The 57,671-nt window shown below is 70.9% G+C and carries 47 protein-coding genes (2 of these 47 cut by a window edge); 13 read left to right on the top strand and 34 right to left on the bottom strand.

Translation table 11 applies throughout. The features are described from left to right. A protein-coding gene (gene secA2 / locus BWI15_RS13150) for an accessory Sec system translocase SecA2 (protein WP_077014583.1) crosses the window boundary here: on the bottom strand, positions 1–1,800 show its 5' portion. It extends 672 nt beyond the left edge of the window; 1,800 of the gene's 2,472 nt are visible here — the first part of the coding sequence; the start codon lies at positions 1,798–1,800; its stop codon lies off the left edge, out of view. An 87-nt stretch (positions 1,801–1,887) separates the two neighbouring features. Beyond that, positions 1,888–2,685, bottom strand: a complete 798-nt coding sequence (locus BWI15_RS13155) for a GNAT family N-acetyltransferase (RefSeq protein ID WP_077014584.1) — start codon at positions 2,683–2,685, stop codon at positions 1,888–1,890. Positions 2,686–2,835: 150 nt separating this feature from the next. Between BWI15_RS13155 and BWI15_RS13160 the strand changes: the two genes are divergently transcribed. Next, positions 2,836–4,005: an MFS transporter gene (locus BWI15_RS13160; protein ID WP_237771261.1), complete on the top strand. Its 1,170-nt coding sequence runs from the start codon at positions 2,836–2,838 to the stop codon at positions 4,003–4,005. A gap of 103 nt (positions 4,006–4,108) precedes the next feature. Here BWI15_RS13160 and BWI15_RS13165 read toward each other — a convergent pair whose 3' ends face one another. The 4 genes from BWI15_RS13165 to BWI15_RS13180 form a co-directional block, all read right to left on the bottom strand. Continuing rightward, a complete protein-coding gene (locus tag BWI15_RS13165; RefSeq protein WP_077014890.1) occupies positions 4,109–6,142 on the bottom strand; it encodes a GxGYxYP domain-containing protein in 2,034 nt (677 codons plus the stop codon). A gap of 141 nt (positions 6,143–6,283) precedes the next feature. Then, positions 6,284–6,637 carry a GntR family transcriptional regulator gene (locus BWI15_RS13170; protein WP_077014585.1) on the bottom strand — a complete coding sequence of 118 codons (354 nt, stop codon included), beginning with the start codon at positions 6,635–6,637 and terminating at the stop codon, positions 6,284–6,286. Positions 6,638–6,659: 22 nt separating this feature from the next. Then, positions 6,660–7,088, bottom strand: a complete 429-nt coding sequence (locus BWI15_RS13175) for a VOC family protein (RefSeq protein WP_077014586.1) — start codon at positions 7,086–7,088, stop codon at positions 6,660–6,662. Beyond that, positions 7,085–7,546 (bottom strand): helix-turn-helix transcriptional regulator, encoded by a 462-nt coding sequence (locus tag BWI15_RS13180; RefSeq protein ID WP_077014587.1) that lies wholly within the window; start codon positions 7,544–7,546, stop codon positions 7,085–7,087. Before BWI15_RS13180 ends, BWI15_RS13175 begins: the two co-directional genes overlap by 4 nt. A gap of 85 nt (positions 7,547–7,631) precedes the next feature. Between BWI15_RS13180 and BWI15_RS13185 the strand changes: the two genes are divergently transcribed. Next, positions 7,632–8,408: a class I SAM-dependent methyltransferase gene (locus BWI15_RS13185; protein ID WP_077014891.1), complete on the top strand. Its 777-nt coding sequence runs from the start codon at positions 7,632–7,634 to the stop codon at positions 8,406–8,408. A 197-nt stretch (positions 8,409–8,605) separates the two neighbouring features. Here BWI15_RS13185 and aspS read toward each other — a convergent pair whose 3' ends face one another. From aspS to BWI15_RS13200, 3 genes are read right to left on the bottom strand one after another with little or no spacing between them, the layout of a single operon-like run. After that, on the bottom strand, positions 8,606–10,402 hold the full coding sequence (aspS, locus tag BWI15_RS13190; RefSeq protein WP_077014588.1) for an aspartate--tRNA ligase: 1,797 nt from the start codon (positions 10,400–10,402) through the stop codon (positions 8,606–8,608). Continuing rightward, on the bottom strand, positions 10,399–11,736 hold the full coding sequence (hisS, locus tag BWI15_RS13195) for a histidine--tRNA ligase (RefSeq protein ID WP_077014589.1): 1,338 nt from the start codon (positions 11,734–11,736) through the stop codon (positions 10,399–10,401). The genes aspS and hisS overlap by 4 nt, the downstream gene beginning before the upstream one ends. A gap of 3 nt (positions 11,737–11,739) precedes the next feature. Further along, on the bottom strand, positions 11,740–12,420 hold the full coding sequence (locus tag BWI15_RS13200) for an MBL fold metallo-hydrolase (RefSeq protein ID WP_077014590.1): 681 nt from the start codon (positions 12,418–12,420) through the stop codon (positions 11,740–11,742). A gap of 235 nt (positions 12,421–12,655) precedes the next feature. Here BWI15_RS13200 and BWI15_RS13205 point away from each other — a divergent pair, with 235 nt between their 5' ends. Beyond that, positions 12,656–13,882, top strand: a complete 1,227-nt coding sequence (locus tag BWI15_RS13205; protein WP_077014591.1) for a DUF349 domain-containing protein — start codon at positions 12,656–12,658, stop codon at positions 13,880–13,882. A 51-nt stretch (positions 13,883–13,933) separates the two neighbouring features. After that, a complete protein-coding gene (locus BWI15_RS13210) occupies positions 13,934–14,794 on the top strand; it encodes a hypothetical protein (protein ID WP_077014892.1) in 861 nt (286 codons plus the stop codon). On the opposite strand, the gene BWI15_RS13215 is transcribed toward BWI15_RS13210, so the two are convergent. After that, positions 14,760–15,803 carry a DUF4037 domain-containing protein gene (locus tag BWI15_RS13215; RefSeq protein ID WP_077014592.1) on the bottom strand — a complete coding sequence of 348 codons (1,044 nt, stop codon included), beginning with the start codon at positions 15,801–15,803 and terminating at the stop codon, positions 14,760–14,762. The two genes, BWI15_RS13210 and BWI15_RS13215, sit on opposite strands and share 35 nt — an antisense overlap. A gap of 39 nt (positions 15,804–15,842) precedes the next feature. Then, a complete protein-coding gene (locus tag BWI15_RS13220; RefSeq protein WP_077014593.1) occupies positions 15,843–16,145 on the bottom strand; it encodes a helix-turn-helix transcriptional regulator in 303 nt (100 codons plus the stop codon). A gap of 65 nt (positions 16,146–16,210) precedes the next feature. On the opposite strand from BWI15_RS13220, the gene map reads away from it, so the two are divergent. Next, positions 16,211–16,993, top strand: coding sequence for a type I methionyl aminopeptidase (map, locus tag BWI15_RS13225; RefSeq protein WP_077014594.1), 783 nt, complete (start codon positions 16,211–16,213; stop codon positions 16,991–16,993). A 142-nt stretch (positions 16,994–17,135) separates the two neighbouring features. After that, positions 17,136–17,693, top strand: a complete 558-nt coding sequence (locus BWI15_RS40585) for a phosphotransferase (protein WP_330359529.1) — start codon at positions 17,136–17,138, stop codon at positions 17,691–17,693. 73 nt (positions 17,694–17,766) lie between these two features. Here BWI15_RS40585 and BWI15_RS13235 read toward each other — a convergent pair whose 3' ends face one another. The 16 genes from BWI15_RS13235 to BWI15_RS13310 all read right to left on the bottom strand — a co-directional run bounded on the left by BWI15_RS13235 (position 17,767) and on the right by BWI15_RS13310 (position 35,601). Then, entirely contained in the window at positions 17,767–20,139 is a 2,373-nt protein-coding gene (locus tag BWI15_RS13235; protein ID WP_432937944.1) for a RelA/SpoT family protein, read from the bottom strand. Between the two features lie 118 nt (positions 20,140–20,257). Next, a complete protein-coding gene (locus BWI15_RS13240) occupies positions 20,258–20,797 on the bottom strand; it encodes an adenine phosphoribosyltransferase (protein WP_077014597.1) in 540 nt (179 codons plus the stop codon). Between the two features lie 22 nt (positions 20,798–20,819). After that, entirely contained in the window at positions 20,820–22,013 is a 1,194-nt protein-coding gene (gene secF / locus BWI15_RS13245; RefSeq protein WP_077014598.1) for a protein translocase subunit SecF, read from the bottom strand. Next, the gene (gene secD, locus BWI15_RS13250) at positions 22,013–23,779 is read right to left on the bottom strand and encodes a protein translocase subunit SecD (protein ID WP_193432156.1); all 1,767 of its coding nucleotides are present in this window, start codon (positions 23,777–23,779) and stop codon (positions 22,013–22,015) included. Before secD ends, secF begins: the two co-directional genes overlap by 1 nt. Positions 23,780–23,862: 83 nt before the next feature. Continuing rightward, positions 23,863–24,312 (bottom strand): preprotein translocase subunit YajC, encoded by a 450-nt coding sequence (yajC, locus tag BWI15_RS13255; protein WP_077014599.1) that lies wholly within the window; start codon positions 24,310–24,312, stop codon positions 23,863–23,865. 298 nt (positions 24,313–24,610) lie between these two features. Further along, entirely contained in the window at positions 24,611–25,663 is a 1,053-nt protein-coding gene (gene ruvB / locus BWI15_RS38775) for a Holliday junction branch migration DNA helicase RuvB (protein ID WP_077014600.1), read from the bottom strand. Between the two features lie 3 nt (positions 25,664–25,666). Next, positions 25,667–26,266: a Holliday junction branch migration protein RuvA gene (gene ruvA, locus BWI15_RS38780; RefSeq protein ID WP_077014601.1), complete on the bottom strand. Its 600-nt coding sequence runs from the start codon at positions 26,264–26,266 to the stop codon at positions 25,667–25,669. Then, the gene (gene ruvC / locus BWI15_RS13270; protein ID WP_077014602.1) at positions 26,263–26,889 is read right to left on the bottom strand and encodes a crossover junction endodeoxyribonuclease RuvC; all 627 of its coding nucleotides are present in this window, start codon (positions 26,887–26,889) and stop codon (positions 26,263–26,265) included. Before ruvC ends, ruvA begins: the two co-directional genes overlap by 4 nt. Positions 26,890–26,978: 89 nt before the next feature. After that, a complete protein-coding gene (locus BWI15_RS13275) occupies positions 26,979–28,148 on the bottom strand; it encodes a GNAT family N-acetyltransferase (RefSeq protein ID WP_083750726.1) in 1,170 nt (389 codons plus the stop codon). Positions 28,149–28,201: 53 nt separating this feature from the next. Continuing rightward, complete coding sequence (locus BWI15_RS13280) at positions 28,202–28,663, bottom strand: hotdog fold domain-containing protein (protein WP_077014603.1); 462 nt, start codon at positions 28,661–28,663, stop codon at positions 28,202–28,204. 96 nt (positions 28,664–28,759) lie between these two features. Then, the gene (locus tag BWI15_RS13285; protein WP_077014604.1) at positions 28,760–29,521 is read right to left on the bottom strand and encodes a YebC/PmpR family DNA-binding transcriptional regulator; all 762 of its coding nucleotides are present in this window, start codon (positions 29,519–29,521) and stop codon (positions 28,760–28,762) included. A gap of 32 nt (positions 29,522–29,553) precedes the next feature. Then, complete coding sequence (gene pdxT / locus BWI15_RS13290) at positions 29,554–30,147, bottom strand: pyridoxal 5'-phosphate synthase glutaminase subunit PdxT (protein WP_077014605.1); 594 nt, start codon at positions 30,145–30,147, stop codon at positions 29,554–29,556. Further along, positions 30,144–30,707 (bottom strand): DUF6891 domain-containing protein, encoded by a 564-nt coding sequence (locus BWI15_RS13295; RefSeq protein WP_077014606.1) that lies wholly within the window; start codon positions 30,705–30,707, stop codon positions 30,144–30,146. The genes pdxT and BWI15_RS13295 overlap by 4 nt, the downstream gene beginning before the upstream one ends. Before the next feature lie 20 nt (positions 30,708–30,727). Continuing rightward, a complete protein-coding gene (gene hrpB, locus BWI15_RS13300; RefSeq protein ID WP_269087165.1) occupies positions 30,728–33,247 on the bottom strand; it encodes an ATP-dependent helicase HrpB in 2,520 nt (839 codons plus the stop codon). Between the two features lie 8 nt (positions 33,248–33,255). Further along, positions 33,256–34,167: a pyridoxal 5'-phosphate synthase lyase subunit PdxS gene (gene pdxS, locus BWI15_RS13305; RefSeq protein ID WP_077014607.1), complete on the bottom strand. Its 912-nt coding sequence runs from the start codon at positions 34,165–34,167 to the stop codon at positions 33,256–33,258. Positions 34,168–34,245: 78 nt separating this feature from the next. Further along, positions 34,246–35,601 carry an aminotransferase-like domain-containing protein gene (locus BWI15_RS13310; RefSeq protein ID WP_077014608.1) on the bottom strand — a complete coding sequence of 452 codons (1,356 nt, stop codon included), beginning with the start codon at positions 35,599–35,601 and terminating at the stop codon, positions 34,246–34,248. 137 nt (positions 35,602–35,738) lie between these two features. Between BWI15_RS13310 and BWI15_RS13315 the strand changes: the two genes are divergently transcribed. After that, positions 35,739–36,242, top strand: coding sequence for a hypothetical protein (locus BWI15_RS13315; protein WP_077014609.1), 504 nt, complete (start codon positions 35,739–35,741; stop codon positions 36,240–36,242). Positions 36,243–36,317: 75 nt separating this feature from the next. Here the strand turns inward: BWI15_RS13315 and BWI15_RS13320 are convergent, their stop codons facing one another. From BWI15_RS13320 to BWI15_RS13330, 3 genes are all read right to left on the bottom strand, one after another. Then, positions 36,318–36,974 (bottom strand): response regulator transcription factor, encoded by a 657-nt coding sequence (locus BWI15_RS13320; protein ID WP_077014610.1) that lies wholly within the window; start codon positions 36,972–36,974, stop codon positions 36,318–36,320. Beyond that, the gene (locus BWI15_RS13325) at positions 36,971–38,437 is read right to left on the bottom strand and encodes a sensor histidine kinase (RefSeq protein WP_077014611.1); all 1,467 of its coding nucleotides are present in this window, start codon (positions 38,435–38,437) and stop codon (positions 36,971–36,973) included. Before BWI15_RS13325 ends, BWI15_RS13320 begins: the two co-directional genes overlap by 4 nt. 95 nt (positions 38,438–38,532) lie before the next feature. Further along, positions 38,533–47,220: a right-handed parallel beta-helix repeat-containing protein gene (locus BWI15_RS13330; protein WP_143465545.1), complete on the bottom strand. Its 8,688-nt coding sequence runs from the start codon at positions 47,218–47,220 to the stop codon at positions 38,533–38,535. A 206-nt stretch (positions 47,221–47,426) separates the two neighbouring features. On the opposite strand from BWI15_RS13330, the gene BWI15_RS13335 reads away from it, so the two are divergent. Further along, complete coding sequence (locus BWI15_RS13335; protein WP_077014613.1) at positions 47,427–49,085, top strand: bifunctional 3'-5' exonuclease/DNA polymerase; 1,659 nt, start codon at positions 47,427–47,429, stop codon at positions 49,083–49,085. Here BWI15_RS13335 and BWI15_RS13340 read toward each other — a convergent pair. Together BWI15_RS13340 and BWI15_RS13345 are read right to left on the bottom strand one after the other, a co-directional pair. Further along, the gene (locus BWI15_RS13340; protein WP_237771263.1) at positions 49,067–50,035 is read right to left on the bottom strand and encodes an RNA polymerase subunit sigma-70; all 969 of its coding nucleotides are present in this window, start codon (positions 50,033–50,035) and stop codon (positions 49,067–49,069) included. The two genes, BWI15_RS13335 and BWI15_RS13340, sit on opposite strands and share 19 nt — an antisense overlap. Further along, entirely contained in the window at positions 50,032–50,520 is a 489-nt protein-coding gene (locus BWI15_RS13345; RefSeq protein ID WP_077014614.1) for a hypothetical protein, read from the bottom strand. Before BWI15_RS13345 ends, BWI15_RS13340 begins: the two co-directional genes overlap by 4 nt. 101 nt (positions 50,521–50,621) lie before the next feature. On the opposite strand from BWI15_RS13345, the gene BWI15_RS13350 reads away from it, so the two are divergent. Then, positions 50,622–51,425, top strand: coding sequence for an S-methyl-5'-thioadenosine phosphorylase (locus tag BWI15_RS13350; RefSeq protein WP_077014615.1), 804 nt, complete (start codon positions 50,622–50,624; stop codon positions 51,423–51,425). Then, on the top strand, positions 51,422–52,459 hold the full coding sequence (locus tag BWI15_RS13355) for an NAD-dependent epimerase/dehydratase family protein (RefSeq protein ID WP_077014897.1): 1,038 nt from the start codon (positions 51,422–51,424) through the stop codon (positions 52,457–52,459). Before BWI15_RS13350 ends, BWI15_RS13355 begins: the two co-directional genes overlap by 4 nt. A 3-nt stretch (positions 52,460–52,462) precedes the next feature. Here BWI15_RS13355 and BWI15_RS13360 read toward each other — a convergent pair whose 3' ends face one another. Continuing rightward, positions 52,463–53,632, bottom strand: coding sequence for a sensor histidine kinase (locus BWI15_RS13360; RefSeq protein WP_083750727.1), 1,170 nt, complete (start codon positions 53,630–53,632; stop codon positions 52,463–52,465). Further along, positions 53,629–54,327, bottom strand: coding sequence for a response regulator transcription factor (locus BWI15_RS13365; protein ID WP_077014616.1), 699 nt, complete (start codon positions 54,325–54,327; stop codon positions 53,629–53,631). The genes BWI15_RS13360 and BWI15_RS13365 overlap by 4 nt, the downstream gene beginning before the upstream one ends. A gap of 111 nt (positions 54,328–54,438) precedes the next feature. Here BWI15_RS13365 and BWI15_RS13370 point away from each other — a divergent pair, with 111 nt between their 5' ends. The 3 genes in view from BWI15_RS13370 to BWI15_RS13380 are tightly spaced (each overlapping or abutting the next) and all read left to right on the top strand, a layout consistent with a single transcriptional unit that may run on beyond the window. After that, entirely contained in the window at positions 54,439–55,098 is a 660-nt protein-coding gene (locus BWI15_RS13370) for a glycosyltransferase family 2 protein (protein ID WP_202817632.1), read from the top strand. Next, positions 55,095–56,348, top strand: a complete 1,254-nt coding sequence (locus BWI15_RS39355; protein ID WP_077014618.1) for a DUF2064 domain-containing protein — start codon at positions 55,095–55,097, stop codon at positions 56,346–56,348. Before BWI15_RS13370 ends, BWI15_RS39355 begins: the two co-directional genes overlap by 4 nt. Next, positions 56,345–57,671 carry the 5' portion of a glycosyltransferase 87 family protein gene (locus BWI15_RS13380; RefSeq protein ID WP_077014619.1) on the top strand. Its footprint extends 17 nt past the window's final position, so the window shows 1,327 of its 1,344 coding nt (coding positions 1–1,327); its start codon is at positions 56,345–56,347; the stop codon falls past the right edge of the window. Before BWI15_RS39355 ends, BWI15_RS13380 begins: the two co-directional genes overlap by 4 nt.

The raw sequence follows: 57,671 nt of genomic DNA on the forward strand, positions 1-57,671 counted from the left end.
GGTCCGCAGCAGCTCGGCGTTCGCACCGTCGGCGACCCGCTGAGCATGCTCCAGTACGCCGATCGCCTTGCGGTCCGTCAGCCGTCCGTCCTTGTCCGGCGACGGCCGCAGCCCACTGGTGATCGAGTACCGCGTGACCAGCTCGTCGCCCAGGCTCGCGAAGAACAGCGAACCGCCCGGGTCACCCTGCCGTCCGGCGCGGCCCCGCAGCTGGTCGTCCAGCCGCCGCGACGCGTGCAGGCCGGTCCCGACCACGTACAGCCCGCCCAGCTCGGCGGCCCGCTCCCGACCGTTCGACCCGTCGCGCCCACCGAGCCGGATGTCCGTACCGCGTCCGGCCATCTGCGTCGACACCGTCACGGTCTCCGGCACGCCGGCCTCGGCCACGATCGAGGCTTCCTCGGCGTCGTTCTTGGCGTTCAGTACGACGTGCGGCACGCCCGCGGCCTCGAGCCGGTCGCTGAGCTGCTCGGACTCCTCCACGCTGTGCGTGCCGACCAGGATCGGCCGCCCGGTCTCGTGGACCTCCTTGATGTGCGCGACCAGCGCCTGGTTCTTCTGCTCGACGGTCAGGTACAGCCGGTCCGGCTCGTCGATCCGGATGTTCGGCTTGTTCGGCGGCACGACCGCCACCTCGACGTCGTAGAACTCCTGCAACTGCTCGCCGACGACGACCGCCGTACCGGTCATGCCGCACAGCGTCGGGTAGCGCTTGATCAGCGCCTGCACGGTGATGCTGTCCAGCACCTCACCGCTCTCGCTGACCGGCACGGCCTCCTTCGCCTCGACCGCGGCCTGCAGCCCGTCGGGCCAGCGCTGCAGCTTGGCGATCCGGCCGCGGCTGTTGTTGATCAGGTTGACCTTGCCGTCGCGGACCAGGTAGTCGACGTCCTTGCGCAGCAGCACCTCGGCGTGCAGCGCGACGTTGACCTGGGTCATCTTGTCCAGGTTCGCGTCGTCGTACAGGTCGATGCCGCCGAGCAGCTCCTCGACGGTGTCGGTGCCCCTGTCGGTCAGCGCGACCGACCGTCCGTCGCCGTCGATCTCGTAGTCCACGCCGGCCCGCAGCGTGCGGACCAGCTGGACGATGTCGTCGTCGAGCTCCTCGGACCGGGTCGCGCCGGCCAGCACGAGCGGCACCCGGGCCTCGTCGATCAGCACCGAGTCCGCCTCGTCGACCAGCGCCACGTCCGGCGCCGCGGACACGCGGTCCGCCACGTCGGCGACCAGCCGATCCCGCAGGACGTCGAACCCGACCTCGCTCACCGGCGCGTAGCAGACCTCCGCCTGGTACGCCGCCCGGCGCTCCTGAGGCGTCGAGGCCTGCCCGACGTGGCTCACCGTGACGCCGAGCAGCTTGTACAGCGGCTCCATCCACTCCGCGTCGCGCTGGGCCAGATAGTCGTTGACCGCGAGCACATGCACCTTGCGCCCGCCGATCGCATAGCCCGCGGCGGCGAACGCGCCGGCCAGGGTCTTGCCCTCACCGGTCGCCATCTCGACCACCCGGCCGCGCAGCAGCGCCAGCGCGCCGACGATCTGGCCGTCGAAGGCTCGCTCGCCGAGGGCCCGATCACCGGCCTCCCGGGCCAGCGCCAGGAACTCGATCAGGCCGTCCTCGTCCAGCCCGCCCTCGGTCCGTAGCTCGGTGACGACCTCGGTCAGCTCCTCGTCGGTGAGCGAGGTGGACGACTCGCCCGCCTCACCGACCGCGACGGTCAGCTTCTCGTACGGGCCGAGGTCGATCGAGCCGGGGCGCTGCAGGAGCCGGCGGAAGCGCGAGGTGAGTTTCAGAGCCATGATCTCCGCAACGTACAACGTGACCCGGTCGTTCCGTACGGCGGCCCGCGTGTTACCGCGCGCGATCGGGCGATCGTTGCTGACCGGTCACGGAGTCCACGTGTACGGCGTGGTGGTGGTCACCGCGTGCAGCCCCAGTTTCTGCAGGATCGGGCTGGAGTCCGGCGAGGCGTCGACGCGCAGGTACTCGTAGCCGCGCTCCTTCGCGATCCGGGCCCGGTGCACCAGCATCGCCGAGTACAGCCCGCGGCGCCGCCACTCGGGCAGCGTCCCGCCGCCCCACAGGCTGGCGAATCCCGTGCCCGGGTGGAACCGGATCCAGCCCGACGTCAGCACCGGCCCGGTCGGGTCCAGCGCGTTCTCCACCACGCTGACCACCAGGCGGTCGGGGAACATCCGCGCCTCGCCGGCCAGCTGCTCCTCGATCCGCTCCAGCCCGTTGTGCCACAGGGTGTCGGTCAGGACGGCGATCCGGTGGAAGTCGGCCGCGTCCTCGACGTCGCGGATCACGATCTTCGACGGCAGCGTGAGCGGTCGCTGCAGGATCGTGTCGACGTCGCCGAGGATCAGCGTCTCCGGGCCTTCGGCGACGAACCCGTGCCGGACCAGCCGCTCGCCCAGGTCGGCCGGTTCGTCGTAGGCGTAGGTCTTCCACTCGAAGGCCAGTCCACGCTCGCGGAAGAACGCCAGTTCGCGGGCGATCACCGCGTCCGGGTCGTCGCCCAGGCCGCGCGGCGTCTCGACGAAACCGCCGCCACCGGGCCCTTCGGCGTACGAGCGGTGGACCAGGCCGTCGTGCTCGACCTTCCAGCCCGGGATGGTGTCGGCGTCCGGCAACCGGATCCGGCGGTGGAACACGTCGAGCAGCTCTTCGGAAGTTTTCATCACCGGCCATCCTGCTGCCGCGTGCTGACCACCGTCATCCCTATTACGTCAGCCAGTTGGTAATTACATATCCGCGCGCCGCCCGTGATCGAATGACGCCATGGAGAGCGCGCCGCGACCGCAGCCCGACGTCGAGAGCGGGCGGCGGTGATGGCGGCTCCGGTCGTCTCGGCGCCGATGGGTTCCCGGACGGCGGCCGGTGCGGTCTTCCTGCTGTTCGGCGTCAACGGCGCGCTGATCGGCGGAGTCGGTGGCACGTTGCCGGCGATGCGCGACCGGCTGGGCGTCAGCGCGTCGGGGTTGTCGCTGCTGCTGTTCTGCCTGGCGGTCTCCGCGGTGCTGTCGATGCAGATCGGCGGCCGGCTGGCCGACCGGATCGGCGCGCGACCGGTCGCGCTGGTCACGCTCGGTCTGCTCACCGCCGGTGTCGGCACACTCGCCGTGACGTCGTCGTTGACCTGGGCCGTCGTCGGCATGGTGCTGGCGGGGCTGGGCAACGGCGCGATGGACGTGGCGATGAACTCGCTCGGCGTCGAGATCGAGCAGGCGCGGCCGAAGCCGATCATGAGCCGGTTCCACGCGTTCTGGAGTCTGGGCAACCTGACCGCGGCCGGGGTCGTCGTCCTGGTCGGCCGGCTGTTCGATCGCCCCGGTGGCGGCAACGTCGGTCCCGCCCTCGGCACGCTGACCGTGCTCGGGCTGGCCGGAATCGTGGTCGCGTACCGGATCGTGCCGGCCGGCCGCCGGATCGAGCACATCAAGGACGGCGTGCGGACCGCGATCCCCAAGCTGGCCTGGGCGCTCGGCCTGATGGCCTTCTGCTTCGGCCTCGCCGAGGGCACGGCGGTCGACTGGTCGTCGGTGCACGTCACCGACGTCGCCCGGATCGATCCGTCGACCGGCGCGCTCGGTCTGGTCGCGGTCAGCGGGTTCATGGTCGTCGTCCGGCTGCTCGGCGACCAGGTCGTCGCCCGCTTCGGCCGTCGCGCCGTCGTCCGGGTCGGCGGCGTGACGGCCGTCGGGGGCTACCTCGTCACGGTGTTCACCGACTCGCTCCCACCGCTGCTGGCGGGCTGGGCGCTGGTCGGCCTGGGAGTCGGCCTGGTCGCCCCGCAGGTGTACGCCGTCGCAGGCCACGTCGGCGGCGGCCGGATGCTCGCGATCGTCGTCACCTTCGGGTACGCCGCCTTCCTGGTCGGCCCGGCGATCATCGGCCAGCTGGTCGAACGCGTCGGCATCCAGCAGGCGATGTTCCTCCCTCTGGCACTTTCTGCCGTGCTGGTCACGATCTCCGCCGTCCTGCCCCGCACCGACCCCTGACCCTCACCCCACCGGTGCACTTTGTGCACCGCTCAGCCACCGAACCGCGGTCCGCGTGACTGAGCGGTGCTCGAAGTCGCCTTCACGCGATCGGTCGGAGGGATCAGAGGACCCGATTCAGTGCGTCGAAGAAGACGTTGCCGAGGACCAGCTCGTACGGCGCGGTGAGCAGCTCGGCGAGCTCCGCGACGTCTGACGGCGTCCACGACCACGCGTTGATCGCGCCGGCGATGAACAGCGGGGCGTCGCCGGTCCAGCTCTTGGTGTGCTGGTCGAGCGCCGCCCTGTACTCGGCGGCCTTGCCGGGCGGGGAGAAGTTGCCGATCACCGGCAGGCCTCCCCGGCGTACCAGCAGGTCGCCCTTCTCCCAGGACTGGATGATGCCGCGCAGCTGCGTGTGCTCGGCGTAGCCCCGGCCGATCGTCTCCGAGAACGGCACCCAGGCGTCGTTCTCGCGGTGGTTGTAGGCGTAGACCAGATCCATCCCGGTACGGCGCAGATACGTGCCGGACAACTGGAAATAGGCGTCCAGCTGATCGGCCGGCCAGGCGCCCGGATAGGTGTAGCCGGCTCCGGACGGGCCGCAGATCAGTAAGTCGTTCCTGGTCGCGGTGCGTTGGTAGTGGCTGAGGATGGCCGGCCCGATGTCGGCGAGCAGCGGGCTGACGGTCCAGTTGACCGGAGCGTCGCCACGGCGCGGGTCGTCCCACAGGTCGCGCATGTGCCGCTGGCAGTACTGCACGTTGTCGCCCTCGCCGAAGGTCAGCGTCACGTAGATCTTCTTCTTCGGCGTGATCGGCGTGAACTTGCGGACCTTGTTCGAGATCGGCGCCGCGACGCCGGACAGCACGGTGCCGTTCATGTAGAAGTCGGCGGGCAGCACCTCGGACCCGCCCTGCGCGGCGAGGTCGACGCCGCTCCACTCCCCCGCCACGTCGTTCGCGAACCAGCCGGCGTACGGCGTGGTCGGGCCGACGGCGGCGAAGTGTTCCTTCAGCAGCTCGCCGGTCGGGCCGTTCGGCGGCAGCCAGCTGACCAGGGCCTTGGTCGCGACCACGTAGTCGCGGAAGTACGGGAACGGCTCGATCCGGGTCGGCGCGGTGTCGGTGGCGGTCACCAGGTACTGGTTCCACATCTCGACCGTGACGGTCAGCGAGGTGGTCCCGGCCGGTGGGGTGAACTTGTAGATGAAGTAGCCGCCGCCGTCCGCGAAGCGGTTGCCTGCGGCACCGATCGACGAGTTCACCCCGTCGAACAGGTACGGCGCCTCCTCGGGCGTACCGGGCCGGAAGGTGGCCAGCGTCGTCCCGTTCGCCTTCGCCGTGAGCGAAAGGATCGACGGACCCCAGCCGTCGTCGCCGAACGAATCCTGGAACCGGACGTAGACGGCGTCCTGCCCGAGGGCGGGTGAGACGTCGAGCGTGTACGTTCCACGGTTCGACTCGTCGCGGATCTGCCGGGTCTCGCGGGCGATCTCGCGCCAGGTCACGTTCTCGGCCTGCACGACCATGGTCGGCGGCAGACCGGCCAGCAGTTGGTGCGAGCAGCGCGGGAAGAGGTGCTCGAGCTGCCAGCGGTAGGTTTTCAGTCGGTCGTCGTCGAAGAGCCCCCGCAGGTCCTTCACGACCCGCAGCCCGTGCGCCTTGGCCTGGGCGGCGTCCGCGACGACGGCGTTCTCCAGACCGGCCAGCGTGGTCGCGACGTTGAGCGAGTCCGGGACCTCCGGGTCGTGCAGGATCGCGCCGCGGACCCGATGCCGGTACTTGGCCACCAGGTCGAGCGGATCGGCGTACCGGGTGGCCGGTACGCCGGTGTTGCGCAGCCAGCGGGCATCGACACCGTCGGCGCCGCCTGGCGAGTAGAGGAAGTAGAGCTCGGGGCGACTGCGGTTCACCACGCCCTGAAGGGTGGTGAGCAGGGTTTGGTCGCCGCCGCTCAGTTTGCTGACATCGCCGTAGTGCAGGTGCCGCGGACGCGCGAAGGTCGGCAGCAACCGCCGGCCCCCACCGCTGTGCGCAGCGCTCACCAGACCGCTGCCCACTTGCCCGGTCGCAGTGGCTGGTCCGGTCTGGAACCAGCCCAGACCCCCGGCCGCCACCGCGCCGCTGCCCGCCAGGAACGTTCGTCTCGAGACCATCGTGACCACTCCCCTGTCGCTGACATCGCTGTCAAATGCGGGCGAGACTAACAACGCCGATCGGGGCTGTGAAGAGCTCGGACAACGTTGTCCGTGAGCAATTTGGAATCGTTTCCGTTTCCTGCGGCGGCGAGCCGGTGGTCACCAGGCTTCGTCGAGGATCCGGCCTGCTTCGGACCGGCTGAGGCCGGCCCGACGGGCGGCCCGGGCGAAGGTCTCCGCCGCCGCCCGCGCCTGCTCGTCGTCCACCTGACTGCGCGAGGCGAGCACGAACGTCCCGTTCCGGCCCTCGGTGCGCACCAGCCGGTCCGCCTCGAGTTCCTTGTACGCCCGGGCCACCGTGTTCGCCGCCAGGCCGAGGTCGCCCGCGAGCTGCCGCACGGTCGGCAGGCGGGTGCCCTGCGCCAGCTCTCCGCTGCGGATCAGCTGCTCGATCTGGTTCTTCACCTGCTCGTACGGCGGCTCGGAGCCGGCCGGATTCACCGAGATGTCCACCCGGCCGATCCAACCACCTCGGTCAGGCGAAGTCCTCCGGGGTGTAGGGACGCTGCTCGACCAGGACCAGCCAGTTGCCGGAGTTGTCCCTCAGCACCGCCTCCACGCCGTACGGGCGTTCGGAGGGTTCCTGGATGTGCTCGACGCCCTTGGCGACCAGCTCGTCGAAGGTCTTGCGGCAGTCGTCGGTGGCCAGGCCGACGCCGTGCATCAGGCCCTTGGCCATGATCCGGCGGATCGACTCGGCCGACTCGGCGTCCAGCGGCGGGCCGGGCACCATCAGGGCCAGTTCGAGCTCGGGGTGGTCGCGCTGGGAGACCGTGCACCAGCGGAACTCCGGGCTCAGCGTGATGTCGTTGCGCAGCTCGAACCCGAGCACGTCGGTGTAGAAGGCCTTCGCCTCGTCGATGTCGTTCACGTAGACGGTGACCAGGTGGACGTTGGTGATCACGGGTGCTCCTCGGTGTCGTCGGTGCTTCGACCGTACGACGCCGCGGCATCGCGGGGCTTCGCCGGAATTGCGGAGTTCAGGCCGAGCATGAACACGTAGCAGCCGGGGATTCGCGGGCCGGTCTGGGTCCGCTGGTACTGCGAGGGGCTGACGCCGACCAGCTCGGTGAACCGCCGGCTGAACGACCCGACCCCGGCGTACCCGACCAGCGCCGACACCTCGGTCACGCTCAGGTTGGTCGCGCGCAACAGGTCCGTCGCCCGCTCGATCCGCCGCCGGCTGACGTACTGCATCGGCGTCTCGCCGTACTCGGCCGCGAAGCAGCGCAGGAAGTGGTACTTCGAAACTCCGGCCGCCCGCGCCAGCCCGTCCAGGTCGAGCGCCTCGGCGAAGTTGCGGTCGGCAACATCCCGGGCCCGGCGCAGGTGCGGCAGCAGGTCGGCCGGAACGGACACCATGCCGCCGAGACTAACCGCCGCCGGGGACTTTCGGCAGTTGCCGAAACTCTCCCGCTCTCGGGCGGAATCGGGGATGCTGCTCGGCATGGACCTTCGCGGCAGCACCGGACAAGGTGGCACCGGCCCCGGACCGATCACCCCCGACGGCAGCCCGGTCGAGCTGTACGTCGACGCCGAGGCGCACGGCGAGGACCGGATCGTGCTCGACGCGATCGCCACGATGCTGCCGGCCTCGACACCGGCGGCGACCGCCCCGGACGCCCGCCCAGGCCCGGACGCCGGCTCCGGCCGTGACGTCCTCGAGCTCGGCTGTGGCACCGGCCGGATCACCCGTCCGCTGCTCGCGGCCGGGCACCGGGTCGTCGCCGTCGACGAGTCCCCCGCCATGCTCGCGCACGTCACCGGCACCGAGACCGTCTGCAGCCCGATCGAGCAGCTCCGCCTCGACCGCCGCTTCGACGTCGTCCTGATGATGTCGTTCCTGATCAACGCCCCCGACGCCGACGTCCGGCGCGGCCTGCTCGCGACCTGCGTGCACCACGTACGCGCCGACGGCGTGGTCGTGCTGCAGCGTCACGACCGCACCAGCTTCGCCGAGCCCCGGGTGCTGGAGCGGCCGGGCCATCGGCTGGAGATCTCGGACATCGAGCACCTGCCCGGCGACCGCGACGCGGCGACCATGACCCACACCGTGGCCGGCCGGACGTGGAGCCAGCGAGTGGTGGCCCAGAACTTCACGGACGAAGAACTGGCCACCCTTCTCGCGGAGTCAGGCCTGACGTCGATCACCTATCTCACGCCCGACCACACCTGGCTCACCGCAAGGCCAAGCGCCTACTTGGCCGCCAGTACGTCGTACTGAGCGCGCGTGAGCCTGCTGGTGTCACCGGCGAGCGGGGCCGGCCGCGTGCGAGAACAAAGGACAGCGCTCGCTCGAGCATGACGTTGTCTGGGGCGGGAGGAGGAACGGGAACGCCGTGGGAATCTGTCAGGTGATTCCCACGGCGTTGTCACTTCCCCGCTGAGACCGTCGGGTTGCTCAAGAGAACAACCGGCCGGCTAGCTCTTGGCGTCGGCCTTCGCCTCGCCCTTCGGCTCCGGCTTCGCGTCGACGCCGGCCTCCTTGCGCTGCTCGGGGGTGATCGGCGCCGGCGCCGCGGTCAGCGGGTCGTAGCCGCCGCCGGACTTCGGGAACGCGATCACGTCGCGGATCGAGTCCGCGCCGGCCAGCAGCGCGGTGATCCGGTCCCAGCCGAACGCGATCCCGCCGTGCGGCGGCGCGCCGAACTTGAACGCGTCGAGCAGGAAGCCGAACTTCTCGGTCGCCTCCTCGTCGCTCAGCCCCATCACCTTGAACACGCGCTTCTGCACGTCCTCGCGGTGGATACGGATCGAGCCGCCGCCGATCTCGTTGCCGTTGCAGACGATGTCGTAGGCGTAGGCCAGCGCCGAGCCCGGGTCGGTGTCGAAGCTGTCCAGCGACTCCGGCTTCGGCGAGGTGAACGCGTGGTGCACCGCGGTCCAGGCACCGGACCCGACCGCGACGTCGCCCGCGGCGGTCGCGTCGTCGGCCGGCTCGAACAGCGGCGCGTCGACCACCCAGACGAACGACCAGGCCGACTCGTCGATCAGTCCGCCGCGGCGGCCGATCTCCAGCCGGGCCGCGCCGAGCAGCGCCCGCGACGACTTCACCGGACCGGCGGCGAAGAACACACAGTCCCCCGGCTTCGCCCCGACGTGGTCGGCCAGACCGGCCCGCTCCTGCTCGGACAGGTTCTTCGCGACCGGACCACCGAGCTCGCCGTCCTGGCCGATCAGCACGTACGCCAGTCCCTTGGCGCCGCGCTGCTTGGCCCAGTCCTGCCACGCGTCCAGCTGCTTGCGCGGCTGGTCGGCGCCGCCCGGCATCACCACGGCACCGACGTACGGCGCCTGGAAGACCCGGAACGGGGTGTCCTTGAAGTAGTCGGTGCACTCGACCAGCTCCAGGCCCATCCGCAGGTCGGGCTTGTCGGAGCCGAACCGCGCCATCGCCTCGGCGTACGTCATGCGCTGGATCGGGGTCTGCACCTCGTGCCCGGCCAGCTTCCACAGCTCGACCAGGATCTCCTCGGACAGCGCGATGATGTCGTCCTGGTCGACGAAGCTCATCTCGACGTCGAGCTGGGTGAACTCCGGCTGCCGGTCGGCGCGGAAGTCCTCGTCGCGGTAGCAGCGGGCGATCTGGTAGTACCGCTCCATCCCGGCCACCATCAGCAGCTGCTTGAACAGCTGCGGCGACTGGGGCAGCGCGTACCAGGAGCCGGGCTGCAGGCGCGCCGGGACCAGGAAGTCGCGGGCGCCTTCCGGCGTGGACTTGGTCAGCGTCGGCGTCTCGATCTCGACGAAGTCGTGCTTGGCCAGCACGTCGCGGGCGGCCTTGTTCACCTTGCTGCGCAGGCGCAGCGCCGACCCCGGGCCCTGGCGGCGCAGGTCGAGGTAGCGGTACTTGAGGCGGACCTCCTCGTTCACCGGCGTCGCGTGGTGCTCCTCGACCGGGAACGGCAGCGGCGCGGCCTCGCTGAGCACCTCGATCTCGTCGGTGATGATCTCGATCTCACCGGTCGGCAGGTCGGGGTTCGCGTTGCCCTCGGGGCGGGCCGCGACCGTGCCGACGATCTTCAGGCAGTACTCCGACCGCAACCCGCTCGCGGCGGCCTCGTCCCGGATCACCACCTGGACGGTGCCGCTGGAGTCGCGCAGGTCGATGAACGCCACGCCGCCGTGATCGCGCCGCCGCGCCACCCAGCCCGCCAGGGTGACGGTCTGCCCGGTGTGCTCGGCCCGGAGCGAGCCGGCGGAATGGGTACGGATCACGAGTTCTCCTGAGGGGTTTCGATGCTGGGTCGTACGTCGTGCGCGGGCGGTGCCCAGGTGGCCGGGTCGGCCGGCACCTGCTCGCCGCTGCGGATGTCCTTCACTTCGGGCCCGTTGTCGGTGCTGAACCAGACGAACGGAATCCCGCGGCGGTCCGCGAACTTGATCTGCTTGCCGAACTTCGCCGCCGCCGGCGCCACCTCGACCGGGATGCCCCGGCCGCGCAGCTGCGCCGCGGTGCGCATCGCCTCGGCGCGGTCCTCCTCGGCGGTCAACGCGATCAGCACGGCGGTCGGCGTACTGCGGCTGCCCTTGACCAGGCCCTGGCCGACCAGCCGGTGCACCAGCCGGGAGACGCCGATCGAGATGCCGACACCCGGGTACGTCGTCTTGCCGTCGGACGCGAGCGCGTCGTACCGGCCGCCGCCGCCGACGGAGCCGAACGACTCCTGGCCGACCAGGTAGATCTCGTAGACGGCGCCGGTGTAGTAGTCCAGGCCGCGAGCGATCCGCAGGTCGGCCATCAGCAGGCCGGGCGCGTGCTCGGCGGCCGCGGCCATCACCTGGCTGAGCTGCTCCAGGCCCTCGTCGAGGATCTCGTGCTCGACGCCCAGCGCCCGCACCTGCTCCACGAACGACGTGTCGGTGCTGGAGATGTCGGCCAGCTGGACCGCGAGCTTGGCCTGCTTGTCGGTCGCGCCGGCTTCCACCAGGCGCTCGACGACCTTGTCCGGGCCGATCTTGTCGATCTTGTCGACGATCCGCAGCACGGTGGTCACGTCGTCCAGGCCGAGGCCGCGGTAGAAGCCCTCGGGGATCTTGCGGTTGTTGACCTTGATCACGAACTCCGGCACCGGCAGCCGGCGCAGCGCGTCGGCGATCACCAGCGGCAGCTCGACCTCGTAGTGGTTCGGCAGCTCACCGCTGTCGACCACGTCGATGTCGGCCTGGGTGAACTCGCGGTAGCGGCCCTCCTGCGGGCGCTCGCCGCGCCAGACCTTCTGGATCTGGTACCGGCGGAACGGGAACGCCAGCTTGCCGGCGTGCTCGAGCACGTAGCGGGCGAACGGCACGGTCAGGTCGAAGTGCAGCCCGAGGCCCGCGCCGTCGTCGTCCGGGCCGGCCGCGAGCCGGCGGACGCCGTAGATCTCCTTGTCCGCGTCCTCGCCCTGGTTCGACAGCCGCTCGACCGGCTCGACCGCGCGGGTCTCGATCGAGGCGAAACCGTGCAGCTCGAACGTCTCCCGGATCGTGTCGAGGAACTGCAGCTCGACGATCCGGTCCGACGGAAGGAATTCGGGGAACCCACTGATCGGGGTCACCTTGCCACTCATTACTTATGTCTCCAGGTCCTGCAAGTAGGGGTTGGTCGCCTTCTCCCGGCCGATGGTCGTCTGGCCACCATGACCCGGCAGCACGACGATCTCGTCGCGCATCGGCAGGATCTTGGTGGCCAACGTATGCAGCATCGTGGGATGGTCGCCGCCGGGCAGGTCCGTCCGGCCGATCGACCCGGCGAACAGCACGTCACCGGAGAAGAGCACGGCCGGCACGTCCTCCGGCCCGTCGTACGGCGTGGTGAAGGTGACCGAGCCGCGGGTGTGCCCCGGGGTGTGGTCGACGGTGAACCGCAACCCGGCGAGCTCCAGCGCCTGGCCGTCCTTCAGCTCGGCGACGTCGTCGGGCTCGGCGAACGTGTGGTCGCCGCCGAGCAGCATCCGTGCGGTCTCCGGGCTGACGCCGGCCATCGGGTCGCTGAGCAGGTGCCGGTCGTCGGGGTGGATCCAGGCGGTGCTGTCGTACGTGCCGCAGACCGGGAGTACCGAGAACATGTGGTCGAGGTGACCGTGCGTGAGCAGGACGGCGACCGGCTTGAGCTTGTTCTCCCGGACCACCTGGTCGATGCCCGGCGCGGCGTCCTGACCGGGATCGATCACGAGGCACTCCGCGCCCTGGCCGGTGGCGACCACGTAGCAGTTCGTACCCCACGACCCCGCGGGGAACCCGGCGATGAGCACGGCTGGCCTTCCTGGATCGGTGCGGGACCATCCAAGGTTACCGGTCACCGCCGGGCGATCTCGCACCGGATTGTGACGCAACACCGTTGCGTAGCGGCGGGGAGTTTGTGATTGTTCAGTGATAGCTGTCGGGACAAGCTCTCGACGCGCCCGGGGCGGCCCTGTCCACGGACTTGAACCAGCGGCCGACCAGAATGGGCACGAGCGCAGTGCATACCGCCGGAAGGGGCGAGTTGTGGCCGAGGAAAGCTGGGGCCGGGTAGCAGACGACGGAACGGTGTACGTCCGGACCAAGGACGGCGAGCGGGCGGTCGGCCAGTGGCCCGACGCGAACCCGGAGGAGGCTCTGGCCTTCTACACCCGACGGTACGACGCGCTGGCGTTCGAGGTGGATCTGCTGGAGAAGCGGGTCCAGGCCGGCACGGTGTCGCCCGACGACGCCCGCGCCGCGGTGAAGAAGGTCACCAGCGCGATCACCGACGCCCAGGCGGTCGGCGACCTGGACGGCCTGCTGGCCCGGCTCGAGGCGCTCACTCCCCTGGTCGCCCAGCAGCGCGAGAAGAAGAAGGCCGAGCGCGCGGCGAAGGTCGAGGAGGCCCGGGCGGCCAAGACCAAGATCGCCACCGAGGCCGAGAGCATCGCCGCCGGCACCGACTGGCGGCACGGCGTCACCCGGCTGCGCGAACTGCTCGACGAGTGGAAGGCGCTGCCGCGGCTGGACAAGTCCAGCGACGACGAGCTGTGGCACCGGTTCTCCTCCGCGCGTACGACGTACACGCGGCACCGCAAGCAGCACTTCGCCGAGCTGTCGTCCAAGCGCGACGAGGCCGCCGCGGTGAAGGAGCGCCTGGCCGCCGAGGCCGAGTCGATCGCCACCTCGACCGACTGGGGCCCGACGTCGGGCCGCTTCCGCGACCTGATGCGCCAGTGGAAGGCCGCCGGCCCCGCGCCGCGCGAGGTCGACGACAAGCTGTGGGCCCGCTTCCGCAGCGCCCAGGACACATTCTTCGGCGCCCGCGACGCCGTCCAGGCCGAGGAGAACGTCGAACAGCAGGCCAACCTGCAGGCCAAGGAAGCCCTCCTGGTCGAGATCGAGGCGATCCTGCCCGTCACCGACCCCAAGGCCGCCCGCGACCAGCTCCGCACCCTGCTCGACCGCTGGGACGAGATCGGCAAGGTCCCGCGCGACTCGATGCGCGCGATCGACAGCCGCCTGCGCGCCGTCGAACAGGCCGTCAAGACCGCCGAGGACGAGGTCTGGAACCGCAGCAACCCCGAAGCCCGCGCCCGCGCCGAGGCCACGGTCAAGCAGCTCCAGTCCCTGATCGCCGACCTGGAGAAGCAAGCCGCCAAACACGAGGCCCAAGGCAACGCCCGCAAGGCCAAGGAAGCCCGCGAGGCCATCGCGGCCCGCCGGGAATGGCTCACCCAGGCCCAGAACGCCTTGGCGGAGTTCAGCTGACCTGTGGACAACTGAAATCACCGAAGGGTGGTCTTCGACCATCCTTTGGTGATGCTCCCGTACGACGTTCCGCTGTACTTCTGCGGTCTGCCTTTCACCGGTCGCCAGGTCGGCCGCAAGCTCAGGTGGCTGTTGGGTTCCGGTGACATTCGGCCTGTGCTGAAGGGCGTGTACGTCGACGCCCGGGTCCCCGACTCCCTCGAGCTCCGCGCCGCCGCCGTCGCGCTCCTACTCCCTCCCGAGACAGCAGCCTGCGGCCGGACCGCCGCCTGGATTCACGGCATCAGCACCACGGCCCTCGGCGCCAGCGAAGAACCCGGCCTGCACTGGACGACCGAAGCCACCGACCTCGTCGACATCGCCGGCCTCCGGGTGACGTCACCCGCCATCACTGCCGTCAACTTGGCAATGAATCTCCCTCGCCCGTTCGCGCTGTCGGCCGTCGATGCCATCCTCCGCTCAGGTGCCGCCGATCTCGACTCGCTCCGCACGGTCGCCGTCACCGCAGACCATCCACGCGCCTACCAAGCCCGCCAGATCCTCCAGTACGCCGACCGTCGCGCCGAGTCGCCCGGCGAGTCCTGGCTCCGTCTCCGCCTCCTCGACGCGGGCTTCCCCACGCCGACCCTCCAGTTCCAGGTTCCGGGCGCCGGCCGCACGTACCGCATCGACCTCGCCTACCCCGAGCCACTGGACGACGGCCGGCGCCTAGGGCTCGAGTACGACAGCGATCGCTGGCACTCCCGCCCTCGCGAAGAAGCGCGCGACGAGCGTCGTCGCGACGAGCTCGCCGCTCTCGGCTGGCACATCATCTCCGTGCGGCGGCCCGACCTCTGGGGCCGCTATCCCGCGCTCGAGCTCGCCGTCGGCGGCTATCTCAGCCAGCATCCCCGTCTCCCCCGCCGCTGGTGAAGGGCTGGTTGACCAGAGCCAGCAGCTGGCTGCGTTGGGCCGGGGACCACAGAATTTCCCTGACCTGATCGACGCCGCCCACCGGCCACTGCCTCGCGATCTCGAGCACGGCCGGGTCGGTGATCTTCGCGGTGAGGGCCTCCGGGAACGGACCCCAGCGGACCTTGAACGGCCGGTCCCACATCTGGATCACCTCGGTGGTCACTGGGGACGTGATGCCCAGCGCGTTGTGTCGCTCCCCCACCAGCTCGTACGCCGTGAGCAGCGCCTGCTCGCGCTCCTGCCACGACTCGGCTCGCAGCACCCTCGACAGGACCGGCCCCAGATCAGGTGCACAGGGCAACCGATTGAACGCCGTACCGAACCATTTGGCGTACGGCGCGTACTGGCGCTCCAGCAGGAAGCACAAGCGCATCAGGTCCTGGACGAGGCGCGCGCCGATCAGCGCCGAGCCGAGTTCGTCGCCGACGTGGCCGGCTCGGCCGGCCAGGTTGAGCTCCGGGTGGATCCGCCACCAGCCCGCGAACTGCAGGTACAGCCAGACGTCGTACGGGTAGTAGGCGAACCGCTCCCGCGCCGCGCGCAGGCCGACCTCGTCGTGGTGGACCGCGCCGGCGGTGACCATCCGCAGGCTCTGCTCGGAGAAGGTGAGCCAGTCACGCGCATGGATCTCGCCTGCGGGGTCGATCCCGAGATGCTGCTGGAAGTAGCTCTGCACGGTGTGGACGGTGAAGTCGGTCGGCCGATCGGCGAAGGTCGATGGGACCTGTTGCCGCAGTACGTCGCGCACGGCGTCGCCGTACTCGTCCTCCTCGCGCAGGAACAGCAGGACCCGTGGCTTCCAGTCGTGATCGGTGGACATCGCGTCGTCGAAGCCGAGCACCTCCGAGCCGCGGCCCATCAAGGCAGCGGCATGCGGCAGCCCCGGGAACGCCGACTCCAGCACCGGCCGTACGGCGTCCCGGTAGAACCGCGCACTCAACTCGACCCCGGACACGAACGCTGACATCGACGCCTCCTCGATGATCCGGCGGCAGCGGGTCGAGGCCTACGACGCCAGGCGCTTCCGGGCGTCGTGACCGGCGCTCGCCGGTTCCGCACCCCGTTCAGGTTGGCTGATCTCGGCCCACACCTCGTCGAGGGACAGTCCCAGGACGTCGGCGATCGCCGCGATCGTCGGGAACGCCGGCGTCGCCACGCGGCCCGACTCGATCTTGCGCAGCGTCTCCGGTGAGACCCCGGCGTCCAGCGCGATCTCGAGCATCGAGCGCTCGCCCCGGGCGCGCCGCAGCAGCGCGCCGAGACGCTGTCCGCGCTCGACCTCCGCGGCAGTGAGCGGCAACCTGACCATGAACCGATTCTAGTACCGGGATAATATGGCCGGGATAGTTATTGGTACGTCCGGAAGGCGCCCGCATGATCGAGATCCTGAACCCCACCGAACTGCCCCGCGCGAAGCAGGCCGGCGCCCTGGTCGCGCACATCCTGCAGACCCTGCGCGGCCGCAGCACGGTCGGCACGAACCTGCTGGAGATCGACCAGTGGGCCGCGGCCATGATCGCCGAGGCCGGCGCGCAGTCGTGCTACGTCGACTACGCGCCGTCGTTCGGCCGCGGACCGTTCGGCCACTACATCTGTACGTCGGTCAACGACGCCGTACTGCACGGACTCCCCCACGACTACGCGCTCGCCGACGGCGACCTGCTGACGCTCGATCTCGCCGTCTCCACCAACGGGCTCGCCGCGGACTCCGCGATCAGCTTCCTCGTCGGCGACGCCAGGCCCGCGCAGAGCGTGGCGCTGATCGACGCGACCGAGCGCGCGTTGAGCGCGGGCATCGCCGCCGCCGGCCCGGGGGCTCGCATCGGCGACATCTCGCACGCGATCGGTACGGTCCTCAATGCGGCGGGGTATCCGATCAACACCGAGTTCGGCGGCCACGGAATCGGATCGACGATGCACCAGGACCCGCACATCTCGAACACCGGCCGACCGGGCCGTGGCTACAAGCTGCGCCCCGGGCTACTGCTCGCACTGGAGCCGTGGGTGATGGAGGACACCGACCAACTCGTCACCGACCCCGACGGCTGGACGCTGCGCAGCGCGACCGGCTGCCGCACCGCGCACAGCGAGCACACGATCGCCATCACCGAGGACGGAGCCGAAATCCTCACCTTGCCGACGCAGGTGCGAGCGTAGCCGGTGAGCGTGGACCTCGTCGCAGCGGTCAATCGGCAGGCGGGGTGCTTCAGACGATGGGCGTTGCCGGGCGGGGGGGTTCGTTCGGTGGCGTGATGGCCGCGAAGGCGTGGTTACCACCGGTCTGGCGTCGCTAGAACGGATGGTTCCGACGGCAGAGGTGCTCGGGAAGGTCCGCAGGCGTGGGATTCCCGGTTCCACGGATCGACCTTGTCATTCCCGTCGGCGACGGGCGGACGGCGGTGCTCCAAGAGAAGTTGCCTGGGGCCACGATCACCGAGTCGCGCGCGGCAGCGATCGACGCGGTGCACGATCAGCGAACTCGACGCCGGCGGCGCTGCAAGGCGACGATCTGATCCATCCCGATCTCACCGTGCCGAACGTGCTTTTCAACCGATCCGGCGAGGTCACCGGTGTCGTCGACTGGAACCTCGGCGTGGCACGTGGTGACCGCCGGTTCGGCTTGGTGAAGCTGATGTTCGACCTGACCTGGGCGGCCGCCGTCCCCGGGGTCGAGCAGCGTCCGACCGCCGCAGCACTCGAACGGATCGACGAGCTCGTCCACAGCACGATCCCGGCGGACACCCTGCGCATCTACTGGGCCCACCACACGCTCAGCATGCTGAGCTGGACCATCTACGCACGCGACACCGAGGCAATCGACCTCCACCTCGCGCTCGGCGAGCGCGGGTTGAACTGAAACAAGCCCCCAGCCGACGTGGCCCGCCACGCTAGAGGCGAGGACCGTACGACCAAGGGCTTGTCCTCAGGAACTACTGCGTCACCCGGTAGACGTCGAAGACCCCTTCGACGGAACGAACCGCCTTCAGAACATGCCCAAGGTGCGTCGGATCGCCCATCTCGAAGGTGAAGCGGGACTTGGCGATCCGGTCGCGGGTCGTCGTGAGCGCGGCGGACAAGATGTTCACGTGGTAGTCCGACAGGACACGCGTGATGTCGGACAGTAACCGCGCACGGTCCAGCGCCTCGACCTGGATGGCGACCAGGAAGACCGACTGTGCGGTCGGGGCCCACTCGACCTCGACGATGCGCTCGGGCTGGCTCTGCAGGTTTTCCACGTTGGCGCAGTCGGCGCGGTGCACCGAGACGCCGGCACCGCGGGTGACCCAGCCGATGATCTCGTCGCCCGGCACCGGGGTGCAGCAGCGGGCCAGCTTCGACAGCACATCGGTCGCGCCCTTGACGATGACGCCGGCGTCGCCGCGGGCGGTGCGCTTGCGGCGCTCGCGGGTCTGCGGGAGACGGAGGCCCTCGGCCAGGTCCTCGGCCGCGCCCTCCTCACCGCCGTACGTCTCGATCAGGCGGCGGACGACGGCTTGCGCGCTGACGTGGCTCTCGCCGACCGCGGCGTACAGGCCGGTGACGTCGGGGTAGCGCAGCGAGTTGGCGACCGCGGTGAGCGTTTCGTGCGACAGGAGGCGCTGCAGCGGCAGGCCTTCCTTGCGCAGCTGCTTGGCGATCGCGTCCTTGCCGTGCTCGATCGCCTCGTCGCGGCGTTCCTTGCTGAACCAGTGCTTGATCTTGTTGCGCGCGCGGGGGCTCTTGACGAAGCCGAGCCAGTCACGCGACGGACCGGCGCCCTGGGCCTTGGAGGTGAAGACCTCGACCACGTCGCCGTTCTCGAGCGTGCTCTCCAGCGGGACGAGCCGGCCGTTGACCCGGGCGCCGATACAGCGGTGCCCGACCTCGGTGTGGATCGCGTAGGCGAAGTCGACCGGTGACGACCCGGTCGGCAGCGACATCACGTCGCCGCGCGGGGTGAAGACGTAGACCTCGGAGTTGTTGATCTCGAACCGCAGCGAGTCGAGGAACTCCGACGGATCGGAGGTCTCCCGCTGCCAGTCGACCAGCTGCCGGACCCACGGCATGTCGTTGGGCGCGCCGACCTCGGTGGTCTGCGGCGCGCCGACCTCGGGGGCCGGGGCGTTCGGGTCCTCTTTGTACTTCCAGTGCGCGGCGATGCCGTACTCCGCGCGCCGGTGCATCGAGAACGACCGGATCTGCAGCTCCACCGGCTTGCCCTGCGGGCCGATCACGGTGGTGTGCAGCGACTGGTACATGTTGAACTTCGGCATCGCGATGTAGTCCTTGAACCGGCCGGGCACCGGGTTCCAGCGCGCGTGCAGCACACCGAGCGCCGCGTAGCAGTCCCGGACCGACTCGACCAGCACGCGAATGCCGACCAGGTCGTAGATGTCGCCGAACTCGCGGCCGCGGACGATCATCTTCTGGTAGATCGAGTAGTAGTGCTTCGGCCGGCCGGTGACGGTGGCCTTCACCTTGGCGGCGCGCAGGTCCTCGTGCACCTGGTCGATCACCGAGGCCAGGTACTCGTCGCGGGACGGCGCTCGCTCGGCCACCAGCCGCACGATCTCGTCGTACACCTTCGGGTGCAGGGTCGAGAAGGACAGGTCCTCGAGCTCCCACTTGATCGTGTTCATACCGAGCCGGTGGGCCAGCGGGGCGTAGATCTCCAGCGTCTCGCGGGCGATCCGCTCCTGCTTCTCCTGGCGCAGGAAGCCCAGGGTTCGCATGTTGTGCAACCGGTCGGCGAGCTTGATCACCAGCACCCGGATGTCCTTGGCCATCGCGACGACCATCTTGCGGATCGTCTCGGCCTGCGCGGATTCGCCGTACTTGACCTTGTCCAGCTTCGTGACGCCGTCGACCAGCATCGCGATCTCTTCGCTGAAGTCCTTGGTCAGCTCGGCCAGCGTGTAGTCGGTGTCCTCGACCGTGTCGTGCAGCAGGGCGGCGCACAGCGTCGGCGCGGTCATGCCCAGCTCGGCCAGGATGGTGGCGACGGCGAGCGGGTGGGTGATGTAGGCGTCACCGCTCTTGCGCAGCTGGCCGCTGTGGTGCTTCTCGGCGGTCCGGTAGGCCCGCTCGATCATGCCCAGGTCGGCCTTGGGATGGGTCGCGCGCACGACCCGGAACAGCGGCTCCAGCATCGGGGCCCGGTTCGGATGGCGGGTGCCACCCAGCCGGGCCAGCCGGGCGCGCACCCGGGCGGGCGCGATCCTCGGCGGTTGGGCGGCAGGAGGCGGCGACGAACTGACCGGGCGCACCGGGGCCGGCGCGCGCGGGGGCTCGTGCGGCACCACATTCGGTACCGCTGACGTCATCGCCGGGTCTTCGCCCACGTTGTGTCCCTCCGCCGACAGACCACCAGTCTAGGGGGTCACCTCCAAGGAGGCGGACACGGCCTGTGGACAACACGCCGGATCGGCGTGACGGCCGGTGTCAGACAGTGACGAGGGCGTCCACCCGCTCGTCCGCCAGCCGCTTGCGACCGGGCAGGAACGACAGCTCCAGCAGTACGGCGGTGCCGAGCACCTCGGCCCCGCAGCGCCGGATCAGCCGCAGGCAGGCCTCGACCGTGCCGCCGGTGGCGAGCACGTCGTCGATCACCAGCACCCGGTCGCCCGGCGTGAACGCGTCCTGGTGCACCTCGATGGTCGCCTCGCCGTACTCCAGCGCGTAGGACTCCGCGAACGTCGCGGCCGGCAGCTTGCCCTGCTTGCGCACCGGCACGAACCCGGCCCCGAGCGCCAGCGCGACCGGGGCGGCCAGGATGAAGCCGCGGGCCTCGATCCCGACCACCTTGTCGACCACCGGGTTGCCGTCGTCGTCCTTGCCGCTCGCGGCCAGCGCCTCGACCACCTGGGTGAACCCGGTGTGGTCGGCCAGCAGGGGGGTGATGTCCTTGAACAGCACCCCCGGCTGCGGGTAGTCCGGAATGTCGCGGATGCCCTCGGCGAGGACCTCTTCCAGCGAGCGCATCAGCAACCTTTCGTGCGGGTGATCACTTGCCGCGCTTGGAACGCGGCTTACGGGTCGGTTGCGGCCGGCCGGCCGCACCGGTCGGCTTCACCGGCCGGCTCGACGCCGTCGGCGTGCCGGCCTTGGGCCGGTCCTGCGGCCGTACGGCGGTCGCGGTGGCGCCGGTCCCGGCCATCGCGGCAGCCGGCTGGCCCGCACCGGCGACAGCCGTGGCGGGAGCAGCCGCTCCACTCTGCTGAGCCCGCCTGGCGAGCACCCGACGACGCAGCGCCTGCATGCCCGGCTCGCGCTCCTTGAAGGCGGCCAGCAGCGCCGGAGCGATGAACACCGAGGAGTACGCACCGACCGCGATACCGACGAACAGCGCCAGTGACAGGTCCTTCAGCGGACCGGTGCCGAGCACCGCCGTGCCGACGACGAGGATCGACCCGACCGGCAGCAGCGCGATCAGCGTGGTGTTGATCGACCGGACGACGGTCTGGTTGACGGCCAGGTTGGCCGCGTCGCTGTAGGTCTGGCGGTTCGACCCGGTGATGCCGCGGGTGTTCTCCCGGACCTTGTCGAACACCACGACGGTGTCGTACAGCGAGTAGCCGAGGATGGTCAGGACGCCGATCACGGTGGCCGGGGTGACGTCGAAGCCGACCAGCGCGTAGACGCCGACCGTGATCAGCACGTCGTGGACCAGGGCCAGGATCGCCGCCATCGAGGCCTTGGGCTCGCGGAAGTAGACCCAGATCACCAGGAAGACCAGGACCAGGAACACGCCGAGCGCCCAGATCGCCTTGTTCGCGATCTGATCACCCCAGGACGCACCGATCTGCGACGTACTGACCTGGTTCGGCTGGACGCCGGCCTCTTGCGCGATCGCGTTGCGGACCTTGGTGATGTCGTCCTGGCTGAGCGGCCGGGTCTGGATCCGGACCTTGTCGGCGCCGATCGTGGTGACCACCGGGTCGCCGAGATCCTGGGCGTTGGTCGCCTTCACGGCGTCGCCGAAGTCCGCGACGGTGTTGTCGGTGACCCGGACCGACGTCTGGTACTCCACGCCGCCCTTGAACTCGATGCCGAGCGCCAGGCCGCGAACGGCCAGGCCGATCACCGAGATCGCGACCAGGACCAGCGAGACGGTGAACCACAGCTTGCGCTTGCCGATGAAGTCGTAGGAGACCTCACCGCGGTGCAGCTTCGCACCGAGGCTTCCGAGCTTCGACATCAGACCTCACCTCCCACGGGCTTGCGCGTCGACTTGGCCGGCCGGGCGGCCGGTTTCATCTGGCCGGGCAGGCGCTCGACCCCCAGCTGCTCGGGGTCGAGGCCGGACAGCTTGTGCCCGTGGCCGAAGAAGTCGGTCCGCGCCAGCAGGGTGACCAGCGGCTTGGTGAAGATGAACACGACCAGCAGGTCGATCAGCGTGGTCAGGCCGAGGGTGAACGCGAAGCCCTTCACCCCGCCGACGGCGAGCAGGTAGAGCACGACGGCGGCCAGCAGCGAGATCGAGTCGGCCGCGATGATCGTGTGCTTGGCCCGGGCCCAGCCGGTCTCCACCGACGAGCGCAGGCTGCGCCCCTCACGGACCTCGTCGCGGAGTCGTTCGAAGTAGATGACGAACGAGTCCGCGGTGATACCGATCGCGACGATCAGACCGGCGATGCCGGCCAGCGTCAGCGTGAACCCGATCGCCTGGCCGAGCAGCACCACCGACGCGTAGGTCAGGGCAGCGGCGGCCAGCAGCGAGGCGACCACGACCAGGCCGAGGCCGCGGTAGTACAGGAACGAGAAGATGATCACCAGCAGCAGGCCGATGACGCCCGCGGTGATGCCGGCCGTGAGCTGGTCACCACCGAGCTGCGGGGAGATGGTCTCGACCGAGGAGATGTCGAACGAGACCGGCAGCGCGCCGTACTTCAGCACGTTCGCCAGGTCGCGCGCCTCGGCCTCGGTGAAGCTGCCGCTGATCTGCGCCTGTCCGCCCGGGATCGGGTTGTCCACGCTCGGCGTCGAGATGGTCTCGCCGTCCAGCACGATCGCGAACAGGTTCTGGCCCTGGCCACGCTGGGCCAGCGCGGTGGTGGCCTGGAGGAACTTCTCGCCACCCTCGCTGTTGAAGTTCAGGTTGACCTGCCACTGGAAGCCGCCCTGCGGGATGCCCGCGCTGGCGTCGGACAGGTCGGTGCCCTTGAGGATCGCCGGGCCCAGCAGGTACTTGCTGGTGCCGGCCTTGTCGCAGGAGAACAGCGGCTTGTCCGGGTTGTCCTCGGGCTTGTTGTTCGCGTCGCACTTGAACGTCGCGAACGCCGCGGTGGTGGCGGCGTCGGGCTGCCAGGCGAGCGGGTCGCCGGACGTGGCCGGCGGCGTCGCGGGCGGCGTGGCCGGCGGGGTCGCCGGCGTGCTCGGCTTGGCGCTCGGCGTCGGCGTCGGGGCCGCGGCCTCACCGAGCGCGCTGGTCCAGGCCCGGCCGTTCGGCGACGGGGTGGTGCTCGGCGGCTTCAGCGTGGTCGACGGCTTCGGCGTGGTGCTCGGCTTCGGCGTGGTGCTCGGCTTCGGCGTGGTCGTCGGCTTGCCGGTCGGCGTGGCCGTCGGCGCGGGCGGTGGCGGGGCCGCCGCCTGCGCGTCGTACACGACCCGGAAGTACAGCAGGGCGGTCTGGCCGACCTGCTTGATCAGGCTGTCCTGGTTGGCGCCGGGCACGGCGACGTTGATGTGGCTGCCACCGGCGGTGGTGATCTCGGCCTCGCCGACACCCGCGCCGTTGACCCGCTGCGAAATGATGTTCTTCGCCTCGGCCAGCTGCTCGGGGGTGATCGCTCCGCCGCCCGCCAGCGACTTGGCGGTCAGCGTGATGGTGGTACCACCGCGCAGATCCAAGCCGAGCTTGGGCTCCCAGTGCTTGGTCAGGCCCATGATCCCGAACAGCAGGACCAGGATGACCCCCAGGACGATCAGGAGCCGTCCTGGGCGGGAGGTCGTCGTTGTTGCCACGTCAGATTCAACCTTTGCGCTTCTGGGCGCGCCGGGGCGTCAGAGGACGCCGGGGCGCGCCGCACGCCGATAGGACGGGAAGTTCAGTTCTCGGAGTGCGTCGGCGGCAGCTTTTTGTCCTGCGCCTTGGGGTCGCCGGTCTCCGGGACGTCGACGGTGTCGCGCGCCGGGGTCTCGTCCTCGATCCGGTCCTCCACCGGGGCGTCGGCCGGCTCGTCGGCGACCACGTCGGCGGTGTCGTCCGGAATGACCCGGCCGATCGCGGCCTTGACGAACTGCACCAGCATGCCGTCGGAGACCTCGAGGGTGACGTACTCGTCGTCGACCTCCTCGACGATGCCGACCATGCCGCTGGTGGTGACCACCTTGGTGCCGGGAGTCAGCGCGGCGACGGTGTCGGCCTGCCGCTGACGCTGCTTCTTCTGCGTGCGGCTCATGAACCAGATCATCCCGACGATCAGGATCAGCGGGAGCAGGAGCGTGATACCCCCGCCACCTCCGGAAGAGGCCATCGGTACGGCGAGCAGTTGCATCGGGACTCAGAATCCTTCGTCGGTTTTGCGGGCCCGGCACGGTCTGCGCGCGCAGGTCGTCACGGGATGGCCCGAGGTCAGGCCACCGGGGAGTCTAACCCTGGGCGGCAGCAAGTGCCGCATGACACCGGGTCACGTTTGCGTTACTCGCCACCCGTACGCCGGTCCCGGTTCCGCGGCGCACCCGAGCAGGACCGGGCTGGGTGCACGGTCTCAGAGGTTCAACGCCTACGACGCCGCCCGGAGTTCCCGGCTGCCCTGACGGACCCAGCGCCCGGGATTTCGCCGACTCACACAGCTATTCGTCCTCGGCGTCGAACAAGGTGTCCGCGAAGGTGGCGTTCTTGGGAACGCTCAGGCCCAGGTGGCGCCAGGCGGCCGGAGTGGCGACGCGGCCCCGCGGCGTACGGGCCAGGTAGCCGGAGCGGACCAGGAAGGGCTCGGCGACCTCCTCGACGGTTTCGCGTTCCTCACCGACCGCGACAGCAAGCGTCGACAGGCCCACCGGTCCCCCGCCGAAACGACGGCACAGCGCGTCGAGCACCCCGCGGTCGAGCCGGTCCAGGCCCATCCGGTCCACCTCGTACAGGTCGAGGGCGGCCTTCGACAGCGCCAGCGTGACGATCCCGTCGGCGCGCACCTCGGCGTAGTCGCGGACGCGGCGCAGCAGCCGGTTCGCGATTCGGGGTGTGCCGCGGGACCGCGAGGCGATTTCGGTGGCGCCTTCCGGCGTGATGTCGACGTCGAGCAGCGCGGCCGACCGGTGCACGATCTTCTCCAGCTCAGCCGCGTCGTAGAACTCCAGATGCCCCGTGAACCCGAACCGGTCGCGCAGCGGTCCCGGCAGCAGCCCGGCCCGTGTGGTCGCGCCGACCAGCGTGAACGGCGGGATCTCCAACGGAATGGCCGTCGCACCCGGCCCCTTGCCGACGATCACGTCGACCCGGAAGTCCTCCATCGCCATGTACAGCAGCTCTTCGGCCGGCCGGGACATCCGGTGGATCTCGTCGAGGAACAGCACCTCGCCCTCGCTGAGCCCGGACAGGATCGCCGCCAGATCGCCGGCGTGCTGGATCGCGGGACCGCTGGTGACGCGCAGCGGCGCCGACAGCTCGGCCGCGATGATCATCGCCAGCGTGGTCTTGCCCAGTCCGGGTGGGCCGGACAGCAGCACGTGGTCGGGTGCGCGATTGCGGCCGCGAGCCGCGTGCAGCACCAGCTCGAGCTGCTCGCTGACCCGCCGCTGCCCGCCGAACTCGGCCAGGGTGCGCGGCCGCAGAGCGGACTCGATCTTGCGTTCCTCGAGGTCCACCGCGTCCGCGGACACCAGCGGCCTGACGTTGTCGTCCATCCGCTACGCCTTCGACAGCACGCGCAGCGCGGCGCGCAGCAGGTCGGGCACGGACGGTTCGCCCTCGGCGGCCAGCGGCGACACCGCGACCACGGCGTCCTCGGCGTCGCGGGCGGACCAGCCCAGACCGACCAGACCGGCCTGCACCTGGTCCTTCCACGCCTCGGTGGTCTGCAGCGGACGCCCGGACACCGTCCGGGACGGCGCACCGATCTTGTCCTTCAGTTCCAGCACGATCCGCTGCGCACCCTTCTTGCCGATGCCGGGCACCTTCACCAGCATCGCCAGATCCTCGGACGCGACGGCCTGCCGCAACTGATCAGGACTCAGTACGGCGAGCGCCGCCTGCGCGAGCTTCGGCCCGACGCCGGACGCGGTCTGCAGCAGCTCGAACAGGCTCTTCTCGTCGTCGTCGGCGAACCCGTACAGCGTCAGCGAGTCCTCGCGCACCACCATCGAGGTGGACACCCTGGCCTCCTGCCCGGGCCGCAACCCGGCCAGCGTGCCGGGATGGCAGAACACCTGCAGCCCGACGCCACCGACCTCGATCACCGCACTGTCCAGCCCGATCGCGGCCACCGGGCCACGCACGAACGCGATCATCGTTTACCTCCTCGAACCGCCCGCAGTTGCGCCTGCCGGGTCTCGGCCGCCTGGGCCAGCGCCGCCTGCACTTTCGCCAACTGGACCTTCGACTGCGCCTGCGCGCGAGCTTCCAGCTGAGACTGAGCCGCGTCCTGCAAGCGACTCGTCACCCCGCCACGCCAGACGTGGCAGATCGCGAGCGCCAGCGCGTCGGCGGCGTCCGCGGGGGTCGGCCGCTCCGGCAGCTGCAGGATCCGCGTCACCATCGTGGTCACCTGGTCCTTGTCGGCCCGGCCCGAACCGGTCACCGCCGCTTTCACCTCGCTGGGCGTGTGCAGCGCGACCGGCAGTCCCCTGCGGGCGGCGACCACCATCGCCACCCCGGACGCCTGCGCGGTGCCCATCACGGTCCGCACGTTGTGCTGCGCGAAGACCCGCTCGACCGCGACCGCGTCGGGCCGGTGCTCGGTGATCCACTGCTCGATACCGGCCTCGATCCGGACCAGCCGCTGCGCGACGTCCAGATCGGTCGGCGTCCGGATCACGCCGACGGCGACCAGCGTCGGGGGCCGTCCGGGCGCACCCTCGACGACGCCGAGACCGCACCGGGTCAACCCCGGGTCGACGCCGAGCACGCGCATGGACCACCTCCGAACGTTTGTTCGACAAACACTATGCGCGGGCTCCGGCCGCCACGAAATCGACTCGCCGTGCGCCTGTGGACGACCGGTCAGAAGAAGTCGAGCATGTACGCCGGAGTGCCGCCGAACGCCGTGTCGAGCACCCCGTCGTCCCCCGCCGAGCCCCCGCTCGCCAGGCCGGATCCGCGCAGCGCCGCCAACGGCGTACCGGCGTACAGGGCGGAGATGCCGCGTGAACCGAGTCGCAGTACGTCGCCAGTGCGCTCGGACGGCGTGAGCTTGCCGGAGCCGTCGGCAACGGACAGGTGCCAGCGACCGGAGTGCGCCGGCACCTCGGGGTCGTCGAACTCCAGGTCGACCTCGGCGGTCACACCAGGCGCGAAGCCGCGAGCGGCGACAGCGGCCGGAGCGTCGAGCAGCCGCAGCATCCAGTGCTGGACGTGGGTCTCCTTGTCGGCCTCACGCTGGGCCAGCAGGTGCACGGGGTCGTTCGGAGAGATGTAGGCGTGCACCTTGCGAGCCGTCGACGAGCCGGAGCCCACGGTCGACCAGAGAGCTCGCGCGGTCGTGTCGGAGAGGGCGATCAGCTCCTCGACCCGCAGGTCCTGGTCGTGCCAGTTGTAGACGACGAATCCGTCGTCGGCGAGGTAGGCGAACATGTCGTCGTCACCGAGCCACTCGGCGACCTTCGCCTCGGGCCAACCGAGCACGCCGTTGGCGCGTCCGCTCTCGTGCGCCTGCGCGACCAACTCGAGCAGGCGCCCGGCGTCGGCCGGCCCGGCGCGGCGGATACGGACCTCCTTGCCACCCAGCGACCGCAGGTCCGCGGTGTCGAAGGAGAACCGGTACCGCCCGCCGCCGAACTCGTAGCCGAGCTTGCGGTAGATCACCGTGGTCGCCGGGTAGAGCGCGGTCAGCGGAAAGCCCCGCTCGATGCTCCGCTGCAGCACTCCACGCATCAGCATGCTGCCGACGCCGCGTCCCCGGTGCTCGGGCGAGACCACCACACTGGCGATCCCGGCCATCGGCACCTGGCGACCGCCCCACCACTGCTGGAAGTCCCAGATCCGCGCCGCGGCGACCACCTCGTCACCGGCCGCGACCCCGACGTACCGGCCGTCCTCCAGGAACTCGACCGCGTCCTTGCGCCACTCCTCGCGCGCTGACGCGGGCAACGGCCCGAACGAACGCGCTCGTACCCGCAGTACGTCGTCCAGCTGGTCCTCGGTGATGTCGACAGGTCGCAGCGCATCGGTCACGACCCGACCCTACGACGCCGTTCCCCCGCGAGCGAAAGTGATGTCCCGGCGGGCTACTTCTTGTCGGTGACCCACAGGTTGATGGTGCCCTCGACAACAACCGTTCCGTCGGCGCGAGTCGCCCGGACGCGAACCGGTACGTCGGGGCCCGCGGTCCAGTCGGCCGGGTCGGTCTCCGCCGTACAAGTCAGGTCGGAGGTGGACTTGGCCAGGTAGGCGACCTCCATGCCCTTCGGCAGCCAGCGCTTGCCGGCCGGGACGGTCGCCTCGGCGAGAGCGCCCATCGCGGCCTCGAGCCCGTTGCAAACGGCGATCGCGTGCACGGTGCCGATGTGGTTGTGCACCGCGCGCCGCTTCGGCAGCTGCAACGACGCGAAGTTCGGGCTGATCTGGACGAAGCGCGGCCGGATCGAGCGGAAGTACGGCGCCCGCCGGGTGAAGGCGAAGGAGAAGATCCGCGTGCCGCCCGGCAGTGTCCGGAACCGTTCCCACATGCCCAGTACCTGAGTCGCCATGCGCCGACGTTACCCGTGAGTAAACAAAGACGGCAAGCCCAACGACGACGCGGCGCCCGGGAATCCCCAAGCGCCGCGTTGAAGTAGCCCGAGAGGTCAGCCGACCTGCTCCATCACGTCGTCGGACACGTCGAAGTTCGCGTACACGTTCTGCACGTCGTCGCTGTCCTCCAGCGCGTCGATCAGCCGGAAGATCTTGCCCGCGCCGTCGGCGTCCAGCTCGACGGTCATCGACGGCACGAACGACGCTTCGGCCGACTCGTAGTCGATGCCGGCGTCCTGCAGCGCGGTCCGGACCTTGACCAGGTCGGTCGCCTCGCTGATCACCTCGAAGGCCTCGCCGAGGTCGTTCACCTCGTCGGCGCCGGCCTCCAGCACGGCCTCCATCACCTCGTCCTCGGAGTAGGTCTTGCCGTCCTGCTCCTTGTTCACCACGACGACGCCCTTGCGGTTGAACAGGTACGCGACGCTGTTCGGGTCGGCCAGCGAGCCGCCGTTGCGGGTCATCGCGGTCCGGACGTCGGCCGCGGCGCGGTTGCGGTTGTCGGTCAGGCACTCGATCAGCATCGCGACACCGTTGGGGCCGTAGCCCTCGTAGGTGATCGACTGCCAGTCCGCGCCACCGGCCTCGGCGCCGGACCCGCGCTTGATCGCCCGGTCGATGTTGTCGTTCGGCACCGAGGACTTCTTGGCCTTCTGGACCGCGTCGTACAGGGTCGGGTTGCCGGACAGGTCACCGCCGCCGGTCCGGGCGGCCACCTCGATGTTCTTGATCAGCTTCGCGAAGAGCTTGGCGCGCCTCGAGTCGATGACCGCTTTTTTGTGCTTGGTGGTGGCCCATTTGGAGTGGCCTGACATCGCGAACCCAACCCTTCTACCGCCGAACTGACTTAGAGGTCGCGCACCAGGTCGGCGAAATACCCGTGCAGCCTGGCGTCCCCGGTCATCTCCGGATGGAACGACGTGGCCAGCAGCCGATCGTGGCGAACCGCGACGATCCTACCCGTGGCGGGGCCGGACCTCACCGTCGACAGTACCTCCACCTCAGGCCCGACCCGCTCCACCCAGGGTGCCCGGATGAACACCGCGTGGTACGGCGTGTCGAAGGCGCTGAACTCCAGATCGGCCTCGAACGAGTCGACCTGCCGCCCGAACGCGTTGCGCCGTACCGTCACGTCGAGCCCGCCGAGCGTCTCCTGACCCTCGATCCCGCCGGTGATCTGGTTGGCCAGCATGATCATCCCGGCGCAGGTCCCGAACACCGGCATGCCGTCCGCGATCCGCTTCTGCAGCGGCTCGAACAGCTCGAACGCCCGGGCCAGCTTGTCCATCGTGGTGGACTCCCCGCCCGGCAGCACGAGCGCGTCGACCGCTTCCAGCTCGGCCGGACGGCGTACCGACCGAGCCTCGACGCCGACCTGCTCCAGCATGGCCAGGTGCTCGCGCACGTTGCCCTGCAGGGCAAAGACGCCGATCACAGTCACAGTTTGACCCGCTTCTGCCAGTCCACGGTGACCTCGATGCGGCCTTCGTCGAAGACCGCCGGCAGGTCCCGCTCGTGCAGCAGCGCCAGTACGTCGTCCAGCAACGGCTCTCCGGGGGCGACGTTCGCGGTGTCCGCGTGCCAGACCTTCAGCTCCAGCATCCCGAAGTCGACCGCGTGCCAGACATCGGTGTCGGTGAAGAAGACAAGACCCTTCGGATCCGTCGCCGCTTCGAGCGCCTTGCGGGCGTCGTGGTGGTCGGAGCAGTAGCGGACCACGACGATGCCCAGCGACTCCAGCTCGGCCAGTACGGCCTCCAGCCGGTCCGGCCCGGTCTCGGTCGGCCAGCCCTCCGCATCGGCCCGCAACTCGGCCTCGGCCTCGGCGATCAGCTCCGGTACGACGACCGCCGCGTCCGCCGCGGGCGCGTCCTCCTGAACGGCCTCGGTCAGCGCAGACGTCAGCGCGGCGCGGTCCGCGTAACCGGACCGGACCAGCACTCGCGCGAGCCCGCGCAACTCGCGAGCAGTTCGCTCGCCGGCCGCAGACAGTACATCCATGGTGATCAGCGTATCTCCGTTCATTGGCGCGGTTTCACGCGCTTGGTCGGGGCGGCGGTGAGGGGATCCTCCGGCCACGGATGGCGCGGATAGCGGGCTCGCAGGTCGGCCCGGACCTGCGGATAGCCCTGCTTCCAGAACGACGCGAGGTCGCTCGTGATCGCGACCGGGCGCCGTGCGGGTGAGAGCAGGTGCAGAACGACAGGGACACGACCGTCCGCGACGGTTGGAGTGGCCGTCCAGCCGAAGACCTCCTGCAGCTTCACTGCGAGGACCGGCGGCTCGACACCGTCGTACGCGAGTCGCACCTGGGAGCCCGACGGGACCTGCAGCCGTTCCGGTGCGAGTTCGCCGAACCGGGTCGCGGCGGGCCACGGCAGTAGTCGCCGGAGCGCCGAAGCCACGTCGATGTGGGCGAGATCGCGCGAGCTTCGCACCGAGGCGAGCTCGGTTCCCAGCCAGTTGTCGAGATCGGCCAGCAGCGCCGCGTCGTCGACCGCGGGCCACGGATCTCCGAGGTGGGCATGGCAGAACGCGAGCCGCTCCCGCAAGGCGAGTGCGGCCTCCGACCAGCGCAGTACGGACAGACCGCTGCGGCGGATACCGTCGCGGACGGCCGCTTGGACGAGCAGCCGGTCGGGCTTGGCCAGCGGCACGTCGTTGAGCACGATCGCGCCGAGTGCCTCGACGCGCCGCGTCACGATCCGGCCGTCGTGCCAGCGGATCTGGTCGGTGGTCGAAACGAGGTCGCCCGCGACGTCTCGCGCGGTCTGCTCGTCGATCGGCGCCGCGGAACGAATCCTGGCGTCGGCGCGACCGGGCGCCCGGTCGGCCACCGCGATCGCCAGCCAGGTCGTGGTCCGCAACGGCGACTGCGGATCCAGCGCGGCGCCCGTACCGCCGGACATCTGGTACGTCGCGGAGTCGGCCGCTCTGATCCGCGCGATGCGATCCGGGTAGGCCAGTCCCACCACGATGCCCGCCGCAAGATCGTCCGGTACGCCGCGAGTCTGCGGGTCGCCGTTCGTCGCGCCTCGGCCGAGGCGCTTCGTCTCTTCCCGCCAGCGCGCCGTAGCGCCGCGGTCCTCCCCGCGACGCAGCGCTCGCCAGCGAGCCGGCAGGTCGTCGCCGAAGTCCCGGCCGGAGTCGTCCGAGAGCATCGCGACGATCTCGCGGGCCCGGTCGGCGCCGACCCGCGGCGTACCGTCCAGCAACGCACGGGCCAACCGCGGATGCGCCCCGATCGCCGCCATCCGCCGTCCCCGCTCGGTGATCCGGCCGCGGTCGTCGAGGGCGTCGAGGCGGCGCAGCAGGTCGGTGGCCGCGGTCATCGCCGCCGCCGGCGGTGCCTCGAGCAAGGTCAGACCGTCACCGGCAGGCGCACCCCACGCCGCGAGGTCGAGGGCGAAGGCCGCCAGATCGGCGATCGCGATCTCCGGCGCCGGATGATCGTCGAGATGCGCGTGCTCGGTCGCGGACCAGCAGCGATAGACCCGGCCCGGCGCCTCCCGCCCGGCGCGACCCGCGCGCTGGTCGGCCGACGATTTCGAGACCCGGCAGGTGACCAACGCACCGAGGCCACGGGACTGATCGGTCCGCGGCTCCCGGGCGAGCCCCGAGTCCACCACGACCCTGACGCCGGGCACGGTCAGCGAACTCTCCGCGACCGACGTCGTGACCACGATCCGGCGGGTTGGGGCGGGAGCCAACGCGCGGTCCTGCTCGGCCCTGGACTGGCGACCGAACAACGGCAGGACGTTCTGACCGGCCAGTCGGCGCGTGACACCGTTGATCTCAGCCTCCCCCGGCACGAACACGAGGATGTCGCCGTCGTTCTCGGCCAGTGCACGCTGCACGACGGCCGCGACGTGATCCAGCAGGCGCGGGTCGACCCGCCCACCGGGAAGCAGCGGCACGGGGACCGGCGGCGGGACCCACTCGACCGCCACGTCGTACAACGCTGCGGTCGCGGTGATCACCGGCGCGCTGCCCAGCGCTCGACTCAGTCTGACCGTGTCCGGTGTGGCCGAGGTCGCAACGATCGCCAGGTCGTCCCGAAGGTTCGCCCGGACATCGAGACAGAACGCCAGCAGCAGATCGGCATCGAGGTGGCGCTCGTGACACTCGTCGATCACGATCGCGGCCACCCCCGGCAACTCCGGGTTCTGCTGCAGCCGCCGTACCAGCAGACCCGTTGTCACCACCTCGACCCGGAGTCCTTGCCCGCCACTGCGTTCACCGCGCATCGCGTACCCGATCCGCTGCCCGAGCGGTTCACCGACCAACTGCGCCAGCCGGGTCGCCGCCGCGCGGGTCGCCATCCTTCGCGGCTCGGCAACGATGATCTTGCCGTTGAGCGCGTCGCCCAGGGCCAGCGGCAACAGCGAGGTCTTGCCCGACCCAGGCAGCGCGACCAGCACGGCAGTACCGCGCGTACGCACCGCATCGACGGTGCCGGGAAGAACCGCCCTGACGGGCAGATCCGCTCCCGGCACCGACGATTCAGGCAGTAACAGCTCCCGACGCTGACCGACCACCACCGCCGGTGTTACCAGCCGCGCTCGGCGAGCCGGTGCGGCTGGGGGATCTCGTCGACGTTGATGCCGACCATCGCTTCGCCCAGCCCGCGGGAGACCTTGGCGATCACGTCGGGGTCGTCGTAGAAGGTGGTGGCCTTGACGATCGCCTCGGCGCGCTGGGCCGGGTTGCCGGACTTGAAGATGCCGGAGCCGACGAACACGCCCTCGGCGCCGAGCTGCATCATCATCGCGGCGTCGGCCGGGGTGGCGATGCCGCCGGCGGTGAACAGCACGACCGGGAGCTTGCCCGCGGCCGCGACCTCCTTCACCAGCTCGTACGGCGCCTGCAGCTCCTTGGCCGCGACGTACAGCTCGTCCTCGGGCAGGTTCTGCAGCCGGCGCAGCTCCTGGCGGATCTGGCGCATGTGGGTGGTGGCGTTCGAGACGTCGCCGGTGCCGGCCTCGCCCTTGGAGCGGATCATCGCCGCGCCCTCGGTGATCCGGCGCAGCGCCTCGCCCAGGTTGGTCGCGCCGCAGACGAACGGCACGGTGAACTGCCACTTGTCGATGTGGTTGGCGTAGTCGGCCGGGGTGAGCACCTCGGACTCGTCGATGTAGTCGACCCCGAGGCTCTGCAGCACCTGGGCCTCGACGAAGTGACCGATCCGGGCCTTGGCCATCACCGGGATCGAGACCGCGTTGATGATCGAGTCGATCATGTCCGGGTCGCTCATCCGGGACACGCCGCCCTGGGCGCGGATGTCGGCCGGGACCCGCTCGAGCGCCATCACCGCGACAGCGCCGGCGTCCTCGGCGATCTTGGCCTGCTCGGCGGTGACGACGTCCATGATCACGCCACCCTTGAGCATCTCCGCCATGCCACGCTTGACCTTGGCGGTACCGGTTTCCGGCCCGGTCTGCGGTGCGGTGGTCTCAGTCACTTCGGGGTCCTCCTGGTCAGAGCTGGGTACGCCCTCAGCCTAGGACCCGGACCAGCGCGAAGATCAGTCCACCTCGAATCAACTGGACCGATCGATCGCGGCGGTCAGCCGGGCCACGACCAGGCGCAGCGTCGCCGGTGGCGCCGTGAACGGGATCCGCAGGTGCCGCCGATCGGTGCCGTCGGGAGTGAACAGGTCACCTGCTCCCAGCAGCAGCCCTTGCTCGCGGGCCGCCTCCAGCACCTTGCGCGCCCGCACCTCCGTGACCTCCAGCCACAGCGTCATGCCACCGGTCGGCGTCGACCACGCCACACCCGGCACGGTCTTCAGTCCGGTCTCCAGCGCGGCCAGGTTCGCCCTGAGCCGGGTCTTGCGCCGCGAGATGACCCGGTCGAGCCGGTCCAGGATCGCCAACGCCAGCAGGTCGTCCAGCGCACTGGGTGAGGTAACACTGAGGTGAGCAGCCGTGTTGATCCTCCGGCGGAGCTGTCGGCCCGTCCGGACCCAGCCGACGCGCAGACCGCCCCACACTGTCTTGCTGAGCGACCCGACGCTGACTGTGCGCGGGTACCGGCTCAGAGGATCGGCCTGCTTGCCCCCGGCAAGCCAGAGCGGCCGCATGGTCTCGTCGCTGATCAGCGCGGCTCCGTAGCGCCGCGCGATCTCCACCACCGCCGTACGCCGATCCGCTGGCAGGCTGAGCCCGGTCGGATTGTGGTTGTCGGCCTGGAGGTAGATGACCTTCGGCTTGTGGCGCCGGCACAGATGGGCGAGCTGGTCGGTGTCCCAGACGCCCGCCGGCCAGCCGACGACGTCCAGCCGGTGGTTGCGCAGCAGGTCGAACGCCGCCGGGTACGTCGGCGTCTCGGTGATGGCGACGCCCGGTCCGAGGTCCAGCCCGGCCAGTGCCGCGTTGAGTCCCGCAGCGGCTCCGACGGTCAGCGTGAGCTGGCCCGGCTCGGTCGGGACTCCCTCGGCGGTCAGCCGCTCGGCGAGCGCCGTACGCAGCTCGAGTGAGCCGCCGGACGGCGGACCGTCGCCACCCATTGCCTGCGGCAGTCCTTCGGCGACGATCTGCGCCGCCACCTCGGCCACGTCGTGTGGCGCCGCGGTGGTGGCGAACCGCAGGTCCAGCACCGGTTGGTCCCCGGCCGTCACCGTCGACACCGGAGCGATCGGGTCCAGCAGCCGATCCAGCGGCCGCACATGCGTGCCGGATCCCCGCCTGGTCTCCAGTACGCCGTCCGCCCGCAGCTGGTCGAGCGCCCTGACCACTGTCACCCGGCTCACCCCGAGCCGCTCCGCCAGCACCCGCTCGGACGGCAGCCGCGAGCCGATCGACAGGTCACCCCGCTCGATCGACCGCAGTACCAGGGCCTCGACCTGCTCGGTCTTGGTCCCGTCCGCCGGGTCCAGATCACTCCCCCGCCACATGAGTCCAGTCTCCCACCACTGGCCTGATCGTTCGCGATGAACCGTTTCTCATCACTTCTTCACGGCCCTCTCATCGCCGCTGCCGACAGTGGTTGCGTGCCGGCCGCCAGGGCCGGCCCGATCCCCGGAGGACACTCATGAAGCGCTCCATCATCGTGGCCGGAGCCGGCGTACTGGCGCTGGCCGGCGCCGTGGTCACCGCGCCCGCCGCCCACGCCGAGGAACGAGTCTGCCGCGGCACGCTCGGCGCGGTCACCGTCGACAATGTCCGGGTGCCGGCCGGCGCCACCTGCACGCTGAGCCGCACCACGGTCAAGGGCACCGTCAAGGTCGAGCGGAACGCCCGGCTGAGCACGTCGGCGGCCCGGATCAACGGCAACGTCCAGACCGAGGGCCACCAGCACGTGTACCTGTACGCCTCCACCGTCGGCGGCAGCGTCCAGCTCAAGCAGGGCCGGACCGCGTCGCTGCGCTCCAACCAGGTCAAGGGCGACGTGCAGTCGTTCACCAACTCCGGCGCGCAGAACTTCACCGCGAACCGGATCGACGGCAACCTGCAGTGCAAGTCGAACGTGCCCGCCCCGACCGGCTCCGGCAACGTCGTCGGCGGCAACAAGCAGGACCAGTGCAGCCGCCTCTGACCCGCTGAGCACCTGAACCTCCCACCCCCGGAGGAACGGTGCGCGGCGCCACCGGCACGGAACGGGGCGAACGCCCTAGACCAGCCGGTATCCGGCGCCGCGCACCGTCTCGAAACGATCGGCGCCGAGCTTGCGCCGCAGGTAGCGCACGTAGACGTCGACGACGTTCGACGTCGGGTCGAACTCGAACCCCCAGACCCGGCTGAGCAGCGTCTCCCGGGACAGCACCTGCCCCGCGTTGCGCAGGAACACCTCGACCAGGACGAACTCCCGCGCGGTCAACGGCACCATTCGCCCGTCGACCACGGCCGACCGCGACCGCAGGTCCAGCGCCAGCGACCCGCGGCGCAGGATCGCCGGCTCGCTGCCCCGGTCGTCACGCAGCCGCAGCCGGATCCGCGCCAGCAACTCCTCGAACCGGAACGGCTTGGACAGGTAGTCGTCCGCCCCACCTTCCAGTCCGGCCACGGTGTCCTGCACCGAGCTTCGCGCGGTCAGGATCACCACCGGCATCGCACTGCCCGCCGTACGAAGCCGGCCGAGCACGGTGAACCCGTCCAGCTCAGGCAGCCCGAGATCGAGCACCAGCAGGTCGAACTCGCCGGTCAAACCGTGGTCCAGCGCGGTCTGCCCGTCACCGACGACAGTCGGCGTGAATCCATGGGCTCGCAGTCCCTTCGCCACGAACGACGCGATCCGCTCCTCGTCCTCGGCGATCAGCACGCGGTTCACAACACCACCTCCTCCCGCTGCGGCGCCACCGCCGGCACCGGCGCGGCCGCCTGGGGGATCGTCAGCTCGAACGTCGCGCCGCCACCCGGCGTCGCGTGGCACCGCACCGATCCGCCGTGCGCCTCCGCGATCGCCCGCACGATGGCCAGCCCCAGTCCGGAGCCGTCCGCACGGCCGGCGCCCCGACCGCGCTCAAAGCGTTCGAAGATCCGGTCGGCGTCGGCCGCGGCGATGCCCGGCCCGGTGTCGCTCACCCAGAGCCGCACCACCTCGCCGTCGGAGGACGAGCCGATCACCACGCGGTCCTGCGGCCGGGTGAACTTCACGGCGTTCTCCGCGAGCTGAACCAGAGCCTGGGTCAGCCGCTGGGCATCGGCGACCGCCCACGCCTCCGTACGCCGGTCGATCCGCCACCCCCGCTCCCCCAGCGCCCGGGCCTTGTCCAGCACGTGGTCGGTCAGCCGCCCGATGTCCACCAGGTCGGGGCGCAGGAAGTCCGGGCGTTCGGCCTTGGCCAGCACGATCAGGTCCTCCACCGAGCGGCTCATCCGATCGAGCTCGTCCAGCAGCAGGTCACGCACCTCGGCGGTCTCCTCGGCGTCGGCCGGGTTCAGCAGCTCCAGATGCCCGCGCACGATCGTGATCGGCGTGCGCAGCTCGTGACCGGCCTCGTCGAGGAACCGGCGCTGAGTGGCGAACGCCTCCTCCAGCCGGTCCAGCATCGCGTTGAACGTCCGGGCCAGCGACGACACATCATCATTGCCAGGAGCAACTATTCGCCGGGTCAGGTCGGACTCGCTGATCTGCTGCGCGGTCTGCCGGACGTCCCGGATCGGCCGCAGCAACCGGCCGGCCGCGAGCCAGCCGACCACCGCGATCACCGCCAGCGCGGCCACCGCCACGGCCGAGTAGATCTGGAACACCTCGGTCAGTTCGGCGCGCTCGGGACCGGTGAAGTAGACCACCACGAACGTCCCCCGCTCCGGGCCGAGCGTCATCGGCACGGTCGAGTACCGGACCGGTCCGTCGGGCGACGTGTAGGCGCCCGACGACGGTCCCGGCGACCCGGTGACCAGCGCCCGGAAGACCGGATCGCTGTGCAGCGCGACCGCCCCACCGGCCGGCGAGAGCGTCCGGCCCGGCAGGTACGCCGCCAGCGTCTGGTGGTGGTCGGCCACGTTGCGCCGCAGCGCCACCTCGAACAACCGCTCCAGCGTGGTGAACTGCCCGCCGTCGCGCGGATCCACCGCCGACCGCCGGAACTCCGCGAACTCCGACACCTCCTGCGCCAGCGCCTGCTCGATCCGTACGTCGATCCGCTGCCGCTCCAGCCCGTACGCCGTCCCGGCGGCCCCCGCCATCCCGACCGCCGTCAGCAGCAGCACCCAGGCCAGGATCCGGGCGCGGACCGACCGGGTGAGGTCCGAGAGCCTCCCCCCGGCCGAGAGCGTGATCCCCGTCATTGCACTCACCGTCGCCTGCTCACTGTGCGTAGTCCATGTCGGAGCGGTCACCGGCCGGCGAACAGTCCGTGAACGGCGCCGGCCGGTGACCAGGGTCAGCCGAAGGTGATCACCAGGCGCGGTGGGTTGTCCGTGCCCTTCTCCCGGCTGTGGAACGCCTGGTCCAGCCCGCCGCCGTTCTCCGCGCTGTCGCGGATCAGGAAGCCGTGGTTGGCCCCGGCGTACATGCTCTGCAGCTGCGACACGACTCCCCACTCGACGTAGCGGTTGCTGGTCGGCGAGGCTGCCGTCACCGCTGTCCCGGTGGTGGCCGGCTGGTTGTTCCAGGTCACGGTGGACTCGGTCCAGGGCCCGTTCGTGCGCAGCGCCTGCAGTGTGCGTCCCGCCTTGTACGACGTGGCGTACAGCCGCAGCTTCGCGTCGGTGATCGAGCACCCGGGCGGCACGGCCGGCAGGTTGAACCGGACCATCGCCCGGGCGTTCGCCCCGGACTTGGTGTCGACCTTCAGCACCGAGTCGGTGCCGTAGTTCTGGCCTCCGGAGCTCTGCAGCAACCAGCTGTCCGCCGCCGCGCCGACGGTCACCGTGCCCGGCGTACAGACCGGTGCCGGGGTCGCGACCGTCCAGGTGTGCACCGCCGGCGTCGCGTCGACCAGCCCGCTCGGCTCGACGGCGTACACCCGGAAGTTGTGGCTACCGATCGCCAGCCCGGTCACGGTGACCGGTGAGGTACAGGCCGCGTAGGGGACGCCGTTCAGGGAGCACCTGAAGGTGGAGCCGGCCTGGTCGGCGCCGAACGCCAGCGTCGCCGTCGTACTGGCCGTTGTGGCGGCCGGTCCGGACGTGATGGTGGTGTCGGGCGCGGTGACCACCGTCCAGCTGCGGACGACGGGCACGGCCTCGGTGTTGCCGGACAAGTCGGTCGAGCGGACTCGCAGCTGGTGCGCTCCCGGCGCGAGACCCTGCACCTGGTGCGGCGACTCGCAGGGCGTGAAGGCCGCGTTGTCCAGCGAGCACTCGAACGTCGCGTACGGATCGTTCGCGGCGAAGGTGACCGTCACCTCGGTCGCCGCGGTGGTGGCCGGCGGTCCGGACGCGAACGCCGTCAGCGGCGCCACCGTGTCCCCGGTGAAGGTCCAGGTGTGCCGGACCGGGGTCGGGTCGACGTTGTCCTCGACGTCCACGGCCCGGATGTCGACCGTGTGCTGCCCGGGCGTCAGCGGCTCGGGCAAGTCCGGGTTGGGATAGCTGTGCGGGCTGGTGCACTCGGCGAAGTCCGCCTCGTTGTCACTGTCCAGCCGGCACTCGAAGGTCAGCCCCTGCGGGGACGTCACGTTGTCGGTGCCGGTGAAGACGAACGACGCCGTGCCACTCGGGCTGGCCGGACCGGTGGTCAGCACGGTCTGCGGCGGCACGGTGTCGAGCGGCGGGTCGATCTGCCACTCGTGCACCCCCATCTCGTCCGGACCCGACACCACCCCGTCGAGGTCGGTCGCCTGGATCCGCAACGAGTGGTCGCCGACCGCCAGCCCCTCGTAGGTCACCGGCGAGGTGCACTCGGTGAACGTCGCCAGGTCGAGCGAGCACTCGTACTTGGCCACCGCCTCGTTGGCGATGAACGTCACCGTCGCGTCGTTGCTGGTGGTCGGATCGGCCGGACCGGACTGGATGGTGACCACCGGCGGTCCGGTCCTGGTCCAGCTGTGGACGGCCGGACTGGCGTCGGCGTTGCCCTCCGGGTCGATCGCCCGGACCTGGAACTCGTGCGCGCCGTACGAGATCTCGGCGTACTCCTGCGGCGAGGTGCAGGCGGTGAAGGCGGCACCGTCCAGCGAGCACTGGAAGGTGGTGTCCGGCTCGGTGCTGCTGAAGGTGAACACCGCGTCCTCCAGCGGCGTCTGCGGCGCCGGTCCGGTCAGCACCTTCGTGTCCGGCGGTACGCCGGGCGGCGGCAGCTCGATCACCCAGACGTAGCTCGCCGGGGTCGGATCCACCTTGCCGGCGAGGTCGACGGCCCGCACCTGGAAGGTGTGCGTGCCCGGCGCCAGGCCGGAGTACAGCCGCGGGTTCTCGCAGTCGGTGAACGCACCGGTGTCGATCCGGCACTCGAAGGACAGCTCGGTCAGCGGAGTGTTGTCGTCGATGCCGGTGAACAGGAAGGCGGCCGAGCGGCTGCCGCTGGGGTTCGCCGGGAAGTCCAGCAGTTCGGTGTTCGGCGGCGCGACCTCCGGCGGGACGGGAGTGCCGCCGCTGCAGTCGACGTTGTGGCACTGGGTCGGTTCGCTGTTGCCGACGGCGCGGTTGCTGCCGCCGTCGACGGTGCCGGTCTCGGCGTGGATCCCCCAGCCGTCGTTGCCGTTGGCACTGTTCGCGGTGACCGTGTGACCCGCCTTGTTCACCGCGATGCCGTCGCCGGCGTTGTCGTCCGCGGTGTTGCGTTCGAGCAGGTTGCCGGGCAGCGCGGACCCGGCCGTCACCTCGGCCTCGACCGCGATGCCCTCGGACGCGTTGGCCGACGCCTCGTTGCCCACGACGACGTTGCCCAGTGACAGCGCGCCGACCGAGATGCCGGTGTCGGAGTTCTCGCTCGCGGTGTTCGACTCCACCCGGTTGTTGCCGGACTCGTGCAGGTCCACGCCGCCGCCGTTGAAGCGCAGGTCGTTGCCCCGGACCACTGTGTCGTCGGCACGTTCCAGCACCACCGCGGACTTGTCCAGCTGGTGGGCGATGTTCGCCACCACCTGGGTGTCGTCGGAGTCGACCAGCTGGATGCCCGACTCACCGTCGCGCACCGTGTTGCCCTCCAGCCGGTTGGCGTGCGACCCGGCCTGGACCAGGATCGCGGTCTTCGCGCCGGCGGTGACCGAGTTGCTCACCACCGTGTTGTTGCCGGACGCATCGAGCAGCAGGCCGGTCTCGCCCGACCCGGTGACCGTGTTGCCCTCCAGCGTGTTGCCACTGGAGGCGAGCACCTGCAGGCCCTGGCGGGTGCTGCCGCCGATCGTGTTGCGCAGCACGGCCGCCCCCTGGGTGCCGCCCTCGAGGCTGATGCCGGAGCCGTTGCCGGCCAGCGTGTTCTCGCGGACGATGTTGCCGTTGCCCCCGCCATCGGCGTCGGTCAGCTGGATCCCGGTCTCCTGGTTGAGCCGCACGGTCAGCCCCCGGACGATGCCGAGCGCCGTCCCCGCGGTCAGCTGGACGCCGTGGTCGAACTCCTGCACGGTCCCGCCGGTGACGGTGACCGCGTCGAAGCCGGGATTGCGGATGCCCGCGCCCTGACCGGTGCCGTCGACGACCGAACCGTCCAGATCGACGGTGATGCCGTTGGCGCCGATCACCAGCCCGTCGTTCGGGCAATTGGTCAGGTCGTTGGTGATCAGGCTGCTGCGGGTGAGGACCTGACCGCAGGTCGCCGCGACCGGAACCGGCGCCGCACTCACGGTCCATCCGTACGCCGCCGGCGTCGCGTCGGTGTTGCCCGCCGCGTCGGTGGCCCGGACCCGGAAGGTGTGGTCACCCACGGGCAGGCCGGTGAGCTGGTGCGGCGAGGTGCAGGCCGTGTACGCCGCGCCGTCCAGCGCGCAGGTGAACGTCGATCCGGCCTCGGACGAGGTGAACACGAACGTCGCGGCGGTCGCCACGGTGGTCGCGTCGGGTCCGGAGCCGATCAGCGTGTCCGGCGCGGTCGTGTCGGCCGCCGGCTGCCCGATCGTCCAGATCCGGGTCGCCGGGGTCGGGTCGACGTTGCCGGCCAGGTCGATCGCGCGGACCTGGAGGGTGTGCTGGCCGAGCGCGAGACCGGTGTACGTCTTCGGCGTCACGCACGACTCGTACGCGCCGGCGTCGAGCTTGCACTCGTAGCGCAGGTTCGGGCCGGGCGTCAGGTTGTCGCTGCCCCGGAAGCCGAAGGTCGCCGTCGTGCTCGTGCCGACCAGCTCCGGCCCGGTGTGGATCGTCGTACCGGGCGGCAGACTGTCGGTCCCCGGCGGAGCCGGTACGACGGTCCACGTGTAGGCGGCCGGCGTGGCGTCGACGTTGTCCGCCGGGTCGACCGCGCGGACCTCGAAGGTGTGTTCACCCGCGGGCAGGAAACCGAAGCCGACCGGGGTCGGGCAGTCCGTCCAGGAGTCGCTTCCGGCCGGAGCGTCCAGCCGGCACTCGAACCGCAACGCACCGGAAGGGGCGAGGTTGTCCGTGCCGGTGAAGGTGAACGTCGCGGTCGCGGAGCTGCTGCTCGGGTCGGTGGGACGGGTACTGATGGCGGTGTCCGGGGCGGTCGTGTCGGGCAGCTCCGGCGGCACCGGCGTACCGGGCCCACAGGAGACGCCCTCACACTGATCCTCCTGACCATTGCCGTTGGCAAGGTTTCCGCCACCGTCCACCACCGGCTCGGCCGCCTGGATGCCCCAGGCGGCGTTGTTGTGCGCCCGGTTGCCGGTCAGCGTGTGCCCGGCCGCCGTGCTGATCCCGTCGCCGAGGTTGCTGTGCGCGGTGTTACCGCGGACCAGGTTGCCCGCGGCGGGGTCGCCGTTGGCGTCCAGCGCCTCGCCGAGCAGCGCGATGCCGTCGGCACTGGTCGCGGTGGCGAGGTTGTCGAGGATCCGGTTGCGGAACGAGTCGTGGCCGACGGTGACGCCGGTGCCCGAGGTACGGCTCGCGTCGTTGTCCTCGACCAGGTTGTCGGACGAGGCGTCGAGCTCGACGCCGCCCGGGTTGAACCGGACGTCGTTGCCCCGGACCACCGAAGCGCTCGCGCCGGACAGACTGATCCCGCTGTCCGAGGCCAGATAGGCCGCGTTGCCGAGCACCTGGTTGCCGTCGGACTCGTCGATCGCGACGGCGGCGTCCCCGGTCCGGCTGAACGTGCTGTTCTCGACCCGGTTGCGGTGCGCGCCGTCGGTGATCAGTACGCCGGCGTCACCGGTGTCGCTGAGCGTGTTCGCCACCAGCACGTTGCCGGTCGAGCCTTGCACCAGGATGCCGCCGTCACTGCTCAGCAACGGATCGCCGGTGACGCCGCTGATCCGGTTGCCCGCGATCCGGTGGCCGCCGCCGGACCACGCGTGGATCGCGGTGGCCCGGTTCCCGGTCAGCACGTTGTTCTCGACGACACTGTGCTCGCTGCCGTTGACCAGCGCGACGCCGGTCTCGTTGCCGGTCAGCGTGTTGCCGAGCACCTTGTTGCCGTTGCGGCCGTCGTCGGCGTCGGACAGCTCGATCCCGGCGACGGCGTTGCCGCGCAGGGTCAGCCCCTGAACGGTGCCGAACCGGGAGCCGGCCATCAGCTGCACGCCCGACCCGAACTCGCTGATCGTGCCGTTGCGGACGACCACCCCGGCGTACCCGACGTTGCGGACGCCGGCCGGCAGACCGCCCTCGGGCAGCTCGACCGGTGAACCGGGCTGATCGGGGAAGTAGCCCGGGCCGTCGACGGTGTGGCCGTTCAGGTCGACCAGGATGTTCGGCGCGCCGATCACCAGGCCGTCCAGCGGGCAGTCGGTCAGGTCGTTGAGCAGCTTCGTGCTCTTGGTCAGGACCTGTCCGCAGCTCACCGTCTCCGGCTCGGCATCGGCCGGTGGTGGCGGAGGCGGCGTACCGGGTCCGCCGAAGCGCAGGACGAGCTGGGGCCGGGTCGGCGGTGCCGCCGGGTCCTGGTCGGCCTGCCGGCTGGTGAAGTTCTGCTCGGCGCCCGGATCGGCCTCTTCCGCGGTGTCGCGGATCAGGAAGCCGTGGTTCGGTCCGCCGGCGAGGACGGCCGCGACCTGGCTGGTCAGGTTCCACTCCCGGAAGCCGGAACCGGAGGTCGCGTCGACCGCCGGGCCGGTGGCGGCCGGCTGATTGTTCCAGGTCACCGCGGTCTCGTTCCACGCCGAGTCGACCGGTACGGCGGCCAGCGTGCGGCCCGCGTCAGCGCTCTCGGAGTTGAGCCGCAGCGTTGCCGAGGTGAGCTCGCAGCCGTCCGGCAACGCACCGGGCTGACCGAACCGGACCAACGTGCGGGCGTCGGCGCCCGGACTGGCGGAGCGCACGGTGAGATCCGGCAGCGCTCCGAAGTTCTCCACCGGACTGCGCTCGTCGACCCAACTGTCGGCGACGGCGGTCAGGGTCACGTTGGCCTCGTCGCAGTCGGCCGGCGACGCGACCGTCCACGTGTACGACGCGGGTGTCGGATCGACGTTGTCCATCTGGTCCGTCGCCCGGACCTGAACCGTGTGCTGGCCAGGTGTGAGGTTGGAGAACGTGGCCGGATGGAAACACTCCAGCCACGCCTCCTCGTCCGTGCTGTCCAGCCGGCACTCGAACTCGATCAGCGCCGGAGGGGTCAGGTCGTCGGTCGCGGTGAAGCCGAACGTCGCGGTCCGGCCGCTGCTCGGGTTCGGCGGGGTCAGCGTGAAACTGGTCTGCGGCGCCGTGACGTCCTGGCCGGCGACGAACTCGTGCACGGCCGGCGTCGGGTCGACGTTGCCGGCCCGGTCCACCGCCCGGACCTCGATCCGGTTGTCGCCCTCCTCGACGCCGTGCACCTCGTACGGGTTCGGGCAGCCGGCGAAGGCGAACTCGGGGTCGGGCGGCTCGGTCGGGTCCGGCGGCGGCTCGGTCGGGTCGTGGTGCAGGATCCGGCACTCGTACAGCAGTTCGCCCGCGGGCGTCACCTGGTCGGTGCCGGCGAAGCGGAACGTCGCCGACTCCCCCACCGCGGCCGGCGGATTGATCAGACTGGTGTTGGGCGGCGTCACGTCCGGCGGGCCGAACGGGCCCTCGTGCTCGTAGGCTCCGATGTCGCAGGTGGTGCTCTTCGGCCGGGTGACCCCGCGCTGGTCGGTCGGCGGGCACGGTGAGACGCCACCGTCGACCGCGAAGCTGTCGGCCCGCAGCGCCTGCGTCATGGTCCGGCCGCCGTTGTCCGCGACCGCGTCCAGCCGCGGGTCGCCGGCGTTCGTCCGGTCCCGTGGGCCGCGGAACCCGCAGCTGTCGGCCGAGTCGAGGTTGCCGCCCTCGGACCCGATCGCGAAGTTGCACCCGGCCCCCAGCTGGTTGCCGCCGACAACGGTGTTGCGGAACAGCACCGACGGACTGGGCAGCACCGGGAAGTTCGGCGAAGTCACCTCACCCCCGACCCCGCTGGCCACCGGCGCGCTGTTGTGCGCGATGGTCGAGCTGACCACTCGCACCGACGAGTCGGAGTCGACGTAGAGCCCGCCGCCCCGCACCTGCGCGTAGTTGCCGCTGATCGTGGTGTTCTCGTACGTCGCCTCGGCGTCGCCCAGGCCGTACACGCCGCCGCCGAGACCGCTGTCCTCCTCGGCGCTGGACCGCGCGCTGTTGTTCCAGATCGTCGAGCGGACCACCCGCAGGGCGCCGTCGGCCTCGTTGGCCAGCCCGCCGCCACTGGCCGCGGTGTTCGCGCTGAGCGTGCTCTCGAGCAGCGTGAAGTCGCCGCTGCCGTCGCTGGCGACGCCGCCGCCGTTGCCGGTCGCGCGGTTGTTCTGGATCACCAGGCGTTCCAGGCCGACGCGCTGGCCGCCGTTCGCCAGGCCGCCGCCGTCGCCGGCTGTCGTGTTGCCGGTGATCCGGCTGTCCCGGACCGTCACCGACCCGTTGCTGCCCAGCGACACCCCGCCACCGGGCCCGGTCGCGCGGTTGCCGCTGAACGTCGAGTCCGCGATGGTGACCGCGCCGGAGCCACCGGCGTCGATGCCACCGCCACCGCCGTCGCCCGACACCGGATCTCCCGCCTGGTTGCCGGTCACCGTCACGCCGGTGATCGACACCGGACCTTCGGTGTCGGAGGACAGACCGCCACCGGAGCCGCCCGCGACGTTCTGCTGCAGCGTGCCGCGGGCGAGGCTGACGGTGGTCTTCGCGACCGCGGCCACCGCGCCGCCGTACTCGGCCGCCGTGTTCGCGGTGAAGGTGCTGTCGGCAACGACCAGTTCGCCCTCGTGGCCGACGAAGATCCCGCCGCCCGCGCCGGAGGCTTCGTTGCCCTGGAAGGTGGCGTGGCTGATGGTGGCGATGCTGGGCAGGCCGTCGGGGCCGGGCTCCCCGCTGTTGAACAGTCCGGCGCCGGTGCGGGCCTCGTTGCCGGCGATGCGGCTGGGCGCTGCCGACGTACCGGTGACGGTGAGGGCGCCGAGGGAGGTGGCGATGCCACCGCCCTCGCCGTCGGTCCGGTTTCCTTCGACGGTGACACCGGTCAGCTCGAGCCGGCCGGTGCCCTCGTTCGCGATGCCGCCGCCCGTGGTGGTCGCGGAGCTGTCCAGGACGGCGACGTTCTGCAGCCGGACCGTGCCGGTGGAGGCGTTGAGCAGACCGCCGCCCAATTCACCGTGACTGCCTTCGCGCAGGGTCAGTCCCGACACGGTGACCGCACCCGCGTCGGGGTGGATCTCCAGCACGCGGTCGATCCCGTTCGCGTCGACGACCGCCGTACCCGTGGCCAGGATCGTGATCGGCCGGGACAGGTCGAGGTCACCGTTGTTCGCGCCGTTGTCGCCCTGACCCGCGAGCGTCAGCGGGTAGGTGCCCGCCGGGACGTGCACGGTGTCGGCGACCGTGGTGGCGTTCGACTCCTGGATCGCCGCGCGCAGGCTGCAGGCGCCGGCCGCGGTGGCGCACAGCCCGTTGCCGATGTCGGAGTCGACCTGGTCGGCGGTCGTGGTGACGGTGTAGACGGAGCTGGCGACCGCCGGCGTCGCGGGAACCGCGACCAATCCGACGACGAGCGCGAGAGCGGCGGCGACCGCGGCCACGCTCCGACGAGTACGCAGAGAACTGGACATGGCTGTATCCCCCTCCTGGCAGGGGGGTTCCCCACCCCCCTTCGCACGCCGGAACCAGCCCCCACCGGTTGAACCCGACGCTCGGGATCCTAGGAGTGCCTAACCCTGCGCGCAGGGTTCATGAGGAGACTCTCACCGAGATGAGCCGTTTCTCATCGACGCCGGTGCCCGCGGAGTCTGTCGGTGGCGGGTGCGAGGATCATCGCGTGGACGAGCGGTGGGCGATCGCGCCGGCGGAGGGTGGTGGGGCGCTGCTCGTCGCCCTGCACCCGGACGGGCAGCCTGCCGGGGAGATCGTTCACGAGCCGGATCTGGCCGCGGCGGTCGCGTCGCGGCCTCAGGTGACCCGCTGGGTCTGGCGGTCGACGGCCGAGATCTACCCGCGGCTGCTGGCGGCCGGCGTACGGGTGGAGCGGTGCTACGACATCGAGACCGCCGAAGGGCTGCTGCTCGGCCATGCGGGACGGCTCGGCGAGCCGCGGTCGGCGGCGGCTGCGTGGGCACGGCTGACCGACCAGCCGGTGCCGCCCGATCCGCCGATGCGTGCCACCGAGCCGGGTGGTGAGCAGTCGTCGCTGTTCGACATCGAGACCGAGCCGCTGCCGTTCGAAGCGCTGCTGCGGGTGTACGCCGACCAGCTGCGTCGGCACCACGACACCGAGCACCCCGAGCGGATGCGCTTGCTGACGGCGTCCGAGTCGTCGGGCTGGCTGATCGCCACCGAGATGGATCGCGCCGGTCTGCCCTGGAGCGCGGAGGACCACCGGGCCCTGCTGACCGAGCTGCTCGGTGAGCGCTACGCGGGTGGCGGCGAGCCGCGGCGCCTGACCGAGCTGGCCGAGCAGGTGTCGGAGGCGTTCGGCCGACGGGTGCGGCCGGACCTTCCGGCCGACGTACTGAAGGCGTTCAAGCAGGCGGGGTATCAGCTCAGCTCGACCAGGCGGTGGGAGCTGCAGACCATCAACCACCCGGCGGTCGAGCCCCTGATCGAGTACAAGAAGCTCTACCGCATCTACACGGCGAACGGCTGGTCCTGGTTGCACGACTGGGTCCACGACGGCCGCTTCCGTCCCGGCTTCGTCCCCGGTGGCACGGTGTCCGGCCGCTGGGTGACCAACGGCGGTGGCGGGCTGCAGATCCCGAAGGTGATCCGCCGGGCGGTCGTGGCCGACCCCGGCTGGCGGCTGGTCGTGGCCGACGCGTCCCAGTTGGAGCCGCGGGTGCTGGCAGCGATCTCGCGTGACGAGGGCCTGATGAAGGTGGCCGGTGACGCCGCCGATCTCTACAAGGCCGTGTCGGACACCGCGTTCTCCGGTGACCGGGCCAAGGCCAAGCTGGCCGTGCTCGGCGCGATCTACGGCCAGACCTCCGGCGACGGCCTGAAGAACCTCGCCGATCTGCGCAAGCGGTTCCCCAAGGCCGTCCAGTACGTCGACGACGCGGCCCGCGCGGGCGAGGAGGGCCGCCTGGTCCGCACGTGGCTCGGCCGCACCTGTCCGCCGTCGGGCTCCCAACTCGACGCCGCCCAGTTGGAGGGTCCGCCGGCCGACGAGCCGCAGGTGGACGGACGCCGGGCCCGCGCCCGGGGCCGCTTCACCCGCAACTTCGTCGTCCAGGGCAGCGCCGCCGACTGGGCGGTGCTGATGATGGCCGCGCTGCGCCAGTCGATCGCCTCGCTCAAGGCCGAGCTGGTCTTCTTCCAGCACGACGAGGTGATCGTGCACTGCCCGGCCGAGGAGGCCGAGCAGGTCGCCGCCGCGATCCAGGCCGCCGGGGATCTGGCCGGCACGCTCTGCTTCGGTACGACGCCGACCCGCTTCCCGTTCGGCACGGCGATCGTCGAGTGCTACGCCGACGCCAAGTAGCCCGGCAGCCCGAAGCGCGCGAAGTCGACGTTCTCGAAGGCGGTCATCTCGGCCACCAGCCCCTGCTCGATCCGGAACACCACGACCGCGAACGGCTCGAACCCACGACCACCCTCCAGGTACGCCGCCACCGCCGGCTGGCGGTTGACCCGCGCCGCCTCGAACCGCCAGCGCCCCCGATTGGCCGGACCACCGGGCTCGAAGTTCGCGGCGAACACCTGCTCGGCCTTGTCCCGCCCGCTGTACCAGAACGGGTACGGCGGCATGGTCACCCGCACGTCCTCGTGCATCAGCGCAGCCAGCCCGGCAGCGTCGCCCGCCTCGAACGCCGCCATGTACTTCGCCACCAACTTCTCCTCCGCGGCGGACGGCTCCGCCGACCACTCCGTACGCCGAGCCGGCAGGTGCGCACGCAGGACCGGCCGCGCCCGCTGCAGCGCCGAGTTCGCCGCCGCGACGGTCAGGTCGAGCACCTCCGCGGTCTCCTTCGCCGACCAGCCGAGCACGTCCCGAAAGATCAGCACCGCGCGCTGTCTGGGCGGTAGCTGCTGAATCGCGGTCAGGAACGCCAGCTCGATCGTCTCGCGCCGGATCACCTGCGCGTCCGGCTCCTCGGCCCGGTCGAGCAGCAAATCCGGGAACGGCTGCAGCCAGGGCAAGTCGTGGCGGGCCGGCAGCGCCTCGGCCGGGAACGACTCCGGCTCCAGCTGGTACGGCAGGACGCGCGCAGGACGTCGTACGTCGTCGAGGCAGGCGTTGGTCGCGATCCGGTACAGCCAGGTGCGCAGGCTCGAGCGGCCCTCGAATCCGGCCCGGCCACGCCAGGCCCGCAGGTAGGTCTCCTGGACCAGGTCCTCGGCGTCGTCGTACGAGCCGAGCAGGCGGTAGCAGTGCACCCGCAGCTCGTGCCGGTACCGCTCTGCCTCCTGCTCGAAGGTCTCGTCGATCAACTGCCGTCCTCCAGCTCGATCGTGCTCGGCATCGGCGCGTGGCCGGCCAGCCGGAACCAGGTGACCAGCCGCCGGGTGCGGAGGTTGCGGGTCGACACCACGATGTCGTTGTGGAACCGCCGGGCCAGCTGCACCCGGCGTACGGCGGCTGCCAGCTCGCCCGCCCACGGTTGCTCGTCGGTGTCGATCGCGGCGATGGCTCTGGTCAGCGCGGACTCCCGCTGCTCGCGCTCCTCGTCCGGCGCGGTCCTGGCCCGGTGCGCCGCGTCCAGGAGCAGCAGCGACGACGCCGGGTCCAGTACGTCGCTGACGGCCAGCTCGGCGACCAGCGCGGACCGGCGGGCCAGCTCGGTGTCCAGCCGAGCCCGAGCGGTGGCGACGCGGTGGTGCAGACGGTCGAGGCGGCCGGCCGTCCAGCTGCCGTAGAAGATCACCAGCAGCAGCACGACGGCGCCGATCAGCACCAGTACGCCGGAGAGCTCCACGGCCCCATTCTCACGGGCTCCCGGCGGTGAGCTCTTACGGGGCGCTGACGGTCCGCCCGGAAGCGGCAACGGCCGCGCGGGCAGCCCCTAGGTTCGGAACCATGGCAGAGATCGGTGTGATCGGTGGTTCCGGCTTCTACTCGTTCCTGGCCGACGCGCGGCCCGTCACGGTCGAGACGCCGTTCGGCCCACCCAGCGAGCCCCCGGTGGTCGGTGAGGTGAACGGCCGCGAGGTGGCCTTCGTCCCGCGCCACGGCGCCGACCACCGGCTGCCGCCGCACCGCGTGAACTACCGCGCGAACCTGTGGGCGCTGCACTCGCTCGGCGTCCGGACCGTGCTCGGCCCGTGCGCCGTCGGCTCACTGCGCCCCGAGCTGGTCCCCGGGACGATCGTCGTGCCCGACCAGTACGTCGACCGCACCTGGGGCCGCGAGCACACCCTGTACGACGGCCCGCCGCGCCCGGTGGTGCACACCTCCCCCGCCGACCCGTACTGCCCGGCCGGCCGCCGTACGGTTGTTGCTGCTGGCAATGACATCGTGGACGGCGGCACGATGGTCGTGATCAACGGCCCGCGCTTCTCCACCCGCGCCGAGTCCCGGTGGCACGCCGCGCAGGGCTGGTCCGTGGTCGGCATGACCGGCGCGCCCGAAGCCTCGATCGCCCGCGAGCTGGCCGTCTGTTACACCTCCGTCGCCGTCGTCACCGACCACGACGCCGGTGTCGTCGCCGGCGAGGGTGTCACCCAGGCCGAGGTGTTCGAGGTCTTCAGCCGCAGCATCGAACGCCTCAAAGCCCTGCTCGGTGCCGTGATCGGCGAGCTCCCGACCGGCGACTGCAGCTGCCACCACTCCCTCGACGGCACCGCCGCGGAGCACCTGTGGACCGCGGCGGTGGTCCGATGAGAGTCCTGGTCACCGGCGGTGCGGGTTTCATCGGCCGCCACGTCCACACGCAGTTGCTTGCCGAAGGCCACGACCCCGTCGTACTGGACTCGCTGCGGCAGGATGTGCACAGCACTCCACCCGAAGACCTGGCCGGCCTGATCGTCGGCGACATCCGCGACCCGGACACAGTCGCCACCGCGCTGCACGGCGTCGACGTCGTCATCCACCTGGCCGCGAAGGTCGGCCTGGGGGTGGATCTCGACGACATCGACGACTACGTCTCCAGCAACAGCCTCGGCACCGCGGTCCTGCTCAAGCAGCTCGCGCACAGCCAAGTCCGCGGTCTGGTCTACGCCAGCTCGATGGTCGTGTACGGCGAAGGCCGCTACGAGTGCGACCGCCATGGCGTGGTCGCACCCGGCCCCCGGCGTACCGAGGATCTGGACGCCGGCCGCTTCGAGCCGCCCTGCCCGCTCTGCGGTGCGCAGCTGCGACCCGGCCTGGTCGACGAGACCGCACCGACCGACCCGCGCAACACCTACGCCGCCACCAAGCTGAACGGTGAGCACCTGGCGGCCGCCTGGGCGCGGGAGACCGGCGGCCACGTCGCCGCGATGCGCTTTCACAACGTCTACGGCCCCGGCATGCCCCGCGACACCCCGTACGCCGGGGTCGCCTCGCTCTTCCGCTCCGCGCTCGCCCGCGGCGAGGCCCCGCGGGTTTACGAGGACGGCGGCCAGCGCCGCGACTTCGTGCACGTCCAGGACGTCGCCACCGCGGTGACCACGGCAGCCGCCGGCGTCACGCAGGCGCAGCACCCGGCGCTCACGGCGTACAACGTGGGGAGCGGCGCCGTGCGGACGATCGCCGACCTCGCCACAGAGCTGGCCAAGGCCTGCGAGGGACCGGCACCGGTCGTCACCGGCCAGTACCGCCTCGGCGACGTACGCCACATCACTGCCAGCTCCCAGCGCCTGCGCGACACACTCGGCTGGAAGCCCACCTACGACCTGGCCTCAGGCGTCGCCGACCTGGTCCGCTCGGGCCGGTAGGGCTTACGGGGTAGTCGTCACCTGCGGCAGGTCGATGCTGAACGCACAGCCGCCGGGAACGTTGCTGACCTCGATGGTGCCTTCGTGAGACTCCACCACTCCCCTGGCGATCGCCAGGCCGAGTCCGCCGCCGCTGCTGCCCAGGTCGGTTCCGGCGGACGCAGCGGCGGGAGTGCGCTGCTCGTCGCCGCGCCAGCCGATGTCGAAGACCCGCTCGAGGTCGTCGTCGGGGATGCCGCCGCAGCCGTCGGTGACGGCCAGCCGGACCCGCCCGTCGTCCTCCCGGTCGACGGCCAGCTTCACCGTGCCGCCCGGTGCCGTGTGCCGGATCGCGTTGCCGACCAAGTTGCTCACTGCGCGAGTGAGCTCGTCAGCGTCGCCGTGAACCGCCAGCCGGTCGTCGTCGTCCGGTGCGCTGACCGCCACCGTGACGCCTTTCGACCGGGCGTGCTCGCTGGTCTCCCCCGCCACGTCCTCGGCCAGCTCCCGCAGGCTGACCGCCGACCGGCGCCGCGGCGGCGGAGCGGCCGACAGCCGCGACAGCTCGAACAGGTCGTCCACCAGCCCGGTCATCCGGTCCACCGTGGTCCGCATCTGCCGAAGAGCTCCGGGGGCGTCCTCGATGACGCCGTCCTCCAGGCCCTCCGACAACGCCCGCAGCCCGGCGAGCGGCGTACGGAGGTCGTGCGACATGAACGCGACCAGCTCGCGCCGGCTGGCCTCCAGCGCGCGTTCCCGCTCCCGGGACGCCGCCAGGCGGGCCCGGGTCGTCTCCAACTCGTTCGTCAGCTCGGCCAGCTCGGCGGGCACGTTGCCGTTCGTCACCGCACCCACGGCCTCGTACGACGTACCGAGGTCCCGCAGCCGCCGCCCGACGTCCCGCGAGCCGGCGCTGATCCAGTGCGCGAGCATCACCGACATCGCCAGGCCGAGCAGCCCGGAGAACGTCAGCGTCCAGAGCACGACCAGCGAGTCGTGCGCGGAGATGAACATCGCCCGGACGCTCTGCCCGACCGCGGCCAGCGCGGCCGCCAGCGGAGCCAGCGACACCACGATCATCGTGATCCGCAACGACCGGCGCCGGACCCGCCACAGTACGACCGCGCCGATCGCCCCGACCAGCAGCGTCCAGAGCGCGGTCATCGCGAGGATCGTGACCTGGTCGCGGTTCATTGCGCCTCGCCGGCGAAGCGGTATCCGGTCCGCGGCACGGTCAGCACGAGCTTCGGGTCGGACGGGTCGGCCTCGATCTTCTCCCGCAGCCGGCGGATGTGCACGGTGACGGTCGAGGAGTCGCCGAAGTCCCAGCCCCAGACCCGTCGCAGCAGCTCCGCCTTCGTGTAGGCCTTGCCCTGGTGCGCGACCAGGAACGCCAGCAGGTCGAACTCGCGATGCGTCAGCGACAGCTCGGCACCGTCCAACGTCGCGGTCCGGGCCGCGGTGTCGACGACGACCGGACCGGAGTGCAGCTTGGTCGGCGTCAGGTCGAGACCGGCCAGCCGCTCCTCGCGCCGCAGCATGGCCTGCACCCGCAGCGTCAGCTCGCGCGGGCTGAACGGCTTGACCACGTAGTCGTCGGCGCCGAACTCCAGCCCGACCAGGCGGTCCTCCTCCTCGCCACGCGCCGACAGCATGATCACCGCAGCGCCGTCGTCCGCGGCCCGCAGCCGCCGCAGCACCTCCAGACCGGACAGGCCGGGCAGCATCACGTCCAGTACGACGACCGACGGCTTCCACTGCTGCCAGACCTCGACCGCCTTCACGCCGTCCGCGACCACGCGGGCGTCGTACCCGGCCTTGGTCAGGTACGCCGACACCACGTTCGACACGGTCGGGTCGTCGTCCACCACGAGCACACGAGTAGCCACGGTCAGAGCCTAAGTGGTGTCTCCACCTCGTCCGGACGCCGGAACCCGCCGTAAGCGACCTGTAGCCGCCGCACGGCCCGCAAGCCCGCGAAAGCTCCCTACCGTCGAATGGTGTCTGCTGCCGAGGTCGACCTGATCCTGCCGTGTCTCAACGAGGCCGCTGCCCTGCCCTGGGTGCTCGGGCGGCTGCCGGACGGCGTACGGGCTGTTGTCGTGGACAACGGCTCCACCGACGGCTCCGCGGAGATCGCCACCAAGCTGGGCGCCACCGTCGTACGGTGCGCGCTGCGCGGGTACGGCGCGGCCTGTCACACCGGGCTGGAGGTCGCGACGGCCGACGTTGTCGCGTTCCTGGACGCTGACGCGTCGCTCGACCCCCGCCAACTGGTCAAGGTCACCGCACCCGTGCTGTCGCGCCGGATGGACCTGATGCTCGGCCGTCGCCGGCCCATCTCCCGCGACGCCTGGCCCTGGCACCTCCGCCTCGCCAACGCCGAACTGTCCCGCCGCATCCGCCGCCGGACCGGCGTACGGCTGCATGACCTGGGTCCGATGCGCGCAGCTCGTCGGGAGGCGCTGCTGGACCTGCAGCTGGTCGACCGGCGCTCCGGCTACCCGCTGGAGACCGTCGTGAAGGCCGCCGACGCCGGCTGGCGGATCGCCGAGGTCGACGTGGACTACCTGCCGCGCTCCGGACGCTCCAAGGTCACCGGTACGCCGCTCGGCGCGGCCCGGGCGGTCAAGGACATGTCGAAGGTGCTGGCCCGATGACCGCCGGCACGCTGATCGTGATCGCCAAGGCGCCGGAGCCCGGCAAGGTGAAGACCCGGCTGCAGTCGGAGTTCACCCCGAAGGAAGCGGCCGCGCTGGCCAGAGCGTCGCTGTCCGACACCCTCGCCGCCGTCAGCGCCACCCCCGTACGCCGGTACGTCGTCGCGCTCGACGGCGCAGCCGGGTCCTGGCTCCCCGACCAGTTCGCCGTGGTCACCCAGCGGGGAGACGGACTCGACCAGCGCCTCGCCGCCGCCTTCGAGGACGCGTACGACGGCACGCCGATGCTGCTGGTCGGCATGGACACCCCGCAGCTGACTCCGGCGCACCTGGGCGTCGACTGGGACGGCCACGACGCCGTGCTCGGGCTGACCGACGACGGCGGCTACTGGTGCCTGGGGCTGCGCACCCCTGATCGGCGGGCGCTGGTCGGCGTACCGATGTCGACCGACCACACCGGGCAGGACCAGCTGACCCGCCTGCAAGCGCTGGGCTACCAGGTGAAGCTGCTGCCGACTTTGCGCGACATGGACACGCCGGTGGACGCGGCGGTGATCGCAGCGGCGTACCCGGAGCTGCGGGTGTCCCGGCTGCACCGGCGGCTGCAGACGTCGGCTCATCCGGCTCTGCTCTTCGAACGCGCGCTCGAAGGAGTGGAGGTCGTTGCCACCGGCACCGACGGGCGGGTGGTCCCAGGACTGAGCGAGGTGGACCGCTGGAGCGCACCGGCCGACGAAGCCGACCGGCTCGCCCTGAGTCGCTGCGAGGGCCCGGTGCTGGACATCGGCTGCGGTCCGGGCCGGATCGTGACGGCTCTGGCCGAGCAGGGCATCGCGGCACTCGGCGTCGACATCTCCGAACACGCCGTCCGGCTCACGACCAGGCGAGGCGCACCGGCGCTGCGCCGGCCGGTCGAGGACGCCCTGCCCGGCGAAGGCCGGTGGGGCAGCGTGCTGCTGATGGACGGCAACATCGGCATCGGCGGGCGACCCGAGTCGCTGCTGCGCCGCTGCGCCGAGCTGATCCGGCCGGACGGCGTCGTGCTGGTGGAGGTCGATCCGGACGACGACCTCGACGACACCCGCCCGATCGTGCTGCGGACCACGACCGGTCGACGGTCGCACCCCCTTCCCTGGGCTCGGCTCGGCACCCGCGCCGTCCTGCGTCACGCCTCCGCGGCGGGACTCCGCCCCACGGAGGACTGGCGGACCAACCACCGGGCCTTCCTGACCTTCCGCCGCGCCTCATGAAGACGCTCGTCCTGGCGGTCGCCTGCAGTGCCGCGGTGATCGTCACGGCTGCACAGGGGTGGTGGCCGAACGTCGTACTGATCGGTGCCTCATTGCTGGTCCTGGCGCTGATCAAGCTCGGCGGGCCGAAGAGCGTGCTGCTGCTCGTGGCCGGCGCCGCGGTGTGTCAGGTGCCTGGGTTGCTGCACGCGCCGATCACCAGCACGGACGCCTATCGGTACGTGTGGGACGGGCGGGTTCAGCTGTCCGGCAGTTCGCCGTACTCGCATGTGCCGCTGGACGACGCGCTCGCCACGCTGCGCGACCCTGTCCTGTTCCCTGGACTGACGCCTGCCGACCGCACCGGGGTCGTCGGCCCGCCACGCGTCCCAACAGATGCGGCGGAAGTCGCGGCGCTCTCCCAGGACGACCCGCGGACCAGGATCAATCGGCCGCTCGTGCCGACCATCTACCCGCCGGTCGCGCAGGCGTACTTCACGGTGGTCGCCCTGCTCACTCCGTGGTCGGCCGGCACCTTCGGGCTGCAACTGGCCGCGGCCTTGATCGCTGTCGGTCTCACCTGGTTACTCGCCGTCGAACTGAAGCGCCGCGGCCGTGATCCACGCTGGGCCGCGTTGTGGGGTTGGTCACCGATCGTGGCCTTGGAGGCCGGCAGCTCCGCGCACGTCGACGTGCTCGCCGCGTTGCTGGTGATCGCGGCACTCACCCGCCGCCGCGCCTGGCTGGCCGGCGTCCTGCTCGGCGCGGCCGGCGCCGTCAAGCTCCTTCCGCTTCTCCTGCTGCCCGCGCTCACCAACCGCCGGACGCCATTGGTTGCCGTCAGCACCTTGATCGCGAGCTACCTGCCGCACGTGCTCGTCGCCGGCACGCTCGTCGCCGGATTCCTGCCGGGCTATCTCACCCAGGAGGGCTTCTCCGACGGCAGCTCGCGATCGGCGATTCTCGCGCTGGTGCTGCCTCCTGAGGCCCGTCAGGTCGCCGCCGGTGTTCTCGCCGTCGGGTTGGCGTTGCTCGCGCTGCGCCGGCACGGGCGCGAGCCGGTCGCCGTCACCTGCTGCTGGCTGTACGGCGCCGCTCTGCTCGTCGCGACGCCGACGTACCCCTGGTACGGGCTGCCGCTGATCGCGCTCGCCGTGCTCGCCGGACGGGCCGAGTGGCTCGCCGTCCCGCTGGCCGCCTACGCGGCGTACGCGAACTTCGGGCACGACGTCGAGCAGGGTCTGATCCACCTCGGCGCCCTGCTGGTGGTGCTGCTCGTGATCACGCTGCGTCACAGATCGGACGCGGTATCCCGGTTGATTTCTGGGCAGAGCGCTCGGACAC

The organism is Kribbella sp. ALI-6-A (assembly GCF_001984195.1).
GTDB lineage: Bacteria > Actinomycetota > Actinomycetes > Propionibacteriales > Kribbellaceae > Kribbella.

Bases quoted from the DNA above. Each gene is read 5' to 3' on its own strand.
- BWI15_RS13155 (WP_077014584.1), bottom strand. From the start codon at position 2,685: ATGAAAACTTCCGAAGAGCTGCTCGACGTGTTCCACCGCCGGATCCGG.
- BWI15_RS13160 (WP_237771261.1), top strand. From the start codon at position 2,836: ATGGCGGCTCCGGTCGTCTCGGCGCCGATGGGTTCCCGGACGGCGGCC.
- BWI15_RS13165 (WP_077014890.1), bottom strand. From the start codon at position 6,142: ATGGTCTCGAGACGAACGTTCCTGGCGGGCAGCGGCGCGGTGGCGGCC.
- BWI15_RS13180 (WP_077014587.1), bottom strand. From the start codon at position 7,546: ATGGTGTCCGTTCCGGCCGACCTGCTGCCGCACCTGCGCCGGGCCCGG.
- BWI15_RS13185 (WP_077014891.1), top strand. From the start codon at position 7,632: ATGGACCTTCGCGGCAGCACCGGACAAGGTGGCACCGGCCCCGGACCG.
- hisS (WP_077014589.1), bottom strand. From the start codon at position 11,736: ATGAGTGGCAAGGTGACCCCGATCAGTGGGTTCCCCGAATTCCTTCCG.
- BWI15_RS13210 (WP_077014892.1), top strand. From the start codon at position 13,934: ATGCTCCCGTACGACGTTCCGCTGTACTTCTGCGGTCTGCCTTTCACC.
- BWI15_RS13215 (WP_077014592.1), bottom strand. From the start codon at position 15,803: ATGTCAGCGTTCGTGTCCGGGGTCGAGTTGAGTGCGCGGTTCTACCGG.
- BWI15_RS13220 (WP_077014593.1), bottom strand. From the start codon at position 16,145: ATGGTCAGGTTGCCGCTCACTGCCGCGGAGGTCGAGCGCGGACAGCGT.
- map (WP_077014594.1), top strand. From the start codon at position 16,211: ATGATCGAGATCCTGAACCCCACCGAACTGCCCCGCGCGAAGCAGGCC.
- BWI15_RS40585 (WP_330359529.1), top strand. From the start codon at position 17,136: ATGGTTCCGACGGCAGAGGTGCTCGGGAAGGTCCGCAGGCGTGGGATT.
- BWI15_RS13235 (WP_432937944.1), bottom strand. From the start codon at position 20,139: ATGACGTCAGCGGTACCGAATGTGGTGCCGCACGAGCCCCCGCGCGCG.
- BWI15_RS13240 (WP_077014597.1), bottom strand. From the start codon at position 20,797: ATGCGCTCGCTGGAAGAGGTCCTCGCCGAGGGCATCCGCGACATTCCG.
- secF (WP_077014598.1), bottom strand. From the start codon at position 22,013: ATGTCGAAGCTCGGAAGCCTCGGTGCGAAGCTGCACCGCGGTGAGGTC.
- yajC (WP_077014599.1), bottom strand. From the start codon at position 24,312: ATGCAACTGCTCGCCGTACCGATGGCCTCTTCCGGAGGTGGCGGGGGT.
- ruvB (WP_077014600.1), bottom strand. From the start codon at position 25,663: ATGGACGACAACGTCAGGCCGCTGGTGTCCGCGGACGCGGTGGACCTC.
- ruvA (WP_077014601.1), bottom strand. From the start codon at position 26,266: ATGATCGCGTTCGTGCGTGGCCCGGTGGCCGCGATCGGGCTGGACAGT.
- ruvC (WP_077014602.1), bottom strand. From the start codon at position 26,889: ATGCGCGTGCTCGGCGTCGACCCGGGGTTGACCCGGTGCGGTCTCGGC.
- BWI15_RS13280 (WP_077014603.1), bottom strand. From the start codon at position 28,663: ATGGCGACTCAGGTACTGGGCATGTGGGAACGGTTCCGGACACTGCCG.
- BWI15_RS13285 (WP_077014604.1), bottom strand. From the start codon at position 29,521: ATGTCAGGCCACTCCAAATGGGCCACCACCAAGCACAAAAAAGCGGTC.
- BWI15_RS13295 (WP_077014606.1), bottom strand. From the start codon at position 30,707: ATGGATGTACTGTCTGCGGCCGGCGAGCGAACTGCTCGCGAGTTGCGC.
- BWI15_RS13310 (WP_077014608.1), bottom strand. From the start codon at position 35,601: ATGTGGCGGGGGAGTGATCTGGACCCGGCGGACGGGACCAAGACCGAG.
- BWI15_RS13315 (WP_077014609.1), top strand. From the start codon at position 35,739: ATGAAGCGCTCCATCATCGTGGCCGGAGCCGGCGTACTGGCGCTGGCC.
- BWI15_RS13325 (WP_077014611.1), bottom strand. From the start codon at position 38,437: ATGACGGGGATCACGCTCTCGGCCGGGGGGAGGCTCTCGGACCTCACC.
- BWI15_RS13330 (WP_143465545.1), bottom strand. From the start codon at position 47,220: ATGTCCAGTTCTCTGCGTACTCGTCGGAGCGTGGCCGCGGTCGCCGCC.
- BWI15_RS13350 (WP_077014615.1), top strand. From the start codon at position 50,622: ATGGCAGAGATCGGTGTGATCGGTGGTTCCGGCTTCTACTCGTTCCTG.
- BWI15_RS13355 (WP_077014897.1), top strand. From the start codon at position 51,422: ATGAGAGTCCTGGTCACCGGCGGTGCGGGTTTCATCGGCCGCCACGTC.
- BWI15_RS13360 (WP_083750727.1), bottom strand. From the start codon at position 53,632: ATGAACCGCGACCAGGTCACGATCCTCGCGATGACCGCGCTCTGGACG.
- BWI15_RS39355 (WP_077014618.1), top strand. From the start codon at position 55,095: ATGACCGCCGGCACGCTGATCGTGATCGCCAAGGCGCCGGAGCCCGGC.